The organism is Actinoplanes octamycinicus (assembly GCF_014205225.1).
In the GTDB taxonomy this organism is placed as follows: domain Bacteria; phylum Actinomycetota; class Actinomycetes; order Mycobacteriales; family Micromonosporaceae; genus Actinoplanes; species Actinoplanes octamycinicus.
On the sequence record NZ_JACHNB010000001.1, the window covers coordinates 9,100,409 to 9,158,079 of the forward strand.

At 72.7% G+C, this 57,671-nt stretch carries 46 protein-coding genes (1 of these 46 cut by a window edge); 21 read left to right on the plus strand and 25 right to left on the minus strand.

The genetic code is table 11. The annotated features are described in order from the left end of the window. Positions 1–300: 300 nt before the first annotated feature. Positions 301–1,113, plus strand: a complete 813-nt coding sequence (locus BJY16_RS41170) for an alpha/beta fold hydrolase (protein ID WP_185044951.1) — start codon at positions 301–303, stop codon at positions 1,111–1,113. Between the two features lie 432 nt (positions 1,114–1,545). Here BJY16_RS41170 and BJY16_RS41175 read toward each other — a convergent pair whose 3' ends face one another. Beyond that, a complete protein-coding gene (locus tag BJY16_RS41175; RefSeq protein ID WP_185044953.1) occupies positions 1,546–2,706 on the minus strand; it encodes a hypothetical protein in 1,161 nt (386 codons plus the stop codon). 772 nt (positions 2,707–3,478) lie between these two features. On the opposite strand from BJY16_RS41175, the gene BJY16_RS41180 reads away from it, so the two are divergent. Beyond that, on the plus strand, positions 3,479–4,243 hold the full coding sequence (locus BJY16_RS41180; RefSeq protein WP_185046913.1) for an SIR2 family NAD-dependent protein deacylase: 765 nt from the start codon (positions 3,479–3,481) through the stop codon (positions 4,241–4,243). Between the two features lie 140 nt (positions 4,244–4,383). Here BJY16_RS41180 and BJY16_RS41185 read toward each other — a convergent pair whose 3' ends face one another. Next, positions 4,384–4,839: a MaoC family dehydratase gene (locus BJY16_RS41185; RefSeq protein ID WP_185044955.1), complete on the minus strand. Its 456-nt coding sequence runs from the start codon at positions 4,837–4,839 to the stop codon at positions 4,384–4,386. A gap of 361 nt (positions 4,840–5,200) precedes the next feature. On the opposite strand from BJY16_RS41185, the gene BJY16_RS41190 reads away from it, so the two are divergent. Beyond that, positions 5,201–7,498, plus strand: coding sequence for a putative bifunctional diguanylate cyclase/phosphodiesterase (locus tag BJY16_RS41190; RefSeq protein ID WP_185044957.1), 2,298 nt, complete (start codon positions 5,201–5,203; stop codon positions 7,496–7,498). Here BJY16_RS41190 and BJY16_RS41195 read toward each other — a convergent pair. Beyond that, entirely contained in the window at positions 7,421–8,425 is a 1,005-nt protein-coding gene (locus BJY16_RS41195) for an aldo/keto reductase (RefSeq protein WP_185044958.1), read from the minus strand. The two genes, BJY16_RS41190 and BJY16_RS41195, sit on opposite strands and share 78 nt — an antisense overlap. Before the next feature lie 152 nt (positions 8,426–8,577). Between BJY16_RS41195 and BJY16_RS41200 the strand changes: the two genes are divergently transcribed. The 3 genes from BJY16_RS41200 to BJY16_RS41210 all read left to right on the plus strand — a co-directional run bounded on the left by BJY16_RS41200 (position 8,578) and on the right by BJY16_RS41210 (position 11,180). Then, positions 8,578–10,158 (plus strand): MFS transporter, encoded by a 1,581-nt coding sequence (locus tag BJY16_RS41200; RefSeq protein ID WP_185044960.1) that lies wholly within the window; start codon positions 8,578–8,580, stop codon positions 10,156–10,158. A gap of 22 nt (positions 10,159–10,180) precedes the next feature. Beyond that, positions 10,181–10,786, plus strand: a complete 606-nt coding sequence (locus tag BJY16_RS41205) for a TetR/AcrR family transcriptional regulator (protein ID WP_239176625.1) — start codon at positions 10,181–10,183, stop codon at positions 10,784–10,786. A 160-nt stretch (positions 10,787–10,946) separates the two neighbouring features. After that, positions 10,947–11,180, plus strand: coding sequence for a hypothetical protein (locus tag BJY16_RS41210; protein ID WP_185044964.1), 234 nt, complete (start codon positions 10,947–10,949; stop codon positions 11,178–11,180). Between the two features lie 23 nt (positions 11,181–11,203). Here BJY16_RS41210 and BJY16_RS41215 read toward each other — a convergent pair whose 3' ends face one another. After that, complete coding sequence (locus BJY16_RS41215) at positions 11,204–16,036, minus strand: PDDEXK-like endonuclease domain-containing protein (protein WP_185044965.1); 4,833 nt, start codon at positions 16,034–16,036, stop codon at positions 11,204–11,206. Between the two features lie 64 nt (positions 16,037–16,100). After that, positions 16,101–17,903, minus strand: coding sequence for a polysaccharide biosynthesis protein (locus BJY16_RS41220; protein ID WP_185044967.1), 1,803 nt, complete (start codon positions 17,901–17,903; stop codon positions 16,101–16,103). A 110-nt stretch (positions 17,904–18,013) separates the two neighbouring features. Between BJY16_RS41220 and BJY16_RS41225 the strand changes: the two genes are divergently transcribed. From BJY16_RS41225 to BJY16_RS41235, 3 genes are read left to right on the plus strand one after another with little or no spacing between them, the layout of a single operon-like run. Next, a complete protein-coding gene (locus tag BJY16_RS41225) occupies positions 18,014–19,408 on the plus strand; it encodes a tyrosine-protein kinase domain-containing protein (protein WP_185044969.1) in 1,395 nt (464 codons plus the stop codon). A 3-nt stretch (positions 19,409–19,411) separates the two neighbouring features. Next, on the plus strand, positions 19,412–20,698 hold the full coding sequence (locus BJY16_RS41230; RefSeq protein ID WP_185044971.1) for a lipopolysaccharide biosynthesis protein: 1,287 nt from the start codon (positions 19,412–19,414) through the stop codon (positions 20,696–20,698). Continuing rightward, entirely contained in the window at positions 20,695–21,885 is a 1,191-nt protein-coding gene (locus BJY16_RS41235; protein WP_185044973.1) for an O-antigen ligase family protein, read from the plus strand. The genes BJY16_RS41230 and BJY16_RS41235 overlap by 4 nt, the downstream gene beginning before the upstream one ends. On the opposite strand, the gene BJY16_RS41240 is transcribed toward BJY16_RS41235, so the two are convergent. The 12 genes from BJY16_RS41240 to BJY16_RS41295 form a co-directional block, all read right to left on the minus strand. Next, positions 21,835–23,082, minus strand: coding sequence for a glycosyltransferase family 4 protein (locus tag BJY16_RS41240; protein WP_185044975.1), 1,248 nt, complete (start codon positions 23,080–23,082; stop codon positions 21,835–21,837). The two genes, BJY16_RS41235 and BJY16_RS41240, sit on opposite strands and share 51 nt — an antisense overlap. After that, on the minus strand, positions 23,083–23,715 hold the full coding sequence (locus BJY16_RS41245) for a sugar transferase (RefSeq protein ID WP_203758808.1): 633 nt from the start codon (positions 23,713–23,715) through the stop codon (positions 23,083–23,085). Further along, entirely contained in the window at positions 23,712–24,854 is a 1,143-nt protein-coding gene (locus BJY16_RS41250; protein ID WP_185044977.1) for a DegT/DnrJ/EryC1/StrS family aminotransferase, read from the minus strand. The genes BJY16_RS41245 and BJY16_RS41250 overlap by 4 nt, the downstream gene beginning before the upstream one ends. Before the next feature lie 93 nt (positions 24,855–24,947). Continuing rightward, the gene (locus BJY16_RS41255) at positions 24,948–26,501 is read right to left on the minus strand and encodes a hypothetical protein (protein ID WP_185044979.1); all 1,554 of its coding nucleotides are present in this window, start codon (positions 26,499–26,501) and stop codon (positions 24,948–24,950) included. Positions 26,502–26,745: 244 nt separating this feature from the next. Then, on the minus strand, positions 26,746–27,048 hold the full coding sequence (locus BJY16_RS41260) for a hypothetical protein (protein ID WP_185044981.1): 303 nt from the start codon (positions 27,046–27,048) through the stop codon (positions 26,746–26,748). Between the two features lie 647 nt (positions 27,049–27,695). Continuing rightward, positions 27,696–28,880, minus strand: a complete 1,185-nt coding sequence (locus BJY16_RS41265; RefSeq protein WP_185044983.1) for an MFS transporter — start codon at positions 28,878–28,880, stop codon at positions 27,696–27,698. Between the two features lie 631 nt (positions 28,881–29,511). After that, the gene (lexA, locus tag BJY16_RS41270; protein WP_185044985.1) at positions 29,512–30,285 is read right to left on the minus strand and encodes a transcriptional repressor LexA; all 774 of its coding nucleotides are present in this window, start codon (positions 30,283–30,285) and stop codon (positions 29,512–29,514) included. A 153-nt stretch (positions 30,286–30,438) separates the two neighbouring features. Beyond that, positions 30,439–30,708 (minus strand): DUF1905 domain-containing protein, encoded by a 270-nt coding sequence (locus tag BJY16_RS41275; protein WP_185044987.1) that lies wholly within the window; start codon positions 30,706–30,708, stop codon positions 30,439–30,441. 102 nt (positions 30,709–30,810) lie between these two features. Beyond that, positions 30,811–32,187 carry a hypothetical protein gene (locus tag BJY16_RS41280; protein WP_185044988.1) on the minus strand — a complete coding sequence of 459 codons (1,377 nt, stop codon included), beginning with the start codon at positions 32,185–32,187 and terminating at the stop codon, positions 30,811–30,813. Next, a complete protein-coding gene (locus BJY16_RS41285; protein WP_185044990.1) occupies positions 32,184–32,831 on the minus strand; it encodes a hypothetical protein in 648 nt (215 codons plus the stop codon). The genes BJY16_RS41280 and BJY16_RS41285 overlap by 4 nt, the downstream gene beginning before the upstream one ends. Beyond that, positions 32,828–33,709, minus strand: coding sequence for a hypothetical protein (locus BJY16_RS41290; protein WP_239176627.1), 882 nt, complete (start codon positions 33,707–33,709; stop codon positions 32,828–32,830). The genes BJY16_RS41285 and BJY16_RS41290 overlap by 4 nt, the downstream gene beginning before the upstream one ends. Positions 33,710–33,714: 5 nt before the next feature. Then, positions 33,715–34,779, minus strand: coding sequence for a hypothetical protein (locus BJY16_RS41295; RefSeq protein ID WP_185044994.1), 1,065 nt, complete (start codon positions 34,777–34,779; stop codon positions 33,715–33,717). A 285-nt stretch (positions 34,780–35,064) separates the two neighbouring features. Between BJY16_RS41295 and BJY16_RS41300 the strand changes: the two genes are divergently transcribed. Further along, positions 35,065–36,342 (plus strand): FAD-dependent oxidoreductase, encoded by a 1,278-nt coding sequence (locus BJY16_RS41300; RefSeq protein ID WP_185044996.1) that lies wholly within the window; start codon positions 35,065–35,067, stop codon positions 36,340–36,342. A 142-nt stretch (positions 36,343–36,484) separates the two neighbouring features. Here BJY16_RS41300 and BJY16_RS41305 read toward each other — a convergent pair whose 3' ends face one another. Both BJY16_RS41305 and BJY16_RS41310 read right to left on the minus strand, forming a co-directional pair. Continuing rightward, positions 36,485–36,850, minus strand: coding sequence for an Mth938-like domain-containing protein (locus BJY16_RS41305; protein WP_185044998.1), 366 nt, complete (start codon positions 36,848–36,850; stop codon positions 36,485–36,487). Positions 36,851–36,852: 2 nt separating this feature from the next. Next, a complete protein-coding gene (locus BJY16_RS41310; RefSeq protein WP_185044999.1) occupies positions 36,853–37,782 on the minus strand; it encodes a LysR family transcriptional regulator in 930 nt (309 codons plus the stop codon). 70 nt (positions 37,783–37,852) lie between these two features. On the opposite strand from BJY16_RS41310, the gene BJY16_RS41315 reads away from it, so the two are divergent. Next, positions 37,853–38,692, plus strand: coding sequence for an SDR family NAD(P)-dependent oxidoreductase (locus BJY16_RS41315; RefSeq protein ID WP_185045001.1), 840 nt, complete (start codon positions 37,853–37,855; stop codon positions 38,690–38,692). 199 nt (positions 38,693–38,891) lie between these two features. Here the strand turns inward: BJY16_RS41315 and BJY16_RS41320 are convergent, their stop codons facing one another. Continuing rightward, positions 38,892–39,803 (minus strand): hypothetical protein, encoded by a 912-nt coding sequence (locus BJY16_RS41320; RefSeq protein WP_185045003.1) that lies wholly within the window; start codon positions 39,801–39,803, stop codon positions 38,892–38,894. Positions 39,804–39,945: 142 nt separating this feature from the next. On the opposite strand from BJY16_RS41320, the gene BJY16_RS41325 reads away from it, so the two are divergent. Both BJY16_RS41325 and BJY16_RS41330 read left to right on the plus strand, forming a co-directional pair. After that, positions 39,946–41,481 (plus strand): NAD(P)/FAD-dependent oxidoreductase, encoded by a 1,536-nt coding sequence (locus tag BJY16_RS41325; protein WP_239176629.1) that lies wholly within the window; start codon positions 39,946–39,948, stop codon positions 41,479–41,481. An 834-nt stretch (positions 41,482–42,315) separates the two neighbouring features. Beyond that, positions 42,316–42,963 (plus strand): thymidine kinase, encoded by a 648-nt coding sequence (locus BJY16_RS41330; protein ID WP_185045005.1) that lies wholly within the window; start codon positions 42,316–42,318, stop codon positions 42,961–42,963. 297 nt (positions 42,964–43,260) lie between these two features. Here the strand turns inward: BJY16_RS41330 and BJY16_RS41335 are convergent, their stop codons facing one another. Continuing rightward, complete coding sequence (locus BJY16_RS41335) at positions 43,261–44,511, minus strand: lamin tail domain-containing protein (protein WP_185045006.1); 1,251 nt, start codon at positions 44,509–44,511, stop codon at positions 43,261–43,263. Between the two features lie 279 nt (positions 44,512–44,790). Between BJY16_RS41335 and BJY16_RS41340 the strand changes: the two genes are divergently transcribed. The 6 genes from BJY16_RS41340 (at position 44,791) to BJY16_RS41365 (ending at position 52,575) form a co-directional block, all read left to right on the plus strand. Then, positions 44,791–45,837, plus strand: a complete 1,047-nt coding sequence (locus BJY16_RS41340; RefSeq protein ID WP_185045007.1) for an ABC transporter substrate-binding protein — start codon at positions 44,791–44,793, stop codon at positions 45,835–45,837. Positions 45,838–45,839: 2 nt separating this feature from the next. Next, entirely contained in the window at positions 45,840–46,682 is an 843-nt protein-coding gene (locus BJY16_RS41345; protein WP_185045008.1) for an ABC transporter permease, read from the plus strand. Beyond that, positions 46,658–47,383 (plus strand): ABC transporter ATP-binding protein, encoded by a 726-nt coding sequence (locus BJY16_RS41350; protein WP_185045009.1) that lies wholly within the window; start codon positions 46,658–46,660, stop codon positions 47,381–47,383. The genes BJY16_RS41345 and BJY16_RS41350 overlap by 25 nt, the downstream gene beginning before the upstream one ends. A gap of 85 nt (positions 47,384–47,468) precedes the next feature. Further along, complete coding sequence (locus tag BJY16_RS41355) at positions 47,469–48,791, plus strand: LLM class flavin-dependent oxidoreductase (RefSeq protein WP_185045010.1); 1,323 nt, start codon at positions 47,469–47,471, stop codon at positions 48,789–48,791. A gap of 89 nt (positions 48,792–48,880) precedes the next feature. Further along, complete coding sequence (locus tag BJY16_RS41360; protein ID WP_185045012.1) at positions 48,881–50,647, plus strand: ABC transporter ATP-binding protein; 1,767 nt, start codon at positions 48,881–48,883, stop codon at positions 50,645–50,647. After that, positions 50,644–52,575, plus strand: a complete 1,932-nt coding sequence (locus tag BJY16_RS41365; RefSeq protein WP_185045014.1) for an ABC transporter ATP-binding protein — start codon at positions 50,644–50,646, stop codon at positions 52,573–52,575. The genes BJY16_RS41360 and BJY16_RS41365 overlap by 4 nt, the downstream gene beginning before the upstream one ends. A gap of 45 nt (positions 52,576–52,620) precedes the next feature. Here BJY16_RS41365 and BJY16_RS41370 read toward each other — a convergent pair whose 3' ends face one another. Next, positions 52,621–53,931: a serine hydrolase domain-containing protein gene (locus BJY16_RS41370; RefSeq protein WP_185045016.1), complete on the minus strand. Its 1,311-nt coding sequence runs from the start codon at positions 53,929–53,931 to the stop codon at positions 52,621–52,623. A 5-nt stretch (positions 53,932–53,936) separates the two neighbouring features. After that, the gene (locus BJY16_RS41375) at positions 53,937–54,203 is read right to left on the minus strand and encodes a hypothetical protein (RefSeq protein WP_185045017.1); all 267 of its coding nucleotides are present in this window, start codon (positions 54,201–54,203) and stop codon (positions 53,937–53,939) included. A 111-nt stretch (positions 54,204–54,314) separates the two neighbouring features. Here BJY16_RS41375 and BJY16_RS49070 point away from each other — a divergent pair, with 111 nt between their 5' ends. Then, positions 54,315–55,235 (plus strand): GbsR/MarR family transcriptional regulator, encoded by a 921-nt coding sequence (locus tag BJY16_RS49070; RefSeq protein ID WP_185045019.1) that lies wholly within the window; start codon positions 54,315–54,317, stop codon positions 55,233–55,235. Here the strand turns inward: BJY16_RS49070 and BJY16_RS41385 are convergent. Further along, positions 55,198–56,100, minus strand: a complete 903-nt coding sequence (locus BJY16_RS41385; RefSeq protein ID WP_185045021.1) for a serine hydrolase domain-containing protein — start codon at positions 56,098–56,100, stop codon at positions 55,198–55,200. The genes BJY16_RS49070 and BJY16_RS41385 overlap by 38 nt on opposite strands. Before the next feature lie 17 nt (positions 56,101–56,117). Between BJY16_RS41385 and BJY16_RS41390 the strand changes: the two genes are divergently transcribed. Next, the gene (locus BJY16_RS41390; protein ID WP_185045023.1) at positions 56,118–56,879 is read left to right on the plus strand and encodes an endonuclease/exonuclease/phosphatase family protein; all 762 of its coding nucleotides are present in this window, start codon (positions 56,118–56,120) and stop codon (positions 56,877–56,879) included. Here BJY16_RS41390 and BJY16_RS41395 read toward each other — a convergent pair. Continuing rightward, positions 56,857–57,671, minus strand: partial view of a DUF6348 family protein gene (locus tag BJY16_RS41395; RefSeq protein ID WP_185045024.1) — the 3' portion only. Its footprint extends 259 nt past the window's final position; the window shows 815 of its 1,074 coding nt (coding positions 260–1,074); its start codon lies off the right edge, out of view; it ends in the stop codon at positions 56,857–56,859. The genes BJY16_RS41390 and BJY16_RS41395 overlap by 23 nt on opposite strands.

Below are 57,671 nucleotides of genomic sequence, written 5' to 3' on the forward strand. Positions count from 1 at the left end.
CGCCACCCGCACAACGCCACACTCCCCGGGCTCCGGGACGCCGCACGGCCCGGCCCACACAACGCCACACAGCCGGGCCACGGCGGCCCCACACGGCCCGGCCCACACGACGCCACACGGCGCGGTCCACACGACACCACACGGCCCGGCCACTGCGGCCCCACACGGCCCGGCCACCGCGGCCCCACACGGCCCGGCCACCGCGGCCCCACACGGCCCGGCCCGCACGACGCCACACGGCTCGGTCCACGCGGGACTGGGCGGCTCGATCAGTGCCTCGACCCGCGGGATGGTTCGCTGATGACCGGGCTAGTTCACCACCGGGGTGGGTCCGGGGAGCCGCTTCTGCTGATCCACGGCATCGGCAGCCACTGGCAGGTGTGGAACCCGGTGCTTCTCCTGCTGGAACCGCACCGCGACGTCATCGCCGTCGACCTGCCCGGCTTCGGCGCCTCGCCGCTCTGGCCCGCGCCGCCACCCGGCGTCCGGCCCGGTTCGGTGCCGCACCTGGCCGACCTGGTGTCGTCGTTCCTCGACTCGCTCGATCTCGACGTGGTCGACGTGGCCGGCAGTTCGATGGGCGGCGGCGTCGCCCTGGAGCTGGGGCGTCGTGGCCGGGCCCGCGCGGTGACCGCCTTCTCGCCGGTCGGCTTCTGGCCACCCGGCGGCGCCCGCTGGTGCCGCTTCGTGGTGGGCGCGGCCCGGGCCGGCAGCGCCGCGCTCGACCCGCTGCTCCCCCGCCTGATGTCGTCCCGTGCGGGCCGGGCAGTGCTGTGCGCGCCGTTCTACGCCCACCCCGCCTTGCTGGCCCAGGACGATTGCGTCGCCGCGGCTCGCGCCCTGGCCGGCGCGCCGGGGTTCACCGCCTCGCGCACCGCCTTCCGCCACCTGACACCCTGGTCGCTGCAGGATCCCGGCGCCCTGACCCGCATCCCGGTCACCATCGCGTGGGGCACCCGGGACGCCGTCCTGCCCTACCGCAACCAGGCCCACCGCGCCCGGACCGCCCTGCCGTCCGCCCGCCACGTCCCGCTACCGGGTTGCGGCCACCTGCCGTTCCCCGACGCCCCAGCCCGCTGCGCCGACCTGGTCCTCCACCCCGCCCCGGTCTGACACCAACGCCGCCACACCCACCGCACCAAGCCCCACGCCGACCTCCACCCGACGCCGCATCCGCCAGAACGCGCCGGACCACCACACCACCCGACCACATCGCACTCCGCCCACCTCCACCCGGCGCCACACCCGCCGGAACGCGCCGGACCACCACACCACCCGACCACATCGCACCCCGCCCACCTCCACCCGACGCCACACCCGCCGGGCCCGATCCCAGCCCGAGCGCCTTCACCCCACCGCAATGCCGCCTCCAGCAGGCCGCATTCCGTCGGCACGAACTCGGCTGGCCACGTCCAGCTGCGCCAGCCAAGGCACCACCTCAGATGACGAGAGGGCAAAGGGCGAACAGGCGGGGAGGACCGAGGGGGACAGCGAGGTCCGCTCCACCGAACAGCGCGAGAGCCGGGGACGCGAGACCAGAGGTCTTCACTGCCAGAGGACGGCTACGAAGCGGGCGTCGACCGGATCGCCCGACGGTGCGCGGCAGCTGACGCGTACCTCAATTGCCTGATCTTGTGGGGTTGTCACGCAGGTGGCGGCCGTGTCGTAGCCGGTGATCTGGACGACCCCGACCCCCGCCGGCAGTCCGGGAAAGCTCACCCGATACTCCCCCGGCCCCGACCGCGTCACCGCATTCGCCCGCCCGGCGCCGTTGAACTGCGTGTCCCCGGTGGGCGTGTACTCCGGCTCTGCCGGATGATCCGCCCGCAGGTACCCCGCCGCACCGTGCCGCACCCCGCTGACCACGGCGAACTGCGAGTCCACCGCCTGCCCCGCCGAGTCCCGGCAGTGCACCCGGACGGCCAGTTCCGACCCGTCCAACGGCCCCGGCAGCCCCGGCGGCCCCACGTCACAGACCGCCGCGGCCGAGCCGACCGCCGTGACCGTCACCGCCCCACCGGACGGCTGCTGACCGAAAGAGACCAGATAAGAGCCGATGTCCTCCCGGTCCACCGAGTTCGTCCCGCCGGCCGAGTTGTAGCTGTACTCGTCGTCCAGCCCCGGATCGCCGAACCGCAGGTACGCCGCCGTCCGCTCATCGTCCCGCGGATGCCAGAACCGGGCCGCGAACCCGCTGTCCGCCGCCCGCCCGGCCCGGTCGAAGCAGGCCACCCGCACCAGCTCGTCGTCGCCGTCCGGTTGCCAGTCCGGCAGCGTGCAGATCCGGTCGTCCGCGGAGTACGGCGTCACCTCGGCCACCCCGCCCTCGGCCCCCAGGTCCTCGAAGCTGACCAGATAGACCCCGGTCCCGGTGCGCTCGACGGCGTTCTCCCCACCCGCCGAGTTGCACTGGCGACCGGGTCGATAACGGTCCTCCGCGGGCCGATCGGCCAGCACGTAGCCGGACCCCGCGCAGGACGGCAACGGCGCCGGTTCCGGCTTGCGCGCCCAGGTCACCGCCATGATCAGGATCGGCAGCACGCCGCCGACCAGGGCCACCAGCGCGACCAGGGCACTGATCCGCGGCTCGGAGGGCGCCGCCCGCGAGCCCGGCGAGATCCAGTCCCCGACCGTGGTCATCGCCCGCGAACCGAACCGGTCCAGGCGCTCCCGCCAGTCCGCGGTCCGGACCGGCGTCATCGGCACCGCACGACCCCGCAGGTCACGTCACCCGTGGATCCGTTCTCCGGTCGCGCCGCCGCCCCTTCCGCGGGCGTGGCCGGCGCGGCTCCCGGATCGGACGAACCCGGCGATGCCGGCTCGGTGACCGGCGCCGGATCGTGCGGCTTCTTCGTCTTCTTCACCCGCTTGGCCGGTTTGTCCGGTGCAGCCGGCTTGGCGGGCGAAGCCGGTTTGGCCGGTCTGGCCGACGGTTCCGAGCGGACATCTCCGGCCGAGGTGGTCGCCCGCGCCGTCGGCACCGGTGGAGCCGGTCGATCCGGCATGACCCGCCGGGTCGAGGTGTCCGATCGGTCCTCCCGCGGCTCGGGCCACTGCCGCTCCCGACCGTCGCCCGCAGCACCCGGGGCCGGCGCCGGATCCCCGGGCAGCACCGTCCGGGCCGGCATCTCCGGAGCCAGCACGTCCCTCGACGGTGCCGCCGACGCCGCCGCCCCGGCCTGCCAGGACGCCCCCGGAGGCAGACTCTCGGAGACCGGCGTGAGCGTTCCGGGCCGGTCCGCCGCGGACCCGTCGCAGCCGGCCAGTGGCACCACGCCCAGCACCACCGCCAGCAGAAGCCGACGTCCTCGCCTCACCGAACCTCCACCACGACGCCCGTCTGTTGCTCAAACGACCCACCGCGGGAACGGTGATGCGGCCGGTCGCGGTCCGCTGCCACACTTTCCGGTACGCCGACCGGATGACCGGCACGCCGACCGGATGACCGGTGCGCCGACTGGATGAGGAGCCCCGCCCGATGGACCTGCACGACGCCGCGAAACTGCTCGGACAGGCCCGCCACGTGGTCGTCTTCACCGGAGCCGGGATCTCGGCGGAGAGCGGCGTGCCCACCTTCCGGGACGCCCTGACCGGACTCTGGTCCCGGTTCGACGCCCAGGCGCTGGCCACCCCGCAGGCCTTCGAGGAGGACCCGGCCCTGGTCTGGGGCTGGTACGAGTGGCGCCGCCAGCTCGCCCAGCGGGTCCGCCCCAATCACGGCCATCTCGCCGTCGCCCGGATGGCCGCGCACGCCCCGGAGCTCACCGTGCTCACCCAGAACGTCGACGACCTGCACGAACGCGCCGGCTCCAGCTCGGTGACCCACCTGCACGGCAGCCTGTTCGCCCCACGCTGCGCCACCTGCACCCGCGCGGCGGAGCTGCCGGACAGCGCCGAGGAGCAGCCGGACGACGGCCGCCGGGTGCCGCCCCCGCACTGCCGGTACTGCGACGGCCTGATCCGCCCGGGTGTCGTCTGGTTCGGCGAGGCGCTGCCGCAGGAGGCTCTGGAGGCCGCCGCGGTCGCCGCGTCCACCTGCGACGTGCTGCTCACCGTCGGCACGTCCGGCCTGGTCTACCCGGCCGCCGAGATCCCCCGCCTGGCCGCCCGGTACGGCGCCGCGGTGATCCAGGTGAACCCGCAGCCCACCCCGCTCGACCCGGTGGCCCGGGTGAACCTGCACGGCACCGCCGCCGAGGTGCTCCCGGCCCTGGTCAGCGCGGCGTGGTCAGACGCTGGGTGAGGGGCAGCGAGCGCACCGGCCCCGTCCGCACCCGGCGTACGAGATCCGCCGCCCCTCGAAGATCAGCGCGGTGCGCCGGGCGACATCGCCGCCCGGCGCGCCGGCCAGGAGCCCAGCCCTGCGTTGTGCGTGGACGGTCCTCAGGCGTACTGGCGGTAGACGGTCCGGGCGACGCAGGCCGGCTTGTCCTCGCCGTCGATCTGCACGGTGAAGTCGAACGTGCTCTGCGTCCCGCCGGGCACGTCCTCGACGCTGACCACGGTGGCCGCCAGCCGGATCTTCGAGCCCACTTTCACCGGGCTCGGGAACCGCACCTTCTCCAGCCCGTAGTTCACCCCCATCCGCACCCCCTCAACCTTGAGCAGGTTCTGGAAGAGCGGAATGACCAGGGACAACGTCAGGTAGCCGTGAGCGATCGGGGCGCCGAACGGCCCCGCCTCGGCCCGCTCCGGGTCGACGTGGATCCACTGGTGGTCGTCGGTCGCGTCGGCGAACGTGTTCACCCGCTCCTGGGTGATCTCCAGCCATTCGCTGACGCCGAGATCCTTGCCGACGAGCGCCTTGAGTTCGTCCAGGCCGTTCACGATCGTGGTCATTGCGGTTTCTCCTTAGAGGCCGGGTAAGCGACAGGATCCGGGTCGGCGACGGAAGCTGAGTTCGGGTTCCAGCGGACTTCTCAACCTCTCACGAGGGCTGGACTTGGGGAAAGTGGCGGTGCGCGGTCGGGCCCGGCGGCCCTCGACCCGCGCACTGGTCCGACCGCCGGACTCACCGCCACCCAGACAGTGAGTTTCGCCAGTGCCTGATCACCGCCTGGCCCTCCCTGACCTGACCCGCCCTCCGGACCGCGGCCCTGCCAAGATCCGTTGTGGTGCCGCCTCTCCTCTGGCTGCGGCCGCGCGCACCTCGGCAACCCGGTTCTCTCCGCACCGGTCCGTCCCGGCCGATAGGACCGGCATGCAGACCCGCGGCGCCCGCCACCTGTGGTGGATCTACCTGCTGGTCACCTCGGCGCTCGCGGCGATCTACCTGACCGTCCCGTTCAACGCCGGCACCCGGTGGATCTACGTGCTGGTGAACAGCACCGCGCCGGTCGCGGTCTGGCTGGGGCTGCGGCGGCACTCCCCGCAGCGCCGCACCGGCTGGCTGATGATCGGGGCCGGGCTGCTGTTCTCCGCGGCCGGCGACATCGTCTTCGCGACGCACACCGCGCTCGGCGGTGATCCGCCGTTCCCGTCCGGCGCGGACGTCCTCTACCTGGCCGGGCACCTGACCATCGCGGCCGGCGCCGCGGTGCTCGCCGCCCGGGCCGGCCGGACCGCGTTCGTCGACTCCGCGGTGATCCTCGCGCCGCTGGCCGGTATCGCCTGGATCCTGGTGGTGCAGCCGGCGATGACCGTGGGCGGCAGCCTGCCGGCCCGGTTCTTCGCGGTGGCGGCGCCGGTCAACACGCTGCTGGTGGTCTACTGCGCGCTGGCCCTCGCGCTCGGCGTCGAACTGCGCACGCCCGGGGTCCGCTGGCTGCTGACCGGCCTGCTCGCCTGGTTCGTCTCGGACGCGCTCTACACGCACGTGGGACTGACCGGGACGTACACCGAAGGCAGTTTGATCGATCTGGGCTGGATGGCCATGCCGATCCTGCTCGGCACGGCCGGCCTGCACCCGTCGATGGTGGCCACCACGCCACGGCGGTCCGCGCTGAACGTGCTGACCCTGCGCCGCGCCATGATCCTGCTCGGCGCCGCGCTGATCCTGCCCACCCTGCACCTGTTCTGGGACCCGGACCCGGACATCGCGCTGATCGTCGGGGCGGCGCTGTCGATGGGGCTGGTCGCGTTCCGGCTGACCGGTCCGATCCACGAGTTGGCCTGGCGGGCCGGGCACGACCCGCTGACCCGGCTGGTCAACCGCAGCCTGCTGATGGACCGGCTGGCGCTGGCGCTGAGCGCGCTGCCGGCCGACCGGTCGGCCCGGGTCGGCCTGCTCTTCTGCGACCTGGACCACTTCAAGGACGTCAACGACAGCCTCGGCCACGACGCCGGCGACCGGGTGCTGGTCGAGATCAGCACCCGGCTGCGGGCCGCGGTCGGGGACGGTGACGTGGTCTGCCGGCTCGGCGGCGACGAGTTCGTCATCCTGATGCCGGAGACCACCGACGAGCGGGCGGCGGCGATCGCCGAGCGGGTCGGCGAGAACCTGGGCCGGCCGATCCGGCTCGCCGACGGCACCGAGTTCTTCGCCTCGCTGTCGATCGGGCTGCGGACCACCGGCGACCCGGACGCCGACCCGGACACCCTGATGCAGGACGCGGACACCGCGATGTACCAGGCCAAGGCGGCCGGCCGGGGCCGGGTGGTGCGGTTCGACGCGGAGATCCGCTCGGAGGCGGCGCAGCGGTTGCGCTTGGACGCCGACCTGCGCCACGCGCTCACCCACCCGGGCGAGCTGTTCTGCCTCTACCAGCCGGTGTTCCGGGTCGGCGACGGCCGGTTGAGCTCGGTGGAGGCCCTGGTCCGGTGGCAGCACCCGGCCGACGGGGTGCTGCCACCGGCCCTGTTCGTGCCGATCGCCGAGGCGGCCGGCACCATCGCCCAGGTGTTCGCGCTGGTGCTCGAACAGACCCTGGCCGAGCAGCGCGGCTGGTACAACCGGACCGGCCGGTGGATCCCCGTCGCGGTCAACCTGTCCCCCCGACAGCTCGACGCGTCCACGGCCGACCTGGTGCTCACCACGCTGCGCCGGACCGGCACCCCACCGGACATGCTCACCCTGGAGCTGACCGAGACCGGGATGGCCGAGCCGGCCACGGTCGCGGCGGCGCTCGGACCGCTGCGCCGGGCCGGCGTCCGGATCGCGGTCGACGACTTCGGTACCGGCTACTCGTCGATGGCCCGGGTCGCCGACCACGGCTGGGACGTCGTGAAGATCGACCGGGCCTTCGTCGCCGGCATCCACCGCGACACCTCGCGCGCCGCGCTGGCCGACGCGATGGTGAAGATGGCGCACGCCCTCGGCATGCAGACCGTCGCCGAGGGCGTCGACAACGCCGCCGACCTGCAGATACTCGCCCGCCTGGGCTGCGAGTACGCCCAGGGATACCTGCTGTCCCACCCGGTCGACGCGGTCGGCATCCTGGAGCTGGCCGACACCGAGCCCCGGGTGTCGGTGGAGCTGGCGTCAGGCCCCGGCCGCGTCGAGCCGGGCGAGCTGGCCGGCGTCCAGCTTGACGTCGAGGGCCGGGAGCAGGTCGTCTAGCTGCTCCGGGGTCTTCGGGCCGATCAGCGGGATCACCGAGGGCCCGGTCCGCTGCAGCAGCCAGGCCAGCACGGTCCGGTTCGGGGTGGCGCCCACCTCGGCGGCCACCTCCTGGAGCACGGCCAGCCGGGCGTCCACGTCCGGGCCCGCGTAGTTCTCCATCATCCAGTGGCCGGACCGCTTGGCCGGGTCGTCGTAGATCCCCTTGAGGATCGGCGAGTAGGCCACCAGCTGCAGGTCCCGGTGCCGGTCGAGGTACTCCCACTGCTCCGGCCCGACGATCGAGGCGGACGCGTTGCCGGCCTTCGGGCGCAGGTAGGAGTGCTGCTGCTGGAGCGCCACCGGGGCGGCCCAGCCGTGCCGGTCGCACAGCTGCCGGATCGCCTCCAGCCGCCAGGTGCGCACGTTGGACCAGCCGAGATAGCGCACCTTGCCCGCGGTGACCAGCCCGTTCAGCGCCTCCAGGGTTTCCTCCAGCGGGGTCGCCAGGTCGTCCACGTGCACGTAGTAGAGGTCGACGTGGTCGGTGCCGAGCCGCTTCAGGCTGCCGTCCAGCGCGTGCCGCAGGGTGTCCGCCCCGGCGCCGGCGAAGGTGCGCCGGGCCAGCTCCCAGTTCGCCGTCCCGTCCGCATTCCACAGCTCGTCCGAGTAGGCCGGCACGGCGCTGCCCTTGGTCGCCAGGAAGACCCGGTCCCGGCGGTTCTTGAGCCAGCGGCCGAGCAGCTCCTCGCTCTCGCCGCCGCGGCTGCCCCGGTGCGCCCACCACTCGTAGCAGTCGGCGGTGTCCAGGAACGAGCCGCCGGCCTCGGTGTAGCGGTCCAGCATCCGGATCGAGTCCGCCTCGCTGGTGGCGCCGCCCATCTGCATGGCGCCGAGGGCGAGCTTGCTGACCTGCGTTCCGGTGCGTCCCAGTTCCGTCATCTCCATGGCCATGACGCTAGGAGCTGGAGCGCACTCCAGGTCAACACGTGACGCCCGACACTTTCGATACGAGAGCGTTCCGTTTTCTTATCGGGCAGGACTAGCGTGCTCATTGAGATACGAGACAGTTCCGTTTCGAAACCGGGGGGAAACACCGGATGAACGCGCAAGTGCACCAACCCCAGGCCGGGCATCCCCGACGCTGGGCCATCCTCGGCGTGCTGGTCATCAGCCTGCTGGTGGTGGTGCTCGACAACACCGTGCTGAACGTGGCCCTGCGGATCATCTCCGACCCGCAGCGCGGCCTCGGCGCCACGCAGAGCGAGCTCGAGTGGGCCATCAACTCCTACACGCTGGTCTTCGCCGGCCTGCTGTTCACCGCCGGCATCCTGGCCGACCGGCTGGGCCGCCGGATCACCCTGACCGTGGGCCTGGTGCTGTTCGGCATCGCCTCACTGATCTCGGCGTACGCCGGATCGCCCGACCAGCTGATCGCCGCCCGCGCGGTGATGGGCCTGGGCGCCGCCGCCGTCATGCCGGCCACCCTGTCGATCATCGCGAACGTCTTCGAGCCGAAGGAGCGCGGCCGCGCCATCGGCGTCTGGGCCGGCGCGGTCGGTCTCGCCGTCGCCCTCGGCCCGATCCTCGGCGGCTTCCTGCTGGAGCACTTCTGGTGGGGCTCGGTCTTCCTGATCAACGTGCCGATCGTGATCGTCGGCGTGGTCCTGGTCGCCGTCCTGGTGCCGGAGTCGCGCGACCCGAAGCCGGGCCGGATCGACGTGCTCGGCGTGCTCCTCTCCATCGTCGGCCTGACCCTGCTCACCTACGGCGTGATCAAGGGCGGCGAGGACGGCTTCGCCGACACCCTGGCCTGGGCCCCGCTCGCCTCCGGCATCCTGGTGCTGGCCGGCTTCGTGCTCTACCAGAGCCGCATCGAGTTCCCGTCGCTGGACGTCAAGCTGTTCCGCAACCGGCAGTTCTCCGCCTCCACTTCCATGATCGGCCTGGTCTTCTTCGCGGCCATGGGCGCGATGTTCTTCGGCGCGTTCTACCTGCAGCTGGTCCGTGGTTACGGCCCGCTCGCCTCCGGCGCGCTGTTCGTGCCGTTCGCGGTCGGCCAGATGGTCTTCGCCCCGATCAGCTCGACCATGGTGAAGCGGTTCGGCCCGAAGCTGGTCAGCACGGTGGGCCTGCTGCTGGTCGCGCTCGGCCTGGCGGCCTGGCTGCCGATCGGCGCGGACACCCCGATCGCGGTGGTCGCGCTGGCCTTCTTCGTCCAGGGCGTCGGCATGGCCAACGTGATGCCGCCGGCCACCGAGTCGATCATGTCGGCGCTCCCCCGGGAGAAGGCCGGCGTCGGCTCCGCGGTCAGCAACACCATCCGCCAGCTCGGCGGCGCCCTCGGCGTCGCGGTGCTGGGCGCGGTCCTCTCCTCGGTCTACCGGGACAACCTCGGCGCGGCCACCGACGGCCTGCCCGCCCCGGCCGCCGAGGCGGCCCGCGAGTCGATCTCCGGGGCGTACGCGGTGGCCGCCCAGGCCGGCCCGGCCGGTCCCGGCCTGATCCAGGGCGCCAACGAGGCGTTCGTCACCGCGATGCACTGGGCGACCGCCGGTGGCCTGGTCTTCGCGCTGCTCGGCGCGCTGGTCGCGGCGCTCTTCCTGCCCGGCAAGCGACCGGCCGGCCAGCACACCCCGGTGCTCGCCGAGGAGCAGGGCGTGGCCCTGGTCGAGGCATGACCCGCGGGTAACAATGAACACCATGACCAGCACCACCACGACCGGCCAGGAGCGTAAGGCTCCTGGCCGGCCCCGCAACGCCCAGGCCGACGAGGCGATCCTCGACGCGGTGCTCACGCTGATGGCCGAGGGCCAGAGCGCGGCGGCCGTCTCGATCGAGTCGGTCGCGGCCAAGGCGGGCGTCGGCAAGGCCACCATCTACCGCCGCTGGCCGAACAAAGAGGCGCTGCTGATCGACGCGGTGCGGAGCATGAAGGGGCCGATCCCGGAGCTGGCCGGTGTCTCGGCCCGGGCCGACCTGATCGCCATGGTCACCGCGAACCGGTCGTCCCGGGTCCAGGAGTTCGGCAAGGTGACCGCCTGCCTGCTGCCCGAGCTGATGAAGGACGAGCAGCTCCGGCAGATGCACCACGCGGTGATGGAGCCCCGCCGCGAGGTGATGCGGGAGATCCTGCGGCGCGGCATCGCCAGCGGCGAGCTGCGCGCCGACCTGAACATCGAGCTGACCCTGCTGATGCTCTCCGGCCCGTCGATGGCCCAGGGCCTGTTCGGCACCGAGACCGGCGTCCCGCTGGAGGAGTTCCCGGTCGTGCTGGTCGACGCCCTGCTACGCGGCGCCGCCGCCTAGCCCCGCCGCTCGACGGCCCGACCCGTCGAGCGGCCATCGTTCGCTTTCCACGCACCACCCCCTTGTCGCGCGTAACCTTACGCACGTACAGTTGTCGCATGCCATCTAGCGCCTCGGGAAGTACACGGGTAACGGAGGAACCGCGTTGAGGAGCAAGGGTATGAGATTCAACCTGGCAGAAACCGAAACTGGCCGTGAGATCGCCCAGGAGAATCAGGAACTGGGACGCGAACTGGGGCTGATCCGTTCGATGGAGCTCTTTCTCCAGACCCGCTTCGGCGACTTCCCCGACCAGTACGACCTGGCACGGAAGCTCGTGACCGAGGACCACGCGGCGAACGTGGCGCGGATCCTGGATGGCGCCTCGTTGGAAGAACTGCGGCGGTCCCGATGACTGAGCAGGTCAGCACATAGCGGCTACCGGCGCGCGGTCCGCGCGGCGCGCAGCACGCGCGGGCGGGCGTTCGGGGCTCGGTCGGCGGCGGGCGCCTCGATCGCGCCGGTCCGTCCGGGACGGGCTGCCGCGGCGCGTTCCAGCGCGGTTCGCAGCCGGGCCTCCTCGCCCGCCCGGTCGCGGTACCACGCGAGCGCCCACGCCCGGTGCAGCCGCCAGCCCAGGTCGGTCAGCACCTGGTCGGTGAGCCGGTCCCGGTCCCGGGCCGCCGGGCAGTCCCGGTATCCCGGCCCGTCGCACCGGATCCCGAGCAGGTAATCGCCGTCCGGGTCGTCCGGGTGCCGGATCGCGATGTCCACCCGGCCACCGGCGGTGCCCAGTCCGGTCCGGGCCGGATAGCCCCAGGACCGGACCGTCTCCAGGACCGAGTCGACGAACTCGCCGGTCCCGTCGGCCAGGTCGGACCGGGTGTCGCCGGCGCCGTGCTCGACGTAGTCCAGGTAGGCGGCGAGCTGCCGGACCCCCTCGTTCTCCGATTCCGGCACGTCCCGGGACAGGATCGAGGTGACCAGCTCCACCCGGTGCCGGGCGCGGGTGATCGCCACGTTCAGCCGGCGCCAGCCGTTCGGCCGGTTCAGCGCCCCGAAGTTCGCGCTGATCTTCCCGGACTCGTCGTAGCCGTACCCGATCGAGAAGATCATCACGTCCCGCTCGTCGCCCTGCACCGACTCCAGGCTCTTCACGAAGAAGCCGTGCAGCCGGTCGTCGGCGACCGCGCGTTCCAGGGCCGGATGCCCGGCCGCGACCTTCTCCAGGGCCCGCTCGATCGCCTCGGCCTGGGCCACCGAGAAGGTGACCACGCCCAGCGTGCGGTCCGGCCGGGTGGTGAAGTGATGCACGATCCGCTCGGCGACCCGTTCCGCCTCGACCGGGTTGTCCCGGCTGGTGGCCCGCCGGTAGACGCCGGCCACCGGGAACAGCTCGACGCCGGTGTCCGGCCCGCCGCTGCCCGGGGCCGGGAAGGTGCTCAGCCGGCCCTGGTAGAACGCGTCGTTGGCGAACGCCACCAGCGCCTGGTGCCGGCTGCGGTAGTGCCAGGTCAAACCCATCCCGGGGAACGCGCCGCAGGCCTTGGCCAGCTCCAGCACCGACTGGTAGTCGAGCACCTCGGTGTCCGGCACGGTGGTGAACGCCCGGTCGAAGAACGAGGTCGGCGGCAGCTGCCGGTCGTCGCCCGCGGTGATCAGGGACCGGCCGCGATAGATGCAGTTGATCGCGTCGGCCGGGGTGATCTGGGACGCCTCGTCGAAGATCACCACGTCGAAGCCGATGTCCGGGGGCAGCGACTGGCTCACGGTCAGCGGCGAGGCCAGCACGCAGGGCCGCAGGGCGAGCACCACATCCCGGGTACGGGCGATCAGGTCGCGTACCGGAGACTGGCGGTCCGCCTTCATCGCCTCCCGGCGCAGCAGGCCGGCGCCGGCGCTGTCGGCCGCCGGCCGGCGCGCCTCGATGGCGGTGACGATCTCCCGGGCCGCGACCGCGGCGAGCCGCTCGTCGGCCTGGCGGAACTCGGCGAGCAGCCGGTCCCGGTCCTCGGCCCGCCAGGGCAGCAGCCGGTCGTCGGCCCGGACCACCGCGTCCACCCAGCCGTGCAGCAGTGCACGTTCCAGCGCCGCCGGCACGTCGGCGCTGTCCAGGTGCTGGTCGGCGCAGTACTCGACGGCCGCGTCCAGGCCGTGGAAGGTGAGCACGTCGCGGGCGTCCAGGCAGGCGAACCACTCCTCCTGCCCGCTGCTGTCGTCCCGGATGTCGCGCAGGAAGGCCGCCGCCCGCTGGTAGTCGGCGAAACGGTCGCGCAGCTCGGCCTGCCGGGCCGGGCCGAAGCCGGCGAGCACCGCCCGGCTGGCCTCGGCCCACTCCTGGGCCCGCTCGGCCAGCCCGGTGATCGGGCGCAGGTCGCGCAGCGCGCCGGCCTGGGCCTCGGTGAGCGGGCCGCCGGCGAACTCGCGGGCGGCGGCCGCCCAGTCGACGCTCGCGCGGAGCGCGGCCGGGTCGGCGTCCGGCAGGTCCGCGGCCGGCCCGCCGAGCGCCGCCTCGGCCCGGGCGGCCGCCGCGCGCAGCTCGGCCAGCCGGACCGCCTCGGCGTAGTCCAGGGTCCGCCCGGTCGCGGCGTCGAACGCGCGCACCGTGTCGGCGGCCGCGTGCAGTGCCGTGACGTGCGCCTGCAGCCAGGCGATCGCGTCGTCGATCGGGCCGGCCACCAGTTCCGGGCGGGCCGCCGGGTAGGGCGCCGGGCGCAGCGTGGCCTGCCAGCGCAGCAGCGCCTCGCGGGCCTCGGTGACCAGGTGGATCGGCTCCGGGTCGGGGGCCGGGGCGCACACGTAGCCGAGCACCGCGTCCAGCCCGGCCTGCGGGGCCGAGGCGAGCGCCGCGGCGGCCACCGCGATCGCCTCGTCCAGCGCCGCGAAGTCGGTGCCCCGGCCCCGCCAGTACCGGCCGAGCGCGGTGGCGTACCGGTGCTCGGCCGCGGCCAGTTCCTGCAGCGCCCGTTTCCAGGCGACCGCGGTGCCGAGCCGGTCGATCGCGTCGCCGAGGTGCGCGGTCGGCAGCACGAACCCGGCCACCTGCCGCTTGTCCCGCCGGTACGCCGCCCGCAGCTTCCCGAACCCACGGTGCACCGTGGCGAACCGCTCGGCCAGCTCCTCCACCGGCTGGCTCAGCAGCCCCTCGGAGAAGTACGGCCGGGCCTGGATCTCCGCCCCGACCAGCACCTCCAGGGCCCGGCGCAGCGCACTGGCGCCGGCCTGCACCCCGGCCAGCGCGCCCGGCGAGAACCAGAACCGCTCCGGCTTGTGCGCCTTGACGCCCAGCTCGGCGACCGCGGCCACCCGGGAGATGTCCCGGATCGTGTGCGCCTGCGGCAGCCCCAGCTTGCTGGTCACCCGGTTGACTGCGCGGCGGTGCCGGTCCAGCTCGTCCGCGGCCCGCCCGAATGACCGGGCCAGCTCGTCGGCCTCGGCGGCGGTCAGCGTCTCCAGCGGGACCGGCGCGGTGAGCCCGTCCAGCGACGGCGGCATCGGCAGGTCGGCGGCGGACGGCAGCGCGGTCCACGGCACCCCGGCCCGCTGCCGCACCGCCTCGGCCGCGGCGGCCGCCGCGGCCAGTTCGTCGCTGCGCCGGTCCGCGGCCTGACGGACCGGCTCCAGGTCGGCGGCGGTGAGCCAGTCGTCGGCCACCCCGTCCGGGCGCCGGCCGGCGTGCTCGGCGAGCCGGGCCAGCACCGCCGCGTCGGCCGGCCGGCCCAGGCCGAACGCCCGGGCCGCCGGGTCGGCGATCCGGGCCGCCCGGGCCAGCGCGGCGAGCGCCTTCTCGGCCCGGCTCAGCGCCGGGTCGAGCGGCTCCCGGGTGATCACGTCGCGCCAGAGCAGGCCGTCGCCGTCGACCATCGCCCGCCAGGAGCGGGCCAGCTGGTTGGTGGCCTCGCGGACCCGGTGCATCACGTCCGGGGTGAGCGAGCCGGGGGTGATCGCCGGCACCGGGGCGGCCGGGGCCTCGGCGAGCGCGGCGCACCGGCCGATGATCTCGTGCAGGCTGGCGCCGAGCGGACGGCGGGTCTCGTTCATCGCGTACGCGAACGCGGTCAGCCGTTCCCGGCGCTCGCGCAGCGCGCCGCGGTCCACCACCGGTCCCTCGCCGGGCGTCTCCGGCGCCTCGTCGACCGCGGCGGCCAGCAGCGTGGCCACCTCCCGCCGGCCGGCCTGCTGCCCGTGCAGCTCCAGGATGTAGCGGTGCAGCCCGGCCTCGGCGAGCCGGTTGCGGACCACGTCCAGCGCGGCGACCTTCTCCGAGACGAACAGGACCCGCTTGCCGGCGTGCAGCAGGGCACCGATCATGTTGGCCACGGTCTGCGACTTGCCGGTGCCGGGCGGCCCGTCCATCACGAAGCTGTGCCCGGCCAGCGCGGCGGCCACGCAGGCGCGTTGCGAGGAGTCGGCGTCCAGCACCAGCGGCACGTCCTCGGGCGGGGCGAGCCGGTCCACCTCGTCCGGCCGGATCGGGGTGAACCGGAACTGGTCGGTCTGCCGCCGGTGGTCGGTGGTGGCCAGCGCCCGGATCACCGGGTGGGCCAGGATCCGCTCCTCGTTCTCCTGCAGGTCGCGGTAGATCGCCTCCTTGTGGAAGGTGAGGCAGGTCAGGATCACGGTCCGCTCGATGTGCCAGCCGTGCCGGCGGGCCACCGTGTCGGTGAAGTCCGTCCAGAACTTCGACACGTGCAGCTCGGCGCCCGGCTCCAGGGCCGGGACCGCGATGCCGGCCTGCCGCAGCCGCAGCGCGAGCGCCGGGTTGACCACCGGCTCCTCGTCGCGCAGCCGCAGCTCGGGGTGTTCACCCAGCTCGCCGGTGACCAGCTCGGCGGGGAGCAGCAGCAGCGGGCTGGCGTACCCGGCCGGTTCGGTCTCGTCGTCCTCGACCGGCGGCCGCCAGTGCAGCAGGCCGAGCGCCAGGTGCAGCACCGAGACCCCGCGGTCGAGGTACTCCTGCTGGTCGCGGCGCAGCATCCGGCGCAGCACCGGGCCCAGTGAGCGTTCGGTCAGCTCGGTCCGGAACACGTCGTCGGCCGGCCCGCCCGGCCCGGTCAGAGCCCGGGTGGCGCCCTGGGTCAGGGTGGCGACCACCTGGTCCGGCTCGGGCGCGGTGATCTCCACCAGGTCGGCGTTGCCGGCCGTGAAGTTGATCAGGCGGTTGTTGTCGCCGAGATCGATCAGGCTTTCCCGCCAGGCCCGCAGTGCCGCGTGCACGCCGGCCCGGGCCGGCCTCGGCTCGGACCGGTCGTCGTCACTCCGGCGTTCCATGTCCCGATTGCAGCAGCGGAAACGCTTTCGCGCTGGAGAATAGGATTCTTCGCCTTTGTCGGAATCAGCCCGGCGCTGCGTACAGCACCGGCAACGGAGCGGGCAGCACGCACTCCTCGGCCAGCCGGGCGATCACCACCGCGGTGTCCGTCCCGGCCGCGGGCGTCCGCAACTGGGCCGGATCCAGCGGCGGCACCTCGACGTGCGAGATCAGCGGGTGGATCGGCCGGCGGTCGACCTCGCCGGCGCCGAACAGCGTCTCGGCGAGCTTCTCCCCCGGACGCAGGCCGGTGTACTCGATCGCCACCGGCTTGCGGGCCAGCGCGACCATCTGCCGGGCCACCTCGGCGATCCGCACCGGCTCGCCCATGTCCAGCACCAGCGCCTCGCCGTCCTGCCCGATCGCGGCGGCCTGGATCACCAGGTGCACCGCCTCCTGGGTGGTCATGAAGTACCGGGTGACGTCCGGGTCGGTGACGGTGACCGGGCCACCCTCGGCGATCTGCGTGCTGAACGTGGTGAACACCGACCCCCGGCTGCCCAGCACGTTGCCGAACCGGACGCTCAGGAACGTCCCGCGGCGGCGGCGCGCGGTCCAGGCGGTGAGCCGCTCGGTGATCCGCTTCGAGTAGCCGAGCACGCTGATCGGATCGGCCGCCTTGTCGGTGGAGATGTTCACGAACCGCTCCACCGACTCAGCCGCCTCCAGCACGTTCAGCGTGCCCAGCACGTTGGTCTTGACCGCCTCGGCCGGGTGCCGCTGCAGCAGTGCCAGGTGCTTGAGCGCGGCGGCGTGGAAGACCACCTGCGGCCGGCGGGTCCGGAAGATCTCCCGGATCCGGCCGGCGTCGCGCAGGTCGGCCAGGATCACCCCGGGGTCGTCCAGCCGGGCCTGCGGGTCGATGGAGAGCTGCACGGCCAGCAGCGAGGTCTCGTCGCGGTCCAGCATCATCAGCTCGGCCGGCCGGAAGTGGTGGATCTGCCGGCAGAGCTCCGAGCCGATCGAGCCGCCGGCGCCGGTGACCAGCACCCGCTTGCCGGTCAGGTAGCCGCCGATGGTGCTCAGGTCGGTGTCCACCTGGTGCCGGCCGAGCAGGTCGGTGACCTGCACCTCGCGGATGTCGCCGACCTCCACCGAGCTGTCCATCAGCTCGCTGACCGAGGGCACCACCTTGAACGCGGCGCCGGCCGCCAGGGTGCGGTCCCGGATCTCCCGGACCAGCGCGGCGTCCGCGTTGGCGACCGCGAGGATCAGCAGCTCGGCGCCGGTGCGGGCGAGCACCGCGGGGATGTCGTCGCGCCCGCCGAGCACCGGGACGCCGAGGATCCGCAGCCGTCGCTTGCCCGGGTCGTCGTCGATCAGGGCGACCGGCAGGTAGCGGCCCTTCGGGTCGTGCAGCATCGAGGCGACCAGGTGGTCACCGGCGCTGCCGGCGCCGAACAGGATGACCGGGGCGGCGGTGCGCACGTCCGGGCGCAGCCGTCGGGACAGCTGGGTCCGCCGGACGTAGCGGACGCCGAGCATCAGGGTCAGCGCGGCGGCGCCGGCCAGGGCGGGCAGGCCGAGCGGGATCGGGTGCGGGGAGAGCAGCACGACCACCGCGGTCAGCGCGAAGGTGGCCGCGGCGGTGGTGGTGGCGACCGCGCGGAGCTCGTCGAAGCTGGCGAACCGGTACCGGCCGCGGTAGAGCTGCCGGGTGTGGCCGATCGCCGCCTGCAGGACGACGGCGAGGAGCATCGCGACCAGGGCGCCGGCCAGGGCCCGCCGGGTGGGGGCGAAGTCGTACCGGGCGAGGACGGCGGCGAGCAGGCCGGCTCCCCATGCGGCGCCGTCCACGAGCAGCGGAAGCAGGCGTGCGCCCCTCATGCGGGCAGCCTAGCAGCGCAAATACCCCTTAAAGCGGACTTTTTCGATACCGGTGAAGGGCCTTGAACATCGCCATAGGGTGACCTGTAGCCGCGGAACGGGAGGTCGGGGTGGGCCTGCGCGATTACCTCCGGGTCGCCCGAAGGCACTGGTTGTTGCTGCTGATCTCGGTGCTCACCGGGCTGAGCGTGGCCCTGATCGTCAACCTGACCACCACCCCGGTGTACGCGGCCCGGGTCACCTTCGTCTTCTCCACCCCGGTCACCGGGGCCTCCGACCTCTACCCGGCCAGCATGTTCAACACCAGCCGGCTCGCCACCTACACCCGGTTGCTGACCAGCGACGAGGTGGCCACCCCGCTGGCCGGCACGCCGGGCGTCGACCTGGACGTCCAGGAGGTGCGCGACGCGATCTTCGCGGAGACCATCGCCGACACGGTGATGATGCAGGTCAGCGTGGAGGACCGGGACCCGAACCGGGCGCTGCTGCTGCTCACCCGGCTGGCCAAGCGCTTCCAGGCCGCGGTGGAGTCCCTGGAGCAGCCGGCCCCGACCGAGCCGTCCGCGGTGAAGGTCACCGTGGTCTCCGGGCCGGCCCTGGAGGAGGACCCGGTCAAGCCGAACGCGCTGAACAACTTCGCCCTCGGCGCGGTCGTCGGGCTGGTCGCCGGGGCCGCCGGGTCGGTGGGCCGGGAGGTCGCCGACAACACGGTCCGCACCGCCGAGGCCCTGCAGGTGCTCGCGTCGGCGCCGGTGCTGGCCGCGGTGCCGATGGACGTGGGCAGCCCGTTCGTCTCGCCGAGCGCGTCACCGCGTACCGAGGCGCTGCGCGAGATCCGCGTCCAGGTGCAGTGCGCGGCCGCCACCAACTCGGTGAAGACGCTCGCGGTGACCAGCGCGGTGCCCGGCGAGGGCCGGTCGGCCACCGCGTGCGGGCTGGCGCTGCTGTTCGCCGAGGCCGGGCAGCGGGTGCTGATCGTCGACGCCGAGCTGCGCCACCCCCGGCTCGCCGCGCTGCTGGGCCGGGAGGGGTCGGCCGGGCTGAGCACGGTGCTGGACGGCACCGCGGTGCTGGAGCAGGTGCTGCAGCCGTGGGGGGCCGGCCTGTGGCTGCTGGCCAGCGGGCGCACCCCGCCGAACCCGAGCGAGTTGCTCAGTTCGCCGCGGATGACCGAGCTGGTGGACGACGTACGGAAGAGATTCGATGTGGTGATCTTCGATTGCCCGCCGATGCTGCCGGTCACCGACGCGGCGGTGGTCGCCGCCCGGGCGGACGGGACGCTGCTCGTGGTGCGCGCCCGGCGCACCACGTCGGCGCAGGTCACCGCGGCGGTCCGGGCGCTGCACGCGGTGAACGCCACGCTGCTCGGCTGCGTGCTGAACATGGTGGCGCGCTCCGGGCCGGACGCCCTGCCCCGCTACGACACGTACTTCCCGTCGCAGCCCCCGGCCCGCCGGGCCCGCTGGTGGCGGATGTCCCACGAGCCGCTGGGCGTGTCCGCGTGAGTCATGCCGCCCGGTGACAGTCTCCGGTCGCTGCTGCGGACCGTCCCGGTGGCCGTGCGCCGCGACTATGCCGCGAGCCTGCTGGTCCAGTGGTTCGTGCTGGGCACCGGGCTGGTGATGTTCCACCTGGTGGCGCGGCGCGGCAGCACCGGCGGGTTCGCCTATTACCAGATCGCCCGGGGCACGGTCAGCACGCTGCAGCCGGTCCTGATGCTCGGCCTCGGGCTGGGCCTGCAGCGTTACCTGCCGCACACCGAGCACACCACCCGCCGCCTCGCCCGGCGCGCGCTCTACCTCGAGATCGTCCTGGTCACCGCGGTCGGCCTGGCCGCGGTGGGCGCCGGGACCTGGCTCGCCGACGTGCTCGGCCTGCCGGGCGGGCGGTCCGCGGTGGCCGCCATCACGATCATGGTGGGCGGCACCTGCCTGTGCACCGTGGCGCTCGCCGCGCTGCGCGGCAACCACCAGGTGGTCGACGCCTATCTGACCTTCGGGCTGGGGCTCGGGCTGGTGCCGCTGATCGCCTTCGTCGCCGCCGACCGGATCGAGGACTTCCTGATCATCCAGGGCGTCGGCGCCGCCGCGATCGGCGTGTGGGGCACGCTGGTGGTCCGCCGGCCGGGCGTGCCGCAGGGCGACGGCTTCCTGGAACCCACGATCAAGACCCTGGTCGCGTACGGCATCCGTCGCATGCCCGGCGAGTTGGCCCTGCCGACCCTCTACACCTTCCCCACCTTCGCCATGGCGGTGACCATGCCAGGCAGCCCGCAAGCGGGGTACGTCGGCTTCACCACCTCCGCGGTCACCCTGATCTGCTCGCTGTTCGCCATGCTCACCCCGGTGCTGCTGCCCCGGCTCAGCCGGCTGTTCCACCGGGCCGGCGCGGACGCGGCGGTGCGCCGGCTGCTCACCGCGCTGCCGCTGGCCGCCGGGGTGCTGGCCGCCGTACCGACGCTGGTGATCGTGCTGTGCGCGCCGGTGCTGGTGCACGCGTTCCTCGGCGACGAGTTCGCCGGGGCGGTGCCGGTGCTGCGGCTCGGGGTGCTCGCCGCGATCCCCATGGCCATGTTCTACGCGGCCCGGCCGACCATGGAGACCCTGCTCGAGGCGACCTTCCTGAGCCGGCTGCTGCTCGCCTGCCTGCTGCTGGAGGTGGTGGCGACCTGGATCGCCACGGTGTTCGTGGCGCCGCCGCACGCCGCGGTGCTCGGCCTGATCGCCGCGGCCACCGCGCTCGGCTGCGACGCGGTCGGGCTGACCAACCGCGCCCTGCGCCAGCAGCGCCGATGAGCGCCGTCCCCGGCCGTCCCGGGCTGGTCGTCGTGGTCGCCTTCATCGTGACGCTGGCCGGCCGGTTCACCCTGACCCGGGCCGGCCTGGACCTGCCGGTGGTCAACGACGTCCGGGTCCCGCTCTTCTTCGTCCTGCTGCTGAGCCTGATCCTGGAGGCGCACCGGATCGGCCCCTACCCGGTCTCCGGTGGCACCGCCCTGCTCGGCGTCCTGATCCTGCTGCTCTACCAGGGCCTGTCCGCGCTGTGGACGCCGCCGGGCACCAACACCGGCCCGGCGATCGGCGACCTGTGCGCCGTCGCCGGCCTGCTGATCGTCTACTTCACCCTGGCCAACTGGGACCGGGACCGGGTCACCGCGACCACGCTGGTGCTGTTCCACGTGGCCGCCTGGGTCTACTTCCTGGCCGCCGCCTCCGGCCGGGGCCACGCCTCGGGCGGCCGGTGGGCGGCGCTCGGCGGCGGCCCGAACGTCTTCGTCCGGCTGATGATCCTCGGCGTGATCACCTCGATCTACCTCTACCTGCGCAGCGGCGAACGGCTGATCTGGCTGATCCCGATCCCGGCGTTCCTGTTCGGCGCGGTCGCCTCCGGTTCCCGCGGCGGCATCGTGGCGCTCGCCATGACGGCGGTGATCGCGCTGCTCGCCATCCGGCCCAAGCTCGACTTCGACCGGCTGGCCAAGCCGCTCGGCCTGCTGCTGGTGGTCGGCGCGGTGCTGGTGCTGGTCGCCGGCCCGTCGATCGCCGGGTTCGTCCAGTCCCGGTTCGTCGAGGCGACCATCGGGCAGGGCTACGCGTCGCAGCGTGACGTGCTGTTCCGGATGGCGTTGCGGATCTTCCTGCAGCGACCGATCCTGGGCACCGGGGTGGGCGGCTTCTCCGCGGTCACCGACCTCGGCCCCGGCGAGAAGTACGTGCACAACCTGCCGCTGTCGATCGCGGCCGAGGGCGGCTTCGCCGGGTTGACCCTGCTCGTGGTGGCCTGGCTGGGCCTCTGGCAGGCGTACTCCAGCGTGCCGAAGGCGGAACGCAGCCTGGAGTCCCGGACCGCCGTCTACTGCGGCATCTTCATCGGCTGCACCAGCCTGTTCTCCGGCGACTACTACGACGCGCGGCTGATGTGGATCCTGCTGTTAATCGCCGCGGTCCGGCCGGCGCGGGTCGCGGCCCCGCTCCTCCGGTGAGCCACCGGCCGCCTCGGTCAGCACCCGCTCGAAGTCCCGGAACACCAGATCCCGGTCGAAGCGCTCGCGGGCCAGGTCGCGCGCCGCGGCCCGGGCGGCCGCCCGGGCCGCCGGATCCCGCAGGAAGGCCGCGGTCACCGCGGCCGCCGCCACCGGATCGCCCGGCGGCAGCACCAGGCCGGCGCCGCTCGTGGTGATCAGCTCGGCCAGCCAGCCGCCGTGGTTCACCGCGACCGGCCGCCCGGCGGCGAAGCCGTCGAAGACCTTGTTCGCCGAGTTGCTGGCCAGCTCCGGCACGTCGACGGTCACCGAGACGGTCAGGTCGCAGGCGCCGAAGAACGCCACCACCTCGGTCTTGGCGACCGGCCCGAGCAGGAACAGGTTCCGGTCCAGCACGCCCAGCTCGGCGGCCAGCCCGCGGACCTGATCCCGCATCCGGCCCTCGCCGATGATCACCAGCCGTACCTCGGGGTCCGTCTCGGCCAGCCGGGCGGCCATCCGGACCAGATAGTCCACGCCGTTCACCAGCCCGAGCGTCCCGGCGTAGAGGACCAGCGGCCGGTCACCCAGCCACGGCCTGTCCCGGCGCAGCGCCACGCCGGCCCGGTCAGCGTCGGCGAACAGCTCCCGGTCGCAGCTGTTCGGCACCACGGTGACCGGGACGCCCGGGTTCCGGCGCCGGATGCTGTCGGCCATCCCCGGGGAGAGCGCGATGACCCGCGCCGCCCGGTGGTACGCCCACGCCTCCAGCCGCCGGGCCGCCCAGCGGCTGACCGGGGAACGCAGCGCGCCCAGCGCGATCGGCAGCTCCGGCCAGACGTCGCGGACCTCCAGCACCATCGGCACCCGGCGGCGCAGCGCCGCGTAGACGCCGGGGATCGCCACCGTCAGCGGGGTGCTGGTGACGAAGACCAGGTCGTGCCGCAGCCGCCCGGCCACCACCGCCGACCGGCCGACGAAGCCGAGGAACGCCCAGATCCGCCGCCGGTAGCTCATCGCGTTGCGGTAGGGCACCGGCAGCCAGTGCACCACGATGCCGGCCTCGGTGCTGATCCCGGCCCGGACCCCGTCCGGCGCACCGGTGATCATGTGCACCTCGTGGCCGCGCGCGACCAGCCGCCGGGCCAGCTCGTACGACCGGGTCCCGCCGGCCATGCCGGGCGTCTTGAAGTATTGGTGGATGTAGGTGATCCGCACTCAGTCGCCCTTCGCCCGCGGGGAGCCGGTGAACTGCGGCATCGTCGAGTCGCCCGGGGCCGTGATCCCGTGCCGGCGCAGCAGGATCAGCACGGTCCGCACGAAGATCCGGAGGTGCAGGCCGAGCGAGCGGTGGTCGACGTACCAGACGTCGAGCGCCAGCCGCTCCTCCCAGTCCACCGCGTTGCGCCCGCTCACCTGCGCGAGCCCGGTCACCCCGGGCCGGACCAGATGGCGGCGGGCCTGCTCCGGCGTGTAGAGGTCGAGGTAGTGCATCAGCAGCGGCCGCGGCCCGACCAGGCTCATCTCACCGCGCAGCACGTTCCACATGGTCGGCAGCTCGTCCAGGCTGGTCGCCCGGAGCAGCCGGCCGAGCCGGGTCAGCCGGTCGGCGTCGGAGACCAGGCCGCGCCGCTCGTCCACGTCCCGCATGGTGCGGAACTTGACCAGGGTGAACGGCCGCCCGTGCCGCCCCGGCCGCGCCTGGCGGAACAGCACCGGCCGGCCCAGCCCGGCCGCGACCAGCACCGCCACCACCGCCATCACCGGGGCCGCGACGACCAGGACGACGACGGCGACGACGATGTCGAGCGCGCGCTGCACGACGTCGGTGACCCGGGTGGACAGGCTCACCGGCGGCCGTCCAGGAACTCGGCGACGCCGTCCAGCACCCAGCGCACCTGCTCCCCGGTCAGCGCCGAGCCGCTGGGCAGCGCCAGGCCGTGGCGGAACAGGTGCTCGGCGGCGCCGCTCAGGACCGCCCGGGCGCCGGCGAAGAGCGGCTGCAGATGCATCGGCTTGAAGATCGGCCGGGTCTCCACCCGCCGCGCCGCCAGGTGCGCGGCCAGCTCGGCGACCGGCCAGCCGGTCCGCTCCGGATCGACGACGGCGCAGCTCAGCCAGCAGTTCGCCGCCGGGTCCGCGTCGCCCAGCAGGCGCACCCCATCAACACCGGAGAAGATTTTCGCGTACGCGTCGTGCACCGCGCGACGGCGTTCGATCATCTCGTCCAGGCGGCGCAGCTGCGCCCGGCCCAGCGCGGCCAGCAGGTTGCTCAGCCGGTAGTTGTAGCCCACCTCGGCGTGCTCGTAGTGCTCGGCGGGCAACCGCGCCTGCCCGGCCAGGTGCCGCGCCCGACCGGCCAGCCCGGCGTCCGCGGTGAGCAGCATGCCGCCGCCGGAGGTGGTGATGATCTTGTTGCCGTTGAAGGAGAGCGCCGCGGCCCGGCCGAACGACCCGGCCGCCCGGCCCCGGCAGGTCGCGCCGAGCGCCTCGGCGGCGTCCTCGACCAGCGGGACGCCGTAGCGCTCACAGATCGGGAGGAGGCGCTCGTAGTCGGCGCAGCAGCCGTAGAGGTCGACGGTGAGCACCGCGCGGACCGGGGTGCCGGCCGCGGTCAGCTCGGCGAGCAGCTCGGCCAGCAGGTCCGGGTCGAGATTGCCGGTGACCGGGTCACAGTCGGCGAAGACCGGCGTGGCGCCGGTGTAGACCACCGCGTTCGCCGTGGCCACGAAGGTCAGGGTGGGCACCACGACGACGTCGCCCGGGCCGGCGCCGAGTCCCAGCAGGGCCAGGTGCAGTGCGGCGGTGCCCGAACTCAGGCCGACCGCGTGCGGCACGCCGACCCGCTCGGCGATCTCCCGCTCGAACGCGTCCAGGTCCGGGCCGACCGGCGCGACCCAGCCGGACCGCAGGGCGGCCAGGACGAACTCCTGCTCCAGGTCGCCGACGTCGGGACCGGACAGCAGAACGGTCTGACTCTTCCCGCTCATCCCCCACCATCCATGGCCGGACCGGGGGATCTTTCATGCTAACCGGACCGGGTTGCCGGCGACGGAACTCCGCCGCCGGCAACCCGGGACGGATCAGGCGGTGTAGCGGGTGCCGCGGCGCTTCGCCGCCAGCAACGCGATCACACCGGCCGCGAGCAGCACCAGGCCCGCACCGGCCACCCAGGCCACGTTCGCCCCGGTGATCGGCAGGCTCGGTTCGTCGCTGTCGCCGCCGCCGGTGCCACCGGCGGCCTCGTCGCCGTCCCCGGCGGCGTCGCCGTTGTCACCGGCGGTGGCCGGGTTCAGCAGCAGCTTGCCGGTGTTGTTCGCGGCGTTCGCCTCCGGGGCGAAGGTGGTCGTGGTGCCGACCACCTCGATCCGGGCGGTGATCGCGCCGGTGCTCGGCGCCGCGTTGGTGATCTTCAGGGACAGCTCCCAGGTCGCCGACGCGCCGACGGCCAGCTCGCCGGTCAGGCACCGGAACGTCCCGGCCTTGCCCTCCACCGGCCCGCAGTTCCGGTCGGCGGTGACCAGCGTGGTCCCGGCCGGGATGGTCACCAGCACGCTCGGGAAGTGGTTCCAGGCGTCGATCCGGGCCGGTCCGAGGTTCTTCACGCCGAACTTCGCCTTGACCGTGTCACCCACCTTGCCCCGCACGGTGCCGCCGACCACGGTGAGGTCGGGCAGGTTCTTGCCGGTCACCGCGGTCACCACGTGGCTGAAGTTGTCGATCGCCGTGACGTCGGTCTGCGGGCCGGACCGCACCGCCGCCTTCTCCACCAGGCGCAGCTCCGGGCCGGTGCCCGGCTTGGCGCCGTGGTCCCGGATCGAGGCGACCCAGTCCTTCGCGTCGTCCGGGGTCTCCCACTCCGCGTAGGTGTCGAACTCGGACGGCGCGGGGGCGTCCTTGCTGATCGCGATGTCGATCGGCGCGGACAGGCCGTACTGCCGGCCGGGCGCCAGGTCCTGGTCGAACGTGCAGTAGAACTGCACGTCGGTGTAGAAGCAGTTCTTGTACCGCGCCACGTAGGCGGCGCTGCTCGAACCGGTGCTCGACGACAGCACCGCGCCGTGCACCGTGGCGCCGCCCGCGTTGCGGACCGTCGGCGACAGGCCCACGGTGGCGCCGGGCTTGCCGGACAGCTTGATCTCCGGGCCGGCGATCAGGTTGACCGCCTCGGCCACGGTCACCGCGCCGGTCGCCTCGCTCACCGGCAGGTCGTCGGCCTGGGCGGTGACCCGGTAGGTGCCCTTCGCGCCGGCCGCGACGCCCTTGTCCGCCTTGAACGAGGCGTGCAGCGGGTACGCGTCGATGATCGAGACGTCGAGCGTCTCGTAGCTGCAGGTGGTCACGGTGCCCGCGGTGGCGCAGTCGCCGCCGGTGGCCGGCCACAGGTCCGCCACCGTCGCCACGCCGGCCAGGCCGGCCGCGTCCAGGGTGACCTTCACGTTGTGCAGCAGCACGCCCTCGTCACCCGGGTTGGCCAGGGTGACCGTGACGCTGGCCGCGGCGTTGCCGACCGGGATCAGCACATCTTCCGCCTCGACCCGGATCGGCCCGGCCTCGGCCGCGTGGGCCGTGCCCGGCGCCGCGAGCGCGAGGGCGGCGAGCGCGCCGGCCAGAGCCAGTCCACGCTTCGTTCTCATCGCATTCCTCCCCGTTGATGATCGCGAGGGATGTTAGCGAGTCGATGTCTTCCGCGTCGCCCCGGACGGCGGCCTGCACCAAACCTCCGCCATTTGTTCACCGTTCCCGCAGTCGCGCCCCGCCCCGGCCATGCCGGTCCACGGTCGCTCAGCCCGGCCCGCAGTCACTCATCCCGGCCTCTCCCACCACTCGGCCCGGCGCTGGCCGTGCACGCCCCGGCCCGCTCCCCGGCCGGGTCGGAGGTCAGCTGGTCACCCAGGACGGGACATAGCCGGTCATCACCGCGACCGCCGCGGCGACCAGCGCCACCCCGAGGCCGACCAGCATGCCGATGCCGATCGGCTTGAACCGCGGGTTGTTCACCGCGATCGCCCCGACCGAGGCGGTGATCGGCGCGATGCAGCAGCCACCGGTGCCGTAGAAATAGATCCACTGGTTCGGGTCGTCGGTCTCGGTCCACAACCAGTTCGCGGCGAACAGGCCGAGGCCGACGTGCAGCGCGAGCACTAGAAGGGCGACCAGCACCGCCATTGATCCCTTAGCCACACGGGAACGTTAGCCGCACCGGTCCCACCAGACACGCGCGTAGCGCTATCAGTTTCCCGCCAAACTCGTGGCCAATCCCACATGCCGGTCATTCGTAGCGTCCAGCGACCAAACCGTCACCCACCGCTCCCGCCCGCCGAACCACCGCGAGGCGCGCTTCAGTCCGGGCCGAAGCGCGACCCACGGCCGTTCAGCTGGCTCCCACGGGTCCCTCCCCACCCCCGAAACACCCCTCACCACCAGCCGAACCACCGCGAGGCGCCCAGCGGTCCGGACCCAAGCGCGCCCCACGGCCGTTCAGCTGGCTCCCACGGGTCCCTCACCACCCCCGAGACACCCCTCACCACCAGCCGGACCACCGCGACGCGCGCAACGGTCCGGACCCAAGCGCGCCCCGCGGCCCTTCGGCTGGCTCCCACGGGTCCCTCCCCACCCCCGAGACACCCATCACCACCAGCCGGACCACCGCGACGCGCGCAACGATCCGGACAGAAGCGCGCCCCGCGGCCGTTCGGCTGGCTCCCACGGGTGCCTCACCACCCGCGAGACACCCGTCACCACCAGCCGGACCACCCGGGTCAGGGGGGCGAGGGCTGGGCGGCGGGGGGTGGGGCATGGAGCGGGGGCTCCGGGCGTACCGGAAAGGGTCAGGGATGGACAGCGGCCTCGCGCCGATCGGCGGGGTTGCGGCCGGCGAGCGACGCCGCGGACATCGCGCCCACCGCGAGCAGCCCGGCCAGCGGAGCGAAGGCGAAGCCGGCGCGGACGCCTTCGCCGACCAACGGCCCGGTGATCGCCGCACCCGCCGCGCTGCCCACGGTGAACGCCGTGATGATCCACGCGAACGCCTCCACCGCGGTGCCCGCCGGCGTCAACCGGTCGGCGGTGAGGAAGACCGCGGTCAGCACCGGCGGCAGCGACAACCCGGCGACGGCGAGCAGCAACGCCATCGGCCACGGCCCGGGCATCGCCAGCAACGGGACGAAACCGAGCGCAAGCCCCGCGGTGACCAGCGGAAGACGACCCGGACCGCCGGGCCGCGCCCGCATGTAGAGCAGTCCGCCGACCAGCGCGCCGGTCGCCTGGGCGGCCAGCAGCCAGCCGCTGAGGGAACGGTTCCCGGCCGCCTCGGCATACCCGGTGACGGCGACCGGCAGACTTCCGATGGCGGCGCCGGCGCAGGTCACGCCGAGCAGGATGACGACGAACCGGGCCACCCGCAGCGGACCGGCCCAGTGCCGGGCCGCGGCCACCCCGCGCCAGGTGCGGACCAGCGGGGTGCGGGCGAAGATCGCCACGCCGGCCAGCTGCAGCACCGCGGCGACGAGCAGACCGGCCGGCGGCCCGGCGACACCGACCGCGGCGAGAGTGACCAGCGGACCGGTCACGTAGATCACCTCTTGCACCGCGATGTCCAGCGAATAGGCCGCGGCGACCGCGTCCGCCTCGACCAGATCCGGCCAGAGCGCGCGCAGGCAGGCCTCCAGCGGCGGGGTGCCGAGCCCGGCCAGCACCGCACCGGTCAGCGTCGCCGGCAGGGCATGACCACCGGCCGCGACCAGGACGAACCCGAGGCCGGACAGCACCGCGGAACCCCACAGCACGGGCGGCTGGCGCCAGCGGTCGACGATCCGGGCGAGCACCGGCGCGCTGACCGCCATGCCCGCGGTGTAGGCGCCGACGACCAGGCCGGCCACGGCGAGGCTGTGCGCCTCGCGGGCGAAGAGCAGGAGGGCGAGGGGCGCGGACGCCATCGGCAGGCGTCCGGTCTGGCTCGCGATCAAAAGCCGTTTGACGTACGGGGTACCGAGCAGTTTCGTGAGGGCGGACATGCGTCGCTCTTTCGTTCCGAGGTGGGGGCGCTCTTGTTCCGGGTGCGTGGACCCGGCCCGCAGGCGCGGACGGGTCGTGCGGTGCGGTGGAAGAGCGAACCTCAGGGCGCGAAATCAGCCCGATCGTGATCGAGCCCGTAGAGCGGCAGATCCGGAGTGACCCAGCCGGCATAGGCGGCGGCGATGGCGTCGATCGGGGTCACACCGCGCACCCTACCGAATCCGGCCGCCCCCGTCCCAGCCGCCGCCGCGGCCCTCCCAGCGACCCGGCCCCGTCCCGGCCGCCGTCACCCGCGGCCCGCCTCCGTTTGGCGTCGTCACTCTCCTCAGCGACCCGACCCTGTCCTGGCCGCCGCCGCCACCGTCGCAGCGGCCCGCCTCCGTTTCGCCCGCCGTCACCCTCCCGGCGGCGCGGCCCTGTCCTGGCCGCTGCCACCCTCGCGGCGGCCCGCCTCCGTTTTGGCCGCCGTCACCCTCTCGGCGGCTCGGCCCTGTCCTGGCCGCCGGCGCCTCCGGACCAGCGCTCCCGGCCCGCGGACTTCGCACACCCACCCACCAGGACGCGCGGCCAGCCCACAGCGCCCCCGGGCGGCCCTCGGCGCCTGGAAGCAGTGGGGCGGCGCACTGGCCGTCAGAGGCGGCGGATGACCGACACCACCTTGCCCAGGATCACCGCGTCGTCGCCGGGAATCACCGCATAGCTCGCATTCTGCGGCACCAGCTCGACGTGCCCGTCCCGGCGCTGGAAGGTCTTGACCGTCGCCTCGCCGTCGATCATGGCGGCGACGATCTCGCCGTTCTCCGCGACCGGCTGCTGCCGGACCACGACCACGTCCCCGTCGCAGATGGCCGCGTCGATCATCGAGTCACCTTTGACGTTCAGCGCGAACAGCGTCCCGTGCCCGACCATCCCGGCCGAGACCACCAGCTGATCCGTCACATGCTCCTCGGCCAGGATCGGCGCGCCGGCCGCGATGTCACCGAGCACCGGAACCGCCCGCACCTGATCAGCCCGGATCAGCTCCCGAACCTCAGCCAGGCCGCCCGCACCCGCCACCGAAGAAGCCGCGTTCTCGGCCGCGCCCGCCACCGAAGAAGCCGCGCCGCCGACTGCACCCCCCGCCGAAGAAGCCGTGCCGCCGGTCACACCCGAGGGGATCGCGTGGGGCTCCCGCACGTCCACCGCGCGCGAGCCATGCGGCTGCCGGCGCAGCAGCCCGTGCCGCTCCAGCACCTTGAGGTGGTGCGCCACCGACGACGGCGACACCAGCCCGACCGCCGCCCCGATCTCCCGCACGGTCGGCGGGAATCCCCGCTCCCGCACCGAGTCGCGGATGACCGCGAGAATGCGCTCCTGCTTGGCGGTTATTCGCGGTCGCGGCTCGTCACCGGCATCGACGCTCATGTCCGGCACCTTACCGCATGATTAGATCAAATGTACGAACCGTGACCGGAACAGCACGTTCGGACGACCATCCCGCAACCCCGCCGCCAGTCACCGCGGAGCCCACCCGCACCGCGACCTCTCGCCGCTCGGCCAACCAGCGGCACCGGCACGTCATGTCCCCAGCCTGGACGGATCCACCTCCACTTCGACCCGCACCACGTCGCCGTGGTCCTTCCCGGCCCGGATCCGCTTCGGCACCGCGAGCAGCCAGCCCGCCTCCTTGTCGCGCCACACGCTGGTCGCCCACCTCGTCCCGTCCACGGTCGCCGTCACCGGCACCCGCCCGAACGCCCCGGCCCGCTCCGGGGCGTGCTCCGCCGGCACCGGCGCGAAAACCCACGCGCTCTCCCCCGGCCATCGCACCAAGTCCGCCTCGAACACCGCACCTCCCACCGCAGCACAGGCCGATGCCCGCCCGTCCCGGCGCGACCGAACACCCGGCCACCGCCACAACATGCCACGACCCACCGACAAAACTGGCGCTCAGCGGACGAAGAGCAGGAAGAGCCCCGCCCAGGTACATCCGATCATGAAGAGGACCAGCGGAAACTCCTCAGCAAGAGTGGCCAGCATCGGCCGCTCCGCCCGACCGGAGCCTTCAAGATCAGCCTTGGCGGCGCCCCGGCCGGAGTCCCGGAGATCAGCGTCCGCAGCGGCCAAGGCCTCGTCGTCGAGACCGACCCCGGCAGTCCCGCGCTCAGCCGCCCGCGCGACCCCTGCCACAGCCTGCTTCGCCGGGGCGCGCACCCCGGCCTCCAATGCGGCGTCGTGCGCCACGATCACCCCGGCCACGTGTCCCGCAAGGATCAGGCCCACCTGGACCCCGGCGATCACCGCCGGGATCGGCACGACGTCCCACCGCGCCTCGGACGCCAGCCCCCACTGCTGCACCAGCAGCAGCACCCCGCGCGGCCCTTCGACGATCAGCAGCGACAGGTAGTGCGCCAGCGTGTACCCCACCGCGATCGGAATCAGCGAGGCGGTCACGTCCAGCCCCCCTGCGGTCTTCCGCACGGCGACCAGCACCCCGAGGCAGATCAGCACCAGCGCACCCGTCGCCCACCAAGCCGGATGCCCCGCCCGTTGAACGAACCCCGCCCACCACGGCGACCCGAAGGCGCTGTCGACAACCGTGGAGCCCCACCAGACAGCCACCAAGGCTGCCAATCCGACTGCCGACACAGAGGAGGCGGTCGAGGACAACGGCACAGCGAGCCCTCTCAACAGCCCCCGCCACCGGACCGGGCTGAGCCGCCCCGCCAACTCGGAGTAGACCTCGAAGCAGTCCCCCCGAGCGAACCACTCCTCCCCCCGCAGAGCAGCCATCCCGAGCTGCACCACCCCGTAGCTGATCAGGCCCCACCCGATCAGCCGAGGATCCGCCCGCCCCGGCGCCACCAGCTCGAACCACACGAACAGAAGCAGCCACGCCGCCGCCGGCCACACCCCGGCCCCACCCCCGGGCCGCAACCCGGAGGCGGGCAGCCGCAGCACCCGGAACAACGTCCGCAGCGGGTTGACCGCCCGCCACACCGGCCCGAACACCGCGCTGACCGGCACCAGCCCGACCCACAGCCAGACGAACACCGCGTGCGCCGCCGGGTTCGTCTCGCCGGCCGGGCCGAGCAGCGCGTTCCCCACCAGGTAGACCGTCAGCGCCAGGACCAGCCAGCGCAGCACCGGCAGCCATCCCGCGGTCCGCGCCGTCCGCGGCACGCCACCGGCCAGCCGCGGCTTCCGCCACCAGAGCGCCGAGATCAGGAACGACACCACCACGGTCGCCGCCCCGGCCTGCAGCACCAAGTCGAGCGGGAGGGGCAGGTCCGACGAGCTCCCGACCCCGTGGGCCAGAGCTGTCACTTCACCTCGAGCTGCAGCAGCAGCGTCTCCGGGTGCGCCTCGACGTCGAACAGCCCGGCCCGCGAGGCCACGAACACGATGCAGGCCGGCTGCCCGGGCTGCACCGGGTATTCCAGGTCGTAGCCGTGCACGTGGATGTCCGAGGCGACGTCGGCGGAGACCCCGAGCCGCACCTGGCTGCCGAGCGGCACGCTGACCCGGTGCGGCGCCGGCGACGCCTTCCCGTCCTGCAGCGCCGCGGTCGCCACCACCTGGTCCGGCGTCGGCGTCCCGCACGCGGCCGGGGTGGCCGCCTGGGCGGCCGGGGCGCTGGTGCACCCGGGCAGCAGGGCCAGCGCGGCCATCAGGAACGGCACGGTCCGCAGCGCCCGCCGCCCACCGCCGGACGGCGCGCCGGAGGACGGCGCCGTGGCCGGCATCACCGGCCCGCCGAACGCCACCGGCTCCCGCCGGATCAGCGCGAGCACCCCGAGCTGCGCGAAGATCGCGATCGACGCCGAGGAGACCACCAGCACGAACGCCGCGAACAGCGAGGAGAAGGTGAGCAGGCTGGTGGCGGTCATCAGCACGGTGAGGCCGAAGAACGCCGGCACGGTCAGCACCACCGACGACACCAGCAGGAGCAGCCCGGTCCACGCTCTCATGCCCGCACCTCCGAAGCCGATGGCGAGGCCGCCCGCTGCGCGAGCCGGCGCAGCACCGACGCCCCGGCCACCGCGACCCCGGCGCCGACGCCGAGCGCCAGCACCACGAGCACCCGCTCGACCGCCGGCGGCCCGGCGAACGGCAGCACCGCCCGGTGGAACGAGGTCACGTCGGGCAGCACGAACACCGCGGTCAGCGCGGCGCCGGCGCAGACCGCGAGCAGCCCGGCGGGCCGGCCGCGGAGCGCCACGATCGCGCCGCCGAGCAGCAGCGGCCAGGCCAGCAGGTTGATCCCGGCGGCGCTGAGGAAGGTGCCGGCCGGCGGCGCCGACTCGACCGCCAGGGTGGAGCCGAGGACGTGGGTGACCGACGCCGCCATCGCGATCGCGCCGGCCGCGGCGAGCAGCAGGTCGGCGCGGTGCAGGCGGCGGGCGATCACGGGTACGGCCACGGCCGACACGATAGCCAGCGCCCACCAGGGCAGCGGGTTCGGCGGCTGCTCCCCGGTGAGCACGCCGGCGACCGTGACGGCGGTGCCACCGGCGTCCAGCGGGACCGTCCAGGTGGCCGTACGGAAAGCTGGAAGGTCTTTGCCCTCCGGCGCGAACCGCGAGTCTGCCCAGGTCAGCGAGTCGCCGGGGGCGACGGTCCGATTGATGCCGGAGACCGTGACCGGGCCGCCGGTGTGGTTGGTCAGGCGCAGCTTGGCGCCGTCCTCGATGGCGACCACGGTGAGGCCCGGGAGCTGCGGTGTGACGGTCACCACCTCGCTGCGCGCGTTGGTCGCCACCAGGCCGCCGGCGTGCGCCGACGCCGGCCCGGCCGTGCCGAGCACGACCCCGGCGACCAGGGCCAGCAACACCAGGAGGCGACGCACCGGGATCACTCCGGTTGCAGGCGCTGGATGCTGCGGACCACCAGCACGGTCCCGGCGCCGGTCAGCGCGGTGAGCGTCAGCAGGCCGCTGACGATGTGGATGTTCCACCCCACGGTGCCGGTCTCGATCTTGCCGACCAGCAGCACGGCGCCCCACACGATCGGCGGCGCGAGGAGGCCGAGGGTGATCCACCGCGCCGTCACCGGCAGGGTGACCAGCGTGTTCCCCACGCGGAGCAGCAGCTCGACGGCGGGCGCGGCGATCGCCACGGTCAGGTGCGGCCACCACGGACCCTGGGAGGCGAACATCAGGTGCATGAGCAGCGCGGGGATCGAGACCAGGGCGGTCGGCAGCCCGATCGGCAGCCGCCAGCGCCGGCCGATCATCAGGATCGGGACGAGCAGCAGGACCGTGCTGAACAGGTAGCCGTGCATCAGCTGGCCGTCGGTGGAGAAGACGTTGGGCTCGGCCCGGCCGGTGCCCAGGTGGTAGAAGCCGAGCGCGGTGGCGTGCAGCGAGTAGATGTGCAGCGGCAGCACCGCGAAGAGCGCGGAGATGGCGACCAGGAAGGCGCCGCCGACGCTGAGCACGCGGCCGGGGAGGGTGGCGGTCATCAGCGCCGGGCCCATCGCGACCAGCACCATACCCAGGATGATCAGCTCGTGGCTGGGGCTGACGAAGATCTCCAGGTTCTTCTCGATCCCGAAGATGTTGTGCCACAGCGTGTCCATCCCGCCGCCGACCAGCAGCGACGCCATGCCGGCCAGGGGGATGCGCAAAGCGTTCGGCAGGGCCAGCAGGCTCTGGTACGTCGGGATCGCCGGCAGCCGCGACTTCATGATCCAGAGCAGCGTGAACCCGGACGCGGCGATCCCCGAGTAGAGCACGCCGTGCCACGGGGTCCAGAACGTCTCCAGCTCCGGCGTGGTCGCGTGCGCGTAGGCGTCGAGCTGCAGCCCGATCACCAGCCAGGCGCTCGCGACCAGCAGCACCCATCGCTCCCGTGCGGTGAACGCCGGGCTGGTGCTCGCGTCGTCGACCACCTGTGGCCGCTCCACGGACGTTGTCACGTTTCCCCCTCCGATCGATCCGGGCGAAGGTAACCTACATCGCCCGTGTTACATCAATCGATCAGATACGACCCTGGAAAAACCCCGATTTCGGTACGCGACGAAGCCGCGTTCCCTCCTCGACCTCGGCTCCCGGCGTAACCCGGGCAGCGCCGGCCACTCCTCGATCCGGTGCGCCCACGTCTCGTCGCTGCAGAGCGCCCCGAACCGCTCCGGCGGCGGGCCGCGCATTCCCGGTACCGGTCTTCGTACCGGTTTCCGGCTTCCTTGCCTGAAGGGACCGCAATGACCTCGAGCGTCGTCGTGGTGGGTGGGGGCATCGGCGGCCTCGCCACCGCCCTGTCGCTGACCCGCGCCGGGCAGCGCGTCACCGTGCTGGAGCAGGCGTCGTCCTTCGGCGAGGTGGGCGCCGGCATGCAGATCGCCCCGAACTGCACCCGCATCCTGCACGAGTGGGGCCTGCTCGACGAGGTCACGTCGCTGGGCGTGCTGCCCGAACGCATCGTCATGAAGGACGCGGTCGACGGCCGGCTGCTGAGCGCACTGGACCTGCACGACGTGGAACGCCGTTACGGCTTCCCCTACCTGGTGATCCACCGCAGCGACCTGCACGGCGTGCTGCTGCGAGCCTGCCGGAGCGCCGGCGTCGACCTGGTCACCGACGTCACGGTGACCGGTTACACGTCCTCGCCGACCGGCGCGACCGCGATCCACGACGGCGGCACCGTCCCGGCCGACGTGGTGATCGCCGCGGACGGCCTTCACTCGGTGGCCCGCCGGGTCTTCAGCGACGACGAGCCGGTGAGTTCCGCCTACGTCGCCTATCGCGGGGCCGTTCCGATCGACAAGGTCGCCGAACTGGACGTCCACCTCAAGGACGTGGTCGTCTACGTCGGCCCGCGCTGCCACCTGGTCCAATACCCGCTGCGCGGCGGCGAGATGTTCAACCAGGTAGCCGTCTTCGAGTCCCCGAAAGCCAAGCTCGGCCTGGCCGACTGGGGCACCCCGGACGAGCTGGACGCCGCTTTCGCGGGCAGCTGCCCTCAGGTCCGGGCCGGCCTGCACCTGATGTGGCGCGACCGCTGGTGGCGCATGTTCGACCGCGAGCCCCTCGACACCTGGGTCACCGGCCGCCTGGCCCTGACCGGCGACGCCGCTCATCCACCCCTCCAATACTTGGCCCAGGGCGCAGTAATGGCCATCGAAGACGCGTGGGTCCTCGGCACTCACGCCGCCCCAAGCCCTCGGCCCGCCCCGGACGAACTCGGCCCGCGCCCCGCCTCACCCAAGCTCGAACCCCACGCCGTCCAGCCCGCCCCCGACTGGGACGCGGTTCTTGCCGCCTACAACGCCGTCCGCCCCGAGCACTGCCGCCGAGTCCTCACCACCGCCCGCTCGTGGGGCGAGTTCTGGCACCACGACGGCCCCGAACGCGCATGGCGCAACGAAGTCCTACGCAACCGCAACCTCTACGACTACTCCTATGTCGACTGGCTTTTCGGCCCCACAGCCCTGACCCCCGACCAGGAGCCGGAGATGTTCCCGAGCGGCACCTCGGTCTGATCGACCCGCTCGCCTGCCACAGCAGTCCAGAGCGCGACTCGGCTCCGCGGACCAGTTGGCTGTTGCGCCCCCATCGGTGTGGACGCACAGCCGGTCTCCCTCTTCCAGCCGGCGGCCCGGAGCAGGGCATCACCAACCCGGCTCAGCAGGTCGAATGAAATAGTCCACCGACTGCCACAGTGCCCGCCAACCCGTTGTAGATCCGCACCGCCTCGGTCGTCTCCGCCACGTGCACCTCGACGCCCCGCTCGCGCAGCAGCTCCAGCGTGGCCGGGTCGACCTGCAGCACCAGGTCCATCCCCCGGGAGAGCACCAGCACGGTGGCCCCGTTGTCCAGCAGCTCCGCGACATCGGCCGGCTGGACACCGGGCTCGTGCCGGGTCCCGGTCTCATTCCAGTCCCAGGGCCGCCCACCGCCCGGCCAGAGCTTGAAGTCCTTGCCCTCCGGCAGCCCCTCGACCGCCATCTTTCCCCACGACACCGCGAGGATCTTCGGCGAATCCGCCATCCTTACCCCTCCCGTTCCGAGACCTCAACGGTCGCCGCACCTTGAAGCGCCTCCGCCAGCCGCGCCGCCGCCGGCGACAGCGGATCGTGCACCCAGGCCAACGTCATCCGTCGCCCTTCCTCCGGACCACCGCGAACCGGCAGCACCCGCACCCCCTCCGGCACCGCGCCGGCCAGCAGCGGTGGAATCGTGGTCAGCCCGCACCCGGCCGCGACCAGGTGCAACTTGGCCAGCCAGTCCCGGGCCACGTGCGCGATCACCGGCCGCTCATCAAGCCCCGGCCACACGCCCATCAGCCGCTCGTTTCCCGAACTCTGCCCAGCGATCCACTCCTGTCCCCGCAGGTCTGCCACGTCCACGAACGCGCCCCCGGCCAGCGGATGCGTCGCCGGCACCGCAACCATCAGGCTGCGATCGGTCAGCACCCGCGTCCGCAACGGCGGCGCCTCGGTATCCGGCGGCCGATGCGGCGGCTCCGTCGCGATCACGGCCAGGTCCAGGCTGCCCGCACGCAGGGCACGGATCAACGCTGGCGTGGACGCTTCGCGGCTGGTGACCGTCACCCCGGGATGCGCACGCCGCAACTCACTCAGCGCACGCGGCACCAAACCGGCCCCGGCACTGGTGAACCACCCGAGCCGCACCCGGCCGCCGGCGCCCGGCAACCCAGCCAGCTCACGCGCCGCCGCGTCGACCTGCTCGGCCACCGCGACCGCACGGCGCAGCACGATCCGCCCCGCGGAAGTAAGCCTCACCCCCTCATGACGCCGCTCCAGAAGATCCGCCCCCACGGCTCGCTCCAGAGCCGCGATCTGCCGGGAGACGGCCGACTGCGTATATCCCAACGCGGTCGCCGCGGCGGTGAAGGTGCCTCGCTCCGCCACCTCCCGGAACACGCGCAACGCTACCAACGACGCATCCGTGATCGCCATGACGATTACTCATACCAGCTATGAGTGAATCTCGTTGGCCGCATCGCCGCGACCGACCTAGCTTGGGCGCATGACTTCACGGATCGCCCTGGTCACCGGGGCTACTCAGGGGCTCGGCACGGCGCTGGTGGCCGGCCTCGCCCAGCGCATGGACGCCACCGACACCGTCTATCTGACCGGCCGCGACGCGGCCCGGGTGGGCGCGGCCGTCGCTTCCCTCCCCGCCTCCCCCGGTGAGGTCCGCGGCGAGGTCCTCGACGTCGCCGACCCGGAGTCGGTCACCCGGCTCGCCACCGAGCTGGAGCGCCGTCACGGCGGGGTCGACATCGTCGTCAACAACGCGGTGATGCGCGTCGGGCCGGATGACGATCCTCGCGCGATCATCGATGACTACGCCCAGGTCAACAACTTCGGGACCACCCGGGTGTTGCGCGCCTTCGCTCCCCTGCTGCGCGACGGCGGCCGGCTGATCGTGGTGGCCAGTTCCCTCGGCACGCTGAGATTCCTGGCTCCGGCACTCCATGACCGGTTCGATGGGCTGTCCTCGCTGGACGCCGTGGACGCCGCCACCGGCGACTGGTGCGATCAGGTCCGCGACGGCCGCGCCCGCGCCGGAGCCTGGCCCGGCTTCGTCAACATCCCGTCCAAGATCGCTCAGGTCGCCGCTGTCCGCGCGCTCGCCGACCAGCGCCGGCAGTCCGACGCTGACCGCGGCATTCTCGTAGCCGCTGTCTGCCCCGGCATGATGAACACTCCGACGTCAGCCCTGTGGTGGGACGTCAGCGACGCCCCTACCCCGGCCCAGGCCGCCGGCCCGTTGCTCTCCTTGGCGTTGGATCCGATCAAGCCTGACCACTACGGCGAGCTGATCCGCGACGGCGCCGTCCTCCCTTGGCGTCCAGCCGCCTGACCAGCATCGCGGCCGCGGTTCGCCACTGCCGTTATCGGCATGTCAGGGCCAGATGCGCGGGGCTGCGAGCTGGTGGTTCCCATATGACAAAGGCAGATGCGCGGGCTGCGAGCGGAGGGTTCCGAGTGACAAGGCGAGATGCGCGGGCTGCCAGCGGGGTTCCGAGCGACAAGGCGAGATGCGGGGCCTGCGAGCGTGGCTATGGGTTCGAGGTCTCCGAGTCGGGGACGTCGAAGCCGAGGGCACGCAGGCGTGCCGAGTCGAGGCCGAGCCCGCGGAGGCGGGTGACGTCCAGGCCCGCCCCCTCCAGGTCCGAGGTGTCGGGACCGGCGACCGCAGGCGCCGCAGCTTCAAGGCATGTGCCGTCGGCCGAGGAGCGTGAGTCGAATGCGAGGGGAGCGCGGTCGAGCGAGGAACGGGAGTCGACACCGACGGAAGTTCCGTCGGCGGGGAGGTGTGACGCAATGCCGAGGAGGTTGAGCACGTGGAGAGCGCGGTGGACGGATCGGTCGGTGGCTTCCGGGGTGATCCAGTCCTGGTGGGTCTCGACGGTGAACAGCTCGTCGCCGACGACGGTCCAGGTGGGGAGTTCGTCGCGGAGTGCGGCCCAGCGCAGTTCGGGGCGGTCGAGGCGGGGCGAGTCACCGACGAAGCGGTACATGCTGCGCAGCGCCATCGCCGGTTCCGGCTGCGGCAGGCGCACCACGACGACGAGGCCATGCGCTTCGCGCTCCCGGACCAGCCCGGCGAAAGCGTTGCCGGTCCAGCGGACCCGTCCCACGATGACCGGAAAGCCGGCCACCTCCCGCGTCCACACCGTCTCGACCGTCACGGCGCCCTGCCGCAGTTGCCCGTCCCACGGCCACTGCCGCCCCTGCGCATCGATCGGGTCCCACCCGGCGGCCTGCACCTCACGCACCATCCGGCGGCGACGACGACGGCGGGCGAGCGACACGCCTGCCGTGGTCGCCACGATCACGACTGCACTCCCGCCCAGGAAGAACGCGGGGTGAAAGGCCGCGATCCAACTCAGCGCCCACCGGATGGCGAACAGAATGGCGAACCCCACGGCGAGCAACACCGTCGGGACCAGACGCGGGATCTTTGCCATCGAAGCCCAGGTTAGAGGGCCACGGCGAGCCGTCCGGGCCGTGGCATCCGGTGAGAATGCGCACGTGAGTGGTCATTTTCACGGCATACGGGTATGCGGAAATGCGCTGTACTAAGCGGATCGACTGGGACGGGAGCAGGCAATGACTCAGGCAAGTCACCGCCAACGCGTGGTCGTGGTGGGGGCCGGTTTCGGTGGGCTCTTCGCGATCAAGGCGCTGCGCAAGGCTCCGGTGGACATCACCCTCATCAACGGTACGGCGTACCACCTCTTCCAGCCGCTGCTCTACCAGGTGGCGACCGGGATCCTGTCCGAGGGCGAGGTCGCTCCGCCGATCCGTGAGGTGCTGCGGCGGCAGAAGAATGTGGACGTTCGCCTGGGCTGGGTGACGGACGTCGACGTCGAGAACAAGGTCGTCTCGGTGAGCGGTCCGGGCATCGACTACACCGTGGAGTACGACACGCTGATCGTGGCGGCCGGTGCCTCGCAGTCGTACTTCGGCAACGACCAGTTCGCCGATCACGCACCCGGCATGAAGAGCATCGACGACGCGCTCGAGCTGCGCGCGCGGATCTTCGGGGCGTTCGAGGTGGCTGACCTGCAGACCGACGCGGAGGCAGCGCAGCGCTGGCTGACCTTCGTGGTGGTCGGCGCCGGGCCGACCGGGACCGAGCTGGCCGGCCAGATCGCCGAGCTGGCCCACCGCAACCTGACGGGGCAGTACAAGCACATCGACCCGAGCAAGGCCCGGATCATCCTGGTCGACGCGATCGGGGCGGTGCTGAACACGTTCGGCGATCACCTCTCCGCGGGTGCGCAGCGCGAGCTGGAGAAACTCGGCGTCGAGGTGAAGCTGAACACCAAGGTGGTCGGCGTGGACTCGACCGGCATCGAGGTGGAGGACGCGAACGGCCGGCACCGCATCCCGTCGGTGACCAAGGTGTGGGCGGCCGGGGTGTCCGCGCCGCCGCTGGCCGCGAAACTGGCCGAGGCGACCGGGGCGAAGACCGACCGGGCCGGACGGGTGTTCGTGGAGCAGGACACCACGCTGCCCGGACACCCGGAGATCTTCGTGCTCGGCGACATGATGAACCTGGCCGGCGACGACGGGAAACCGCTGCCCGGGGTGGCACAGGTGGCCATTCAGAGCGGCCGGCACGCGGCCGACCAGATCAAGCGGCGGCTCGGCGGGAAGGAGACAGGGCAGCCGTTCAAGTACTTCGACAAGGGCAGCCTGGCGACGATCTCCCGGTTCTCCGCGGTGGCCAGCATCGGCAAGCTGCGCCTGTCCGGCTTCCCGGCCTGGGTGGTGTGGGTCGCGGTGCACCTTTTCTACCTGGTTGGCTTCAAGAACCGGGTGACCGCGGTGCTGCACTGGGCGGTGAGCTTCATCGGGCGCGGCCGCTCGGAGCGGGTGGCGACGCAGCAGCAGGCGTTCGCCCGCCGGGCGATCCGGGCCTACGGCGACCCGTTCGCCCGGGAGCGCGCCGAGTCCGGTGACCACGCGGCTCTCGCCGCGGCGGACGCTGGGGCGGCCAGGCCGGCGACGTCGACGACCGCTGCGGAGCAGAAGCAGACCGGCACCGAGCCGCTGGCCCGATCCACCGAGCCCGGGGCCGGCAGCGCGGACGGTTCGGCGACGGCAGCGGCACGGGAGCGGTTGAGCGTGCGGGAGTAACGATGGCCGGCCGAGCAGCGTCGGCGCATGGAAGCGGGCCGCTTGGGCAGGACCGCACATGCGTCGACCTGACGGTCGCCTGATCGTGACGAGGACCACGCCGAACGGCAGGGTCCGCGTGGTTCCGCGCGGGCGAGTCACGGCGCTGGAGCGGCGCGGGCTGGAGCGGTCGCAGCGCGAGGCGGGGCTGCTGCGGCGCGGAACTGGAACGGTCGCGGCGCGGGGTGGGGTTGCTTGGGCTCGGGCTGGGCTGCCTCGGCGCGAGATTGGAACGGTCGCTACGCGGGGCGGTCGCTACGCGGGGCGGTCTCAGCGCGGGGCGGTCTCAGCGCGGGGCGGGGCTGCGTCGACGCGTGGTTTGGGGCGGTCGCGGCGCAGGGAGGGGGCGGTCGCGGCGCACGGCGGGGACGGTCGCAGCGCACGGCGGGAGCGGTCGCAGCGCACGGCGGGAGCGGTCGCAGCGCACGGCGGGAGCGGTCGCAGCGCACGGCGGGAGCGGTCGCAGCGCACGGCGGGAGCGGTCGCAGCGCGGGGCGGGGGCTGGATCGGGTGAGGGGGCTTGGCGGGACGTGGAGGGGTGGGCGATGCGGTGGGTTTGAGCTGGCGGGAGGTTGGGGGCTGTCGGCCGGTTGGATGACGGGGAGGGCCGTTGTGATGGGGATTGTTCGTCGGGTGTCTTGAAGCTGACCGTCGACCGGCGGTAACCCGGGGTTCGATCACCAGGTAGCGTGTACCGGCCCCGCCCCGACGGAGTGATGGCGCTGATCGGCGCTGGTTCTGTGGGGCGACGGCGGAAATGCCTGATGAAACGCCCAGGAGAAGAGGCCCCGATTGATGCCGGTCACCGCCGCGACCGTTCTTGCTTCTCGGCAGCCGGCGTTGGCTCCGGTCTTCGGGACCTTGACCCTGTTCACCGGGCGGATGGGGTCGGGCAAGAGCACGCTGGCGCTGCAGAACGCGTTCAACCGGCGGCAGGCCGGGCGGCCGGGCGTGCTGCTGACCAGTCAGGACCGGGCCGGTGAGGGGATCATGTCGTCCCGGCTCGGGGTGACCGCGGACGCCGTCGAGGTGCACGCGGAGATGGACCTGGCGTCGCTGGTGACCGAGACCGTGCCGGCCGGCGGGTTCGTGATCGTGGACGAGGCGCAGTTCCTCAGTCCGGCTCAGGTGGAGCAGCTGGCCTGGGCGGCAGACGAGCTCGGCGTGGACATCGACTGTTATGCGATCACCACGGATTTCCTGTCCCGGCTGTTCCCGGGGGCGCAGCGGCTGGTCGAGCTGTCCGACGTGATCGTCCCGTTGCAGGTCGAGGTGACCTGCTGGTGCGGGCGCCCGGGGCGGCAGAACGCTCGGATCGTGGACGGCCAGGTCGCCCGGATCGGCGAACAGGTCGCGGTCGGCGACACCACCCAGACGTCCGCGGTCTCCTACCGCGTCCTGTGCCGCCGCCACTGGCGCAACGGCGAACCCGGCCCCGCCTGACAATTCGGATATGTCCGCCACGGCAGAGCCAGTGGCCGCTTGACCGGAGACGCATACCCGGAAGACACGAACCCGAGAAGCGCGAATCGGGAAGGGCCGGACCCGGCGGACGCGACCCGGGAAAGGCCAGACCCGGCGGACGCGACCCGGGAAGAACCGGACCCGGCGGACGCGACCCGGGAAAAGCCAGACCCGGGGAACGCGACCCGGGAAAAGCCAGACCCGGGGAACGCGCGCCCGGGAGACGCAAACCCGGAGAGGGCGGACCCGGGAGTTGCTAGCGGAGCGTTTCGGGGGTCAGCATTTTCCGGTGCCCCACCAGCGGCAAGCTACCGTCCACATGTCCGAGGTCTGCAGGCGCACCTCGCCGCCTCGGTCGTCGAGGACGGCGCGGCCGCCGGCGAACGGCACCGTCATCGACTCGCCCGGCGCCAGCACCGTGCTCTCCTCGAACCGGTGCTGGTAGCGGCTCACCACCGCGTGCCCCTGCAGGTCGACCGGCCGGTCGCTGACGTTGACGACCTCGATCCGTTCCACGCCGCCGTACTTCACCTTCAGCGACACCTTGCCGGCCAGCGGGCTGCCGCAGCCGACCCGGCACGGGTAGACGAACGACTGCCGCAGATCGCCCTGCGGGTCGAACAGGTAGGCGCCGTCCCCGACCGAGTGCCCGAGCGGATCCACGTTCGTGAAGATCGGCGCGGTCAGCCCCCAGTACCGGTCCGTGGCGGTGTCCACCCCCTTGCCCACATGCACGTACACCGCGCCGCCGGCCGGCACCACGGTCCCCGCCGCGAACGTGTACCGCCGCAGCCCCGAGTCGCGCACCCACCAGCCGCCGATGCCGACCGGTGACGACCCGCCGTTGCCGATCCGGATCCACTCGCCGTTCAGGTTGGTGCCGTCGTCGCCGTCCGCGTCGCTGTTCGCCCAGACGGTCAGGCGCGCGCCGGCGGCCGGCCCGGCCCCGCAGTAGTCCTCGTCCCACATCAGGTTCTTCTCGCCGGACGCCTGCGCCTCGGCCAGCTCGTAGGCCGAGTCCCAGGCCCACTCCCCGGCGAACGGCAGCCACAGCGCGTAGCCGTGACGGATCAGGTCGACGCCGATGTCCCGCCACTTCCCATTGATCTTGACCGAGAGGGATCGCAACGGACGGTTACGACTCTGGCTGCCCGGCCGCTGCGCGGTCATCCGCACCACACCCTTGCCCGCCTTGACCAGCTGCTCGACCCGCGCGGTCGCCTCCAGGGCGTGGCAGTCGCCGCGCCGCTTGGCCGGTTGCGGCGAGTAGGCGTGCTGCTCCATCGCCTGCACCCCGATCAGCCGGATCGACCGCGGCGTCGGCGTGCCGTCCCCGTTGACGTCCACCAGCAGCGTGTCCCCGTCGGCCACCCAGGCCACCTTGCCGGTCCAGACGGTGCAGCGCGGACTGCCGGCGACCGGGCGGCAGGCGGCCGACGCGGCAACCGCCGGGGCGGGCAGACCGGCCACGGTCAGGGCGGCGGCAGCGGTCACGGAGGTGGCCAGCGAGGCGAGTCGGCGCAGCATGCCCCCACGATCGGGGCGAGTCGGTTGCGGTTCGAGTCTTCCCCGGCTGCGGCCCGGTTGCGGTCCGCGTGAGGGGCACGGTGTGCGGCAGGCCACACCCCGATTCGGGTACGCCGGGCGCGCTTCCGCCGTACCCAAAACCGCTCTGACCCGGACCAATCGCCTCCCGCAACAAAGCGTTTAAACCTATAAACCCGATAGGCAATGTATATTCATCTCGCCTGTCATCCCGTGGACACGCATCGTCACCCCCGCCGGGATTCGCAAAGGGAAGAGCACATGACAAGTCCGATCCTGAACCGCCGCACGCTGCTCGGAGGACTCCTCGGAGTGACCGCGCTCGGCCTGACCGGATGTGCCGGCGACGATGCCGCCTCCGCTAGCCTGTCCGCCGCCGACCCGCTGCCCACCACGGTCGACCCGGCCACCCAGCTGATCATCTCGATCCACACCTCGCAGGTCGGGCTGACCGCGTCCGGTGAGATCGCCAAGCTTCCGTTCAAGGTCAAGGACTGGCCGAACATCTCGGCCGGTCCGGATGTCATCCAGGGCTTCCGCGCCAAGGCGATCGACCTGGCGAACAACGCCGGCATCCCGCCGATCCAGGCCGCCGCGATCAATGTGGACGCGAAGATCGTGGCGGTGCAGACCGTGCACAAGCCGCAGTACACCTTCGTCACGTCGCCGGGCAACCCGGTCAAGGGCATCACCGACCTGCGCGGCAAGAAGATCGCCTTCTCCCAGGGCCAGGCGCAGGGGCTGGTGGTCCTGCGCACGCTCAAGGAGCAGGGACTGTCCCCCAAGGACGTGCAGCTGATCGCGCTGCCGAGCACCAAGTTCCTGGTCGCCCTGCAGAGCAAGCAGGTCGACATCGCGCCGCTCTACGAACCGGCCATCACCAAGTACCTCGCCGAGTACGGCAAGGACGGCGCCACCCAGTTCCCGATGACCGCGGTCGACTACCTGAGCGTGCTGTGGGCGCCGTCCGAGGTGCTGGCCGACTCCGCCAAGGTCGCCGCGATCCGCTCGTTCATCCCGTTCTGGGCCAAGGACCAGATCTGGCGCTGGGAGAACCCGGACAAGTGGCTGGACGCCTACTACGTCAAGGACCAGCAGGTGTCCGCCGCGGACGCCAAGCGGATCGGCACCACCCTGCAGCAGCCGTACTTCCCGAAGAGCTGGGACAAGGCGCTGGCCTGGGAGAAGGAGTCCGCCGACCTGCTCGTCGAGGGCGGCTTCATCAAGAAGATCGACCCAGAGAAGCTGTTCGACCGGCGCTTCGAGGGCATCGCCTCCGCCGCCGTTCCCGCCAAGTACCAGGAGTGACCATGGCTACCGAGACCCTCTCCGTCGCCACCCGCCCCCGCGTCACCGCGACCCAGCCGCGCCGCAAGCGGCGCCGGGTGGGACCGGGCAAGCCCATTCCGTACGGTCGCGCGCTCGGCCCGGTGCTGCTCCTGGCGCTCTGGGCGCTCGCCTCGGCGACCGGTGTGCTGGACCCACGCAAGCTCTCCGCGCCGTGGACGGTGGCCAGCACCACGATCGACCTGATCCAGGCCGGCACGCTGCAGGACCACATCCTGGCCTCGCTGCAGCGCGCGGTCTTCGGCTTCGCGATCGGCGCCGTCGCCGGCCTGGCCCTGGCCCTGCTGGCCGGGACCAGCCGGATCGGCGAGGCGCTGATCGACGGTCCGATGCGGATCAAGCTGGCGATCCCCACGATCGGTCTGATCCCGCTGCTCATCCTCTGGCTGGGGATCAACGAGGGCTTCAAGATCACCATCATCGCGGTGGCCGTCGCGGTCTACATGTACGTGCAGGTCCACGCCGGACTCACCGGCATCGACCAGCGGTACGTCGAGCTGGCCCAGGTGCAGAACTACTCCCGCTGGGAGTTCGTCCGGCACGTGGTCTTCCCCGGCGCGCTGCCCGGCGTCTTCGTCGGCCTGCGCCTGTCGGTGACCGCCTCCTGGCTGATCCTGATCACCGTCGAGCAGATCAACGCGCTCTCCGGCATCGGCTACATGATGACCCAGGCCCAGGAGTACGCGCAGACCGACATCATCATCGTCGGCCTGGTGATCTACGGCATCTTCGGGTTCGCCTCGGACGCCCTGGTCCGCATCGCTGAACGGAGGGTGCTGGGATGGCGCCGCACGTTGACCAACTGACCCACGGCGTCCGGATCTCCGGACTGACCCGCCGCTTCGGCGAGAAAACCGTACTCGACGGCATCGACCTGGACATCGCTCCGGGCGAGTTCGTCGCGCTGCTCGGACGCAGCGGCTCCGGGAAGAGCACCCTGCTCCGGGCGCTGGCCGGCCTGGACCACGATGTGGCCGGGACCGGCGACCTGGAGATCCCGGACCGGGTCTCGGTGGTCTTCCAGGACTCCCGGCTGCTGCCCTGGCGCCGGGTGCTGGACAACGTGATCCTGGCGCTGCGGGTGCCGGACGCCCGGCAGAAGGGCGTCGACGCGCTCGCCGAGGTCGGCCTGGCCGGCCGGGAGAAGGCCTGGCCGAACCAGCTCTCCGGCGGCGAGCAGCAGCGGGTGGCGCTGGCCCGGTCGCTGGTCGGCGAGCCGGAGCTGCTGCTGGCCGACGAACCGTTCGGCGCGCTGGACGCGCTGACCCGGATCAAGATGCACGGCCTGCTGCGCGCGCTGTGCAAGCGCCACCAGCCGGCGGTGCTGCTGGTCACCCACGACGTGGACGAGGCCGTGCAGCTCGCCGACCGGATCGTGGTGCTGGACAAGGGCCACATCGCGGTGGACATCCGGCCCGGCCTGCCGGAGACCCGCAAGGCGAGCGACCCCGGATTCCAGGAGGTCCGCGAGTTGCTGCTCCGCGCGCTGGGGGTGGTCGAGGCATGACCGCCTGCACCGAGCGGCAGCCACCGCAAGCTGCCCGGCAACGTCGCAGGCGAGGGCCAGAAGGGCATGCCAAGGAGGGCACAGCATGAGCCGGCAGCTGCATTTGAACGCGTTTCTGATGACGGTCGGGCACCACGAGGCGGCCTGGCGGCTCCCGGAGAGCGACCCGTTCGCGCACCTGAGCATCAAGCACTACATCCGGCTGGCCCAGATCGCCGAGCGGGGCAGACTCGACTCGCTGTTCCTGGCCGACAGCCCGGTGCTGTGGAGCAACATCGGTCGCCGCCCGTCCGGCGGCCTGGAGCCGACCGTGCTGCTCACCGCGCTGGCCACCGCCACCGAGCACATCGGCCTGATCGCCACCGCGTCGACCAGCTACAACGAGCCGTACAACCTGGCCCGCCGGTTCGCCTCGCTGGACCACGTGAGCGAGGGCCGGGCCGGGTGGAACGTGGTCACCACCGCCGGTCCGGACGCGGCCCGCAACTTCAACCTGGACGACCAGCCGGCGCACGCCGACCGGTACCGGCGGGCGGCCGAGTTCATCGAGGTGTCCCGCAAGCTCTGGGACAGCTGGGAGGACGACGCCGCGCTCGGCGACAAGGCGACCGGCGTCTGGGGCGACGACGCGAAGATCCACCCGGCCGGGCACGCCGGCGAGTTCTTCCAGGTGGCCGGCGCGCTGAACGTGCCACGCCCGCCGCAGGGTCATCCGCTGCTGGTGCAGGCCGGCTCCTCGGAGGACGGCAAGGAGCTGGCCGCGAAGTACGCCGACGCGGTCTTCACCGCCCAGCAGACCCTCGAGGACGCGCAGGCGTTCTACGGCGACCTCAAGCGCCGCACGCTGGCCGAGGGCCGCGACCCGGACACCATCAAGATCCTGCCCGGGATCGTACCGGCGATCGGTTCCACCGAGGCCGAGGCGCTGGCTCTGGAGGAGGAGCTGGACCGGCTGATCAAGCCGGAGTACGCGCTCAAGCAGCTCGCCACCACGCTCCACCTGGACCCGTCCGACCTGCACCTGGACCGGCAGCTGCCGGACGACCTGCCGGACGAGGACCAGATCGAGGCGGCGAAGAGCCGGTACACGCTGATCGTCGAGCTGGCCCGGCGGGAGAAGCTCACCGTGCGGCAGCTGATCGGCCGGCTCGGCGGCGGGCGCGGGCACCGCACCTTCGCCGGGACGCCGGAGCAGGTGGCCGACGCCATCCAGCACTGGTTCGACAACGGCGCCGCCGACGGCTTCAACATCATGGCGCCGGTGCTGCCGTCCGGGCTGGAGCTCTTCGTCGAGCACGTGGTGCCGATCCTGCAGCGGCGCGGCCTGTTCCGCACCGAGTACACCACCCGCACCCTGCGGGAGCACTACGGCCTGCCACGTCCCGCGGTGACGCTGGCCCAGGCCTGAGAGCGAAAACCCCGGTCCTCCCCGGCCGGGGTTTTTCTCCGCCCAGATCGTTAGCTAGGCTAAGCACCACCAGCCGTAAGGAGCGCCGCTTGCCGTCCTCCCCCCGCCGCGCACCCCGGGCCGGCATCGACCCGGACCCCACCAAGACCTGGTTGCGCCGCGCCTGGCCGCTGCTCCGAGCGCATCGCGCCATGCTGATCGTCTCGTTGGCGCTCTCCTTCGCCGGCCTGATCGTCCAGGTGCAGATCCCCGACCTGGTCCGGATCGGCATCGACAACGCCCTGGTCGAGCGCACCGCGAGCCTGACCCGGTACGTCCTGCTGATCGCCGTCCTGGCCCTGGTCCAGGGCGTGATCAACTATCTGGCCCGGCTCTACCTGCTGCGCACCGCCTACGAGCTGGAGTACGACCTGCGCACCGTGGTCTTCGGCCACCTGATGCGGATGTCCTACGACTTCTACGACCGGGTCCAGTCCGGTGAGCTGATGTCCCGGGCCACCTCGGACATCCGGGCCGTGCAGATGTACCTGACCTTCGGCCCGTCGATCCTGGTCCAGTGCACCATCGCCGGGATCGCGTTCGCGTTGATGGTCTCGGTCAACCCGGTCCTGGCCGTGGTGGCGATGCTGACCATGCCGGCCATCGCGGTGCTCGGCGTCCGGATGCGCAAGGCGATCTTCCCGGTCTCCTGGCTGATCCAGGCCCGGCTGGCCGGGGTGGCGACCGTGGTCGACGAGAACATCCAGGGTGTCCGGATCGTCAAGGCGTTCGCGGCCGAGCAGCGGCAGATCGACACCCTGGCCGGCGCGGCGGATCGGGTGCGGTGGGCGTACACCACCGACGCGCGGCTGCGCAGCCGGTGGATCCCGGTGATGGACAACCTGCCCCGGCTCGGGCTGGCGCTGGTGCTGCTGGTCGGCGGGCTGATGGTGCTCGACGGGCGAGCCACGGTGGGGACGGTGGTGGCGTTCAACTCGTACGTGCTGATGCTGCAGCCACCGTTCCGGATGCTCGGGATGATCATCATGATGGGTCAGCGGGCGGCGGCATCCGCGCAACGCATCTACGACATCCTCGATACAAAAACCGAAATAACCGACAAGGAGGAAACTGCGACTCCGGCCTCGCGCGGCGAGTTGGAGCTGCGCGATGTCCGCTTCGACTACCCCGACGGTACGACCGCGCTCGACGGCCTCGACCTGCACATCCGCCCCGGCGAGACGGTGGCCCTGGTCGGCGCCACCGGCTCCGGCAAGTCCACCATCGGCCGGCTGGCCGCCCGCTTCTACGACGTCACCGGCGGCCAGGTGCTGCTCGACGGCGTCGACGTCCGCGACTACCCGCTGGCGACCCTGCGCGACCGGGTCGGCATCGTCCCCGACGAGCCGTTCCTGTTCTCCGTCTCGCTGCACGACAACATCGCCTTCGGCCGCCCGGCCGCCAGCCGCGAGCAGGTGGTCGCCGCGGCGGTCGCGGCCGGCGCCGACGGGTTCATCCGGGAGCTGCCGAACGGCTACGACACGGTCGTCGGCGAGCGCGGGTACACCCTCTCCGGCGGTCAGCGGCAGCGCGTCGCGATCGCCCGGGCGCTGCTGGTCAACCCGCCGGTGCTGATCCTGGACGACGCGACCAGCGCGGTCGACGTCCGGGTCGAGCACGAGATCCACGAGTCGCTGCGCGGCCTGATGACCGGCCGTACCACGATCATGGTGGCGCACCGGCTGGCCACCATCGGCCTCGCCGACCGGGTGGTGCTGATCGACGGCGGCCGGGTGGTCGCCGACGGCACGCACGCCGGTCTGCTGGCCACCGAACCCCGTTACGCCCGGGTGCTGGCGAAGGAGCCCGTCGCATGAGCATGTTCGGAGGTGGCTTCGGTGGGCCGGGTGGCGCGATGCCCGGCGGGTTCAGCGGCGCGAGCCGGCGCGACCGGCAGAGCGGCACCCCGTTCGCCGGCATCCCCGCCGAGCTGGCCGCCGGCGTGGCCCGCCTGGAGTCCGCCGAGCCGCCGCACGACCCCCCGCACGAGCCGTTCCACCAGCAGCCCGAGGACCGGCGGCTCACCCTCTGGTCGCTGCTGATCAACCGGCCCGGCGTGCTGGCGGCCGCGGCGGTCGCGGTCCTCGCCGAGGCGCTGCTGCTGCAGGCCGGGCCGCTGCTCGTGCAGATCGGCATCGACCACGGCATCGTCGCCCGGGACGTCGCGGTGCTGGTCACCGCCGCGGTCGCCTTCCTGGCCGCGGTCGGCCTCACCGCGGTCGCCTCCGGGGTGCGGATCCGGCAGAGCGGCCGGCTGGCCGCCTACGTCACCCGGGACCTGCGGGTCCGGGTCTTCAGCCACCTGCAACGGCTCAGCCTGGACTTCTACACCCGGGAGAAGGCCGGGGTCACGATGACCCGGATGACCTCCGACGTGGAGGCGCTGCAGCAGCTGCTGCAGGAGGGCTTCGCCCAGTTCCTGATCCAGGGGCTGACCATGGTGGTGGTCACCGCGGTGCTGGTGCACTACGACGCGGAGCTGGCCGCGATCACGTTGCTGCTGGTGGTGCCGGCCCTGGCGGCGCTGTCGATCTGGTTCCGGCGGGCCGCCGACCACGGCTACCACCGGCAGCGGGACGCCATCGCCGCGCTCTTCTCGCACCTCTCCGAGAGCCTCTACGGCGTCCGCGTGATCACCGCGCACAACCAGCAGCGGCGCAGCGTGACCGACCATCGCGAGGTGGTCGGCCGGTACCGCGACGCGAACGACCACACCGGACGGATCAACGCGATCTACGGCCCGGGCAGCTCGGTGATCGGCCTGCTCGGGCTGGCCGCGCTGCTGCTGATCGGCGGCCGGATGGTGCTGCGCGGCGAGCTGACCATCGGCGAGCTGACCGCCTTCGTGCTCTACCTGAACGCGTTCTTCCAGCCGGTCCAGCAGCTGGTCCAGCTCTACACCAACTACCAGCAGGCCCGGGCGGCGCTCGGCAAACTGCGCGGGCTGCTCGGGACGGCTCCCGGCGTACCGGAAAGGGTTGATGCCGCCATCCTGCCGCTGGCCAGCGGCGGCATCGAGTTGCGCGAGGTCTCCTTCGGGTACGACCCGGAACGCCCGGTGCTGCGCGACGTCACGCTGCGCATCGAGCCCGGCGAGACCGTCGCGTGCGTGGGACCGACCGGCGCCGGCAAGTCGACGCTGGCCAAGCTGGTCGCCCGGCTCTACGACCCGGACCGGGGCGCGGTCCTGATCGACGGGCACGACCTGCGCGACGTGACGCTGGACTCGCTGCACCGCCAGGTGGGCGTGGTCCCGCAGGAGCCGTTCCTGTTCGCCGGGACGCTGCGCGACAACATCGCCTTCGCCCGCCCGGACGCGTCCCCGGCGGAGATCGACGCCGCGGTGGACGCGGTCGGCCTGCGCGATCTGGTCGACCGCTCCCCCGACGGCCTGGACACCATCCTGCACGAGCGCGGCCAGTCGGTCTCCTCCGGCGAACGCCAGCTGATCGCGCTGGCCCGGGTCTTCGTCGCGGCCCCGCGCGTGGTCGTTCTGGACGAGGCCACGTCCAGCCTGGACCTGCGCTCCGAGCTGCGCGTGGAGGCCGCCGTCCAGCGTCTGCTGGAGGGCCGCACCGCGATCCTGGTCGCGCACCGGCTCTCCACCGCGCGCCGCGCCGACCGGGTGATCGTGGTCGGCGACGGCGGCATCCTGGAGTCCGGCACCCACGACGAGCTGGTCGCGGCCGGCGGCCGCTACGCGAGCATGTATGCCACCTGGGAATCACACGCGGCGCGCGGTTAGCTCAACCCCGGTTTGCGGTACGCCCGACGCCCGGTCCCGTGGCGGTCAGGCGACTCTCGGGTGCACCCGGCAATTGGTGTGCAGGTAGCGGGAGTGGTCGTAGACGGCGACCGTCTGCGGGTCCTCCAGCGGGGTGGCCGGGGGCATCAGGAAGTGGGTCCTGCTGATCGGGAGCAGGTCGTAGGTGACCCGGTCGGGACGGCCGAGGATCCGCGCCTGCATCGGGTCGACGGCCTGGATCACCTGGAGGCGGTCGCCGGTGGCGACCACCTCGTAGCTGATTCCGGGGCGGGCGAAGACGCCGACGTAATCGGCGGGGTCCAGGGCGAGAGTGGGGTCGGGTTCCGGCAGTTCCGGGATGGTGGGCCGGTCGAGGCGGGTGAGGATCTCGTTGAAGACTCGCTTGTAGAACGACTCGCGCGGGCCGCCGTTGGTGAGCATCGCGATGGCCAGATCCGCCTCCGGCAGCAGTCGCAGGCGGGCGTTCTGGCCGATCGTGCTGCCGTCGCTGGCATAGACGGTCTCGCCGTGCCAGTCGCAGACGATCAGGCCGAGCGCCCAGGCCGGGCCGAACAGGTAGGGGTCCGGCACCGGCACCCGCGACCGGCCCATCCGGTGGACCGGCCCGTCGAGCAGGAAGCGCGCCGTCGTCAGCACGTCGCCGATGGTCGAGCTGATGCCGCCGCCGGGGCCGTAGCACCGGGGCAGCCGGTCCACCGGCGTGCGGACCGGGCCCGGCAGGTGACCTTTCGCGATCGGCCCGCGGCCGGCGTCGGCCGGGCGGCTGGTGGTGGCGGTCAGCCCGAGCGGGCCGAGGAGCCGGTCGGCCAGGACGTCGTCCCAGCGCTTGCCGTCGAGCACCTCCAGGATCCGGGCGAGGATCGCGTAGCCGAGCGCGGCGCTGTACCCGTGCGTGTGGCCGAGCGGATGCACCTGGCGGGCGCCGGCGATCCCGGCCACCATCCGCTCGTGGACGTCGTCGCCCTCGCCCGGGTCGCCGAAGTCCTCCTCGATGCCGCTGGTGTGCTGCAGCAGGTGACGCGGCGTGACCCGGGCGCTCACCTCCGGGTCGGCGACCCGGAACCCGGGCAGCCAGGTGCGCACCGGCTCGTCCAGCGAGGCCCGGCCCTCGTCGACCGACTGCAGGAAGGCCAGCGCGGTCCAGGTCTTGGTCATCGAACCGACCTGGTAGACGGTGCTCGTGGTGGCCGGTTCGCCGGTCGCGACGTCGGTGACGCCGACGGCGACCGTGGCGGTCTCGCCGCCCCGGAGGACGCCGAGCACCGCGCTCGGGATCCGGTACTCGGCGAGCAACTCGCCGACCCGCTCCGGGACGCCGGTCAGATCGATCGCCACCGGCGTCAGCCGGCCAGGCCGACCGCGTTGGCGGTGTCGGCCTCGTAGAACTCGGTGGTGGCGAACGGGCCGGTGTACTCGGAGAAGAACGCCCGGGCCGCGTCGATCGAGTCGTGGCTGATGATGTTCACCGCCTTGGCGCCGTCGGTGCTGGCCACCGCCAGCGTCCAGCGGCTGTCGTGCGGGAGCCGGCCGTGCGCCCGCTTGAGCCCGGCCCAGAACGCCCGCTCGTCGGTGATCGTGGAAACCGCCATCACGTAGGTCTTGTCCATAGCCGGAAACTATGTTGCATTCAGAATATCGTCAATAATGGCTAGGCACATTGACGTGCTGAAACGGCAATCGTTGCAATGGGAATGCCGGTTAATGCAAAGGAGCCGCCGATGCCGGGCAGCAGACTCACGCGCGACGACCGGGAGCGGATCGCGGCCTGGCTGGCCGACGGGCTCGGCTACGCCGAGATCGCCCGGCTGCTGGGCCGGCCGACCTCCACGATCAGCCGGGAGGTGGCGCGCAACGGGATCCCCGGCGACTACCTGCCCGGCCTGGCGCACGAGTCCGCGGTGCGCCGGGCGCCGCGCCGCCGGCCGGGCGCGGTCCGGCGGGCGGCGCCCGAGCCGCCGGCGTTCCGGGAGGAGTTCGCGGCGCTGCTGGCCGGGACCGGGATGCCGCGGATGTGCGCGCGGGTCTTCGTCTGCCTGCTGCTCCGCGAGTCCGGCGGGATGACCTCCGCCGAGCTGGCCGGCGACCTCGCGGTCAGCCCGGCCTCGGTGTCCAAGGCGGTCGGCTACCTGGCCGCGATGGACCTCATCGTCCGACGGACCGAGCCGGGCCGCCGCCGGGAGCGCTACCTGGTGGCCGACGACGTCTGGTCGCGGGCCTGGCGCACCGACGCCACCGCGCACGCCGACCTCGCGGACGCCGCCCGGCGCGGCGCCGACCTGGTCGGGGCCGGGACGGCGGCCGGGGCCCGGCTGACCGCGATGAGCCGGTTCTTCGGCTGGCTCAACGGGCAGATGCGGGACAGCCGCGTCCCGGACGGCGATCCGCTGACCGTGCTGGCCGCCCTGGTCCACGCCGGGACGCCGCGCACCACCGAGCAGCTCGCCGCCGCACTCGGCTGGCCGGCACAGCGGGTCGCCGGCGGGCTGGCGGTGCTGGCCGGCGAGCCGGGCATCGCCGATCCGCTGGCGCTGCGGAGCACCGAGGCCGGTTACACCGCCGAGGTCCGGGCGGACCGGCTCGGCCCGGCCCAGCGGGCGGCGCTCACAGCCGGTCCAGGACCAGCTCGTGCATCGCGGTGAGCACGTCCGTGTCGTGCTCACAGTGGGCGGTCACGGTGAGCACCGCCCGCTTCTGCGGGGCGATCACCGCGTACTGGCCGTAGGCCCCGTCCATCCGGTAGGTGCCGTTGCCGCTGAGCCACACCCCGAGGCCGTAGCCGTGGGTGAACTGCTCGCCGTGCTCGGCCGAGTCGGTGGTGTCGACGCTCTCGGCGGGCATCCGGCGGACGTACTCGGCCGGGATCACCCGGCGGCCCGCCCACTCGCCCTCCTGCAGCAGCAGCCGGGCGAACCGGGCCAGCTCCTCGGTGCGCAGGAAGAGGTCGCTCTCCGCGAACGGGTAACCGAGCGGGCAGGTGTGCCAGGCCGGGTTGTGCAGGTCGAGCGGGCGGAACAGGCGGGGCATCAGGTAGTCGCGGACGTTCGCGCCGGTGGCCCGGGCCAGCACCCGGCCGATCGCGTACGGCCCGGAGCCGGTGTAGGAGAACCGCTTCCCCGGCTCCGCCTCGAGCGGCGCCGCCACGAACTCGTGCAGCAGGTCGACCGCGTCGATCCGCAGGTGCGCGAACCACTTGTGGCTGCTGCCGCTGGTCATCGTGATCAGGTGCCGGAGGGTGACCCGCTCGAACCCGTCGGCGGCGATCGGGCGCAGCTCCGGGAAGTGGTCGAGGAACAGGTCGTCCAGGCCGAGCCGGCCCTCCGCCTCGGCCAGCCCGGCGGCGACCGAGGTGAAGGTCTTCGCCACCGAGTACAGGTTGACCCGGTCGTCGGAGCGGAACCGGTGGGTCAGCGGCTCGTGCCCGTCCCGGTGCACGTGGATGCCGTAGAGGCCGAGGTCCCGCTCCCGGTCGGCGCGCACGAAGTCGGCGAGGAGGTCAACAGTCACGTCCGGACAATAGCCGGATGCGGTCGTTCACTGTGGTCTCGTTGAACGTGGGCCTGGGCGTGCGGAACGGGATGCCGCCGTTGCGGGAGCGGGCCGCCGGACTCGCGGCCGAGGTCGAGGCGTCCGGGGCGGACGCGGTGCTGCTGCAGGAGATGTGGACTCCGGGGGCGATGCGGGTGATGCGGGCGCGGCTCACGGCGTACCCGCACTGGGTCGCGCGGAACGGTCTGGCGATCGGCGCACGGCGACCGGTCGGCGCACCGCGATTCCGGCGGTTCGCCGGCGTCCGCGCCGGGCATCGCAGCCAGGTGCTGCGGGCCGGGCTGGGGCGGTGGTTCCGGGGTCTGCTGACGGCGCGCACCGAGGACGGCATCCTGCTGGGCACCACCCAGCTGACGTCGAACCGGGACGGGGACTGGTCGGCGGCGAACCGGCATTTCCGGATGCAGCGCGGGCAGCTCGCCGCCGTGCACGAGGCGATGCGCGAGGCCGGGCCGGCGGCGTTGCGGGTGCTCGGCGGGGATTTCAACCTCGCCAGCGACGGGGTGCTCTATCCACGGATCGTCGACGGCGGGGCGTGGACGGATCCGTTCGCCGGGGATGAGCGGCCGACCTTCCGGGTGGATCGGCTGGCACCCGGCAGCGTCGCGCACCGGATCGACTATCTGCTGCTGCAGGGCGATTTCCGGGTCACCGACCGGCGGTTGTTGTGCAGCGCGGAGCGGCCTCTCCTGACCGACCATCTGGCGCCGCTGGTCAGCGTTGCCCGGCGGGGGTGAGGAAGGCGAAGACGCGGACGCCGACCGGGCCGGACGGCAGCGGGGCGGGGGCCGAGGCGGTCACTTTCATGCCGGTCTCCCACGGCTCGCCGTCCAGGAACACCTCGTTGGTGAGCAGCTGCCCGTCCTGGTACGCGGTGAAGAACCGCAGCGCGTGCACCGCGCGGCTCAGCGGGACATCCTTGAGCGCGGTCAGCAGCTGGTCGAGCAGCGGCTCGGCGGACGGCACCGGGTCGGTCGCGAACAGGTCCACCTGCGCGCCGAGCAACAGCTCGAACTCGCCGCCCGGGTGCGGATAACGCTCCACCAGCACGTGGTCGCCGGCGGCCCGGCGGTCGAGCAGCGCGGCGATCATCGGGTAGGCCACCGCCCGCTCGAACATCGCCAGGCTCTGGAAGATCGCCTCCTTCCAGGTGCCGGCCACGCCGACGCAGCTCTCCACCATCCACGGGCGGGCCAGCGCCGGATGGTTGACCGCGAAGTTCACCTGGGCGACGACCAGCCCGGGCGCGGGGCGCGGGTGCGGGGTCAGGGTGGCCCGGAACTCGGCGTCGCCGACCCGGAGATCCTCGCCGACCGGGACGCCGTAGGCGGCCATCCAGTGCGCGAACACCGTGGACGGCGCCGGCACCCCACCGCTGCCGGGGCGCAGCTCGGGCAGCGGCTCGTCCAGGGTGATCGGCCCGAGCGTCATCTCCTCGACCTTGGCCCCGCCCTGCAGGGCCTGACCGACCGCGGCGACCTCGTGGCTGTAGCCGGCGATCCGGGCGGTCTCCGCCTGCCCGGCCAGCT

Coding starts and splice junctions, on each gene's coding strand:
- BJY16_RS41170 (WP_185044951.1), top strand. CDS start 301: ATGACCGGGCTAGTTCACCACCGGGGTGGGTCCGGGGAGCCGCTTCTG.
- BJY16_RS41180 (WP_185046913.1), top strand. CDS start 3,479: ATGGACCTGCACGACGCCGCGAAACTGCTCGGACAGGCCCGCCACGTG.
- BJY16_RS41185 (WP_185044955.1), bottom strand. CDS start 4,839: ATGACCACGATCGTGAACGGCCTGGACGAACTCAAGGCGCTCGTCGGC.
- BJY16_RS41190 (WP_185044957.1), top strand. CDS start 5,201: ATGCAGACCCGCGGCGCCCGCCACCTGTGGTGGATCTACCTGCTGGTC.
- BJY16_RS41195 (WP_185044958.1), bottom strand. CDS start 8,425: ATGGAGATGACGGAACTGGGACGCACCGGAACGCAGGTCAGCAAGCTC.
- BJY16_RS41200 (WP_185044960.1), top strand. CDS start 8,578: ATGAACGCGCAAGTGCACCAACCCCAGGCCGGGCATCCCCGACGCTGG.
- BJY16_RS41205 (WP_239176625.1), top strand. CDS start 10,181: ATGACCAGCACCACCACGACCGGCCAGGAGCGTAAGGCTCCTGGCCGG.
- BJY16_RS41210 (WP_185044964.1), top strand. CDS start 10,947: ATGAGATTCAACCTGGCAGAAACCGAAACTGGCCGTGAGATCGCCCAG.
- BJY16_RS41215 (WP_185044965.1), bottom strand. CDS start 16,036: ATGGAACGCCGGAGTGACGACGACCGGTCCGAGCCGAGGCCGGCCCGG.
- BJY16_RS41220 (WP_185044967.1), bottom strand. CDS start 17,903: ATGAGGGGCGCACGCCTGCTTCCGCTGCTCGTGGACGGCGCCGCATGG.
- BJY16_RS41230 (WP_185044971.1), top strand. CDS start 19,412: ATGCCGCCCGGTGACAGTCTCCGGTCGCTGCTGCGGACCGTCCCGGTG.
- BJY16_RS41235 (WP_185044973.1), top strand. CDS start 20,695: ATGAGCGCCGTCCCCGGCCGTCCCGGGCTGGTCGTCGTGGTCGCCTTC.
- BJY16_RS41250 (WP_185044977.1), bottom strand. CDS start 24,854: ATGAGCGGGAAGAGTCAGACCGTTCTGCTGTCCGGTCCCGACGTCGGC.
- BJY16_RS41255 (WP_185044979.1), bottom strand. CDS start 26,501: ATGAGAACGAAGCGTGGACTGGCTCTGGCCGGCGCGCTCGCCGCCCTC.
- BJY16_RS41265 (WP_185044983.1), bottom strand. CDS start 28,880: ATGTCCGCCCTCACGAAACTGCTCGGTACCCCGTACGTCAAACGGCTT.
- lexA (WP_185044985.1), bottom strand. CDS start 30,285: ATGAGCGTCGATGCCGGTGACGAGCCGCGACCGCGAATAACCGCCAAG.
- BJY16_RS41285 (WP_185044990.1), bottom strand. CDS start 32,831: ATGAGAGCGTGGACCGGGCTGCTCCTGCTGGTGTCGTCGGTGGTGCTG.
- BJY16_RS41300 (WP_185044996.1), top strand. CDS start 35,065: ATGACCTCGAGCGTCGTCGTGGTGGGTGGGGGCATCGGCGGCCTCGCC.
- BJY16_RS41305 (WP_185044998.1), bottom strand. CDS start 36,850: ATGGCGGATTCGCCGAAGATCCTCGCGGTGTCGTGGGGAAAGATGGCG.
- BJY16_RS41310 (WP_185044999.1), bottom strand. CDS start 37,782: ATGGCGATCACGGATGCGTCGTTGGTAGCGTTGCGCGTGTTCCGGGAG.
- BJY16_RS41315 (WP_185045001.1), top strand. CDS start 37,853: ATGACTTCACGGATCGCCCTGGTCACCGGGGCTACTCAGGGGCTCGGC.
- BJY16_RS41320 (WP_185045003.1), bottom strand. CDS start 39,803: ATGGCAAAGATCCCGCGTCTGGTCCCGACGGTGTTGCTCGCCGTGGGG.
- BJY16_RS41325 (WP_239176629.1), top strand. CDS start 39,946: ATGACTCAGGCAAGTCACCGCCAACGCGTGGTCGTGGTGGGGGCCGGT.
- BJY16_RS41330 (WP_185045005.1), top strand. CDS start 42,316: ATGCCGGTCACCGCCGCGACCGTTCTTGCTTCTCGGCAGCCGGCGTTG.
- BJY16_RS41335 (WP_185045006.1), bottom strand. CDS start 44,511: ATGCTGCGCCGACTCGCCTCGCTGGCCACCTCCGTGACCGCTGCCGCC.
- BJY16_RS41340 (WP_185045007.1), top strand. CDS start 44,791: ATGACAAGTCCGATCCTGAACCGCCGCACGCTGCTCGGAGGACTCCTC.
- BJY16_RS41345 (WP_185045008.1), top strand. CDS start 45,840: ATGGCTACCGAGACCCTCTCCGTCGCCACCCGCCCCCGCGTCACCGCG.
- BJY16_RS41350 (WP_185045009.1), top strand. CDS start 46,658: ATGGCGCCGCACGTTGACCAACTGACCCACGGCGTCCGGATCTCCGGA.
- BJY16_RS41355 (WP_185045010.1), top strand. CDS start 47,469: ATGAGCCGGCAGCTGCATTTGAACGCGTTTCTGATGACGGTCGGGCAC.
- BJY16_RS41365 (WP_185045014.1), top strand. CDS start 50,644: ATGAGCATGTTCGGAGGTGGCTTCGGTGGGCCGGGTGGCGCGATGCCC.
- BJY16_RS41375 (WP_185045017.1), bottom strand. CDS start 54,203: ATGGACAAGACCTACGTGATGGCGGTTTCCACGATCACCGACGAGCGG.
- BJY16_RS49070 (WP_185045019.1), top strand. CDS start 54,315: ATGCCGGGCAGCAGACTCACGCGCGACGACCGGGAGCGGATCGCGGCC.
- BJY16_RS41390 (WP_185045023.1), top strand. CDS start 56,118: ATGCGGTCGTTCACTGTGGTCTCGTTGAACGTGGGCCTGGGCGTGCGG.